Source organism: Streptomyces sp. NPDC058691 (genome assembly GCF_042714775.1).
In the GTDB taxonomy this organism is placed as follows: Bacteria; Actinomycetota; Actinomycetes; order Streptomycetales; family Streptomycetaceae; genus Actinacidiphila.
Genome location: NZ_JBHXSO010000028.1, coordinates 1 through 55,765, shown reverse-complemented (window position 1 = coordinate 55,765; position 55,765 = coordinate 1). Strand labels below are relative to the sequence as shown.

General features: G+C 72.3%; 53 protein-coding genes (1 of these 53 cut by a window edge). 19 read left to right on the top strand and 34 right to left on the bottom strand.

The features are described from left to right. The 6 genes from ACFWVC_RS20955 to ggt form a co-directional block, all read right to left on the bottom strand. On the bottom strand, window positions 1–111 hold the 5' portion of the coding sequence (locus ACFWVC_RS20955; RefSeq protein WP_384287880.1) for a TIGR03842 family LLM class F420-dependent oxidoreductase. Its footprint begins 909 nt before the window's first position; the window shows 111 of its 1,020 coding nt (coding positions 1–111); it begins with the start codon at window positions 109–111; the stop codon falls past the left edge of the window. A gap of 26 nt (window positions 112–137) precedes the next feature. Beyond that, window positions 138–1,544, bottom strand: coding sequence for a dihydropyrimidinase (hydA, locus tag ACFWVC_RS20950; RefSeq protein ID WP_384287876.1), 1,407 nt, complete (start codon window positions 1,542–1,544; stop codon window positions 138–140). Window positions 1,545–1,897: 353 nt separating this feature from the next. Continuing rightward, the gene (locus tag ACFWVC_RS20945; protein WP_384287873.1) at window positions 1,898–3,211 is read right to left on the bottom strand and encodes an aspartate aminotransferase family protein; all 1,314 of its coding nucleotides are present in this window, start codon (window positions 3,209–3,211) and stop codon (window positions 1,898–1,900) included. 8 nt (window positions 3,212–3,219) lie between these two features. Continuing rightward, the gene (locus tag ACFWVC_RS20940) at window positions 3,220–4,065 is read right to left on the bottom strand and encodes a nitrilase-related carbon-nitrogen hydrolase (protein ID WP_384287870.1); all 846 of its coding nucleotides are present in this window, start codon (window positions 4,063–4,065) and stop codon (window positions 3,220–3,222) included. 129 nt (window positions 4,066–4,194) lie between these two features. After that, window positions 4,195–5,595: a hypothetical protein gene (locus ACFWVC_RS20935; RefSeq protein WP_384287867.1), complete on the bottom strand. Its 1,401-nt coding sequence runs from the start codon at window positions 5,593–5,595 to the stop codon at window positions 4,195–4,197. 207 nt (window positions 5,596–5,802) lie between these two features. Next, complete coding sequence (gene ggt, locus ACFWVC_RS20930; RefSeq protein ID WP_384287862.1) at window positions 5,803–7,614, bottom strand: gamma-glutamyltransferase; 1,812 nt, start codon at window positions 7,612–7,614, stop codon at window positions 5,803–5,805. Window positions 7,615–7,702: 88 nt separating this feature from the next. On the opposite strand from ggt, the gene ACFWVC_RS20925 reads away from it, so the two are divergent. Next, window positions 7,703–8,488: a hypothetical protein gene (locus tag ACFWVC_RS20925; RefSeq protein ID WP_384287858.1), complete on the top strand. Its 786-nt coding sequence runs from the start codon at window positions 7,703–7,705 to the stop codon at window positions 8,486–8,488. Window positions 8,489–8,526: 38 nt separating this feature from the next. On the opposite strand, the gene ACFWVC_RS20920 is transcribed toward ACFWVC_RS20925, so the two are convergent. The 3 genes from ACFWVC_RS20920 to ACFWVC_RS20910 form a co-directional block, all read right to left on the bottom strand. Continuing rightward, window positions 8,527–9,447 carry an SGNH/GDSL hydrolase family protein gene (locus tag ACFWVC_RS20920; protein ID WP_384287853.1) on the bottom strand — a complete coding sequence of 307 codons (921 nt, stop codon included), beginning with the start codon at window positions 9,445–9,447 and terminating at the stop codon, window positions 8,527–8,529. A 213-nt stretch (window positions 9,448–9,660) separates the two neighbouring features. Further along, the gene (locus tag ACFWVC_RS20915) at window positions 9,661–9,945 is read right to left on the bottom strand and encodes a TfoX/Sxy family DNA transformation protein (protein ID WP_384287847.1); all 285 of its coding nucleotides are present in this window, start codon (window positions 9,943–9,945) and stop codon (window positions 9,661–9,663) included. A gap of 29 nt (window positions 9,946–9,974) precedes the next feature. Further along, window positions 9,975–10,508 (bottom strand): ATP-binding protein, encoded by a 534-nt coding sequence (locus ACFWVC_RS20910; RefSeq protein WP_384287843.1) that lies wholly within the window; start codon window positions 10,506–10,508, stop codon window positions 9,975–9,977. A 138-nt stretch (window positions 10,509–10,646) separates the two neighbouring features. Between ACFWVC_RS20910 and ACFWVC_RS20905 the strand changes: the two genes are divergently transcribed. After that, window positions 10,647–11,504 (top strand): XRE family transcriptional regulator, encoded by an 858-nt coding sequence (locus ACFWVC_RS20905; RefSeq protein ID WP_384287840.1) that lies wholly within the window; start codon window positions 10,647–10,649, stop codon window positions 11,502–11,504. Between the two features lie 18 nt (window positions 11,505–11,522). Here the strand turns inward: ACFWVC_RS20905 and ACFWVC_RS20900 are convergent, their stop codons facing one another. Further along, entirely contained in the window at window positions 11,523–11,963 is a 441-nt protein-coding gene (locus tag ACFWVC_RS20900; RefSeq protein WP_384287834.1) for a DUF6278 family protein, read from the bottom strand. A 343-nt stretch (window positions 11,964–12,306) separates the two neighbouring features. On the opposite strand from ACFWVC_RS20900, the gene ACFWVC_RS20895 reads away from it, so the two are divergent. Then, a complete protein-coding gene (locus ACFWVC_RS20895) occupies window positions 12,307–13,158 on the top strand; it encodes a hypothetical protein (protein WP_384287829.1) in 852 nt (283 codons plus the stop codon). On the opposite strand, the gene ACFWVC_RS20890 is transcribed toward ACFWVC_RS20895, so the two are convergent. The 13 genes from ACFWVC_RS20890 to iolC all read right to left on the bottom strand — a co-directional run bounded on the left by ACFWVC_RS20890 (window position 13,083) and on the right by iolC (window position 26,393). Then, complete coding sequence (locus tag ACFWVC_RS20890; protein ID WP_384287826.1) at window positions 13,083–13,862, bottom strand: exodeoxyribonuclease III; 780 nt, start codon at window positions 13,860–13,862, stop codon at window positions 13,083–13,085. The two genes, ACFWVC_RS20895 and ACFWVC_RS20890, sit on opposite strands and share 76 nt — an antisense overlap. A 59-nt stretch (window positions 13,863–13,921) precedes the next feature. Then, a complete protein-coding gene (locus ACFWVC_RS20885; protein ID WP_384287823.1) occupies window positions 13,922–14,569 on the bottom strand; it encodes an MBL fold metallo-hydrolase in 648 nt (215 codons plus the stop codon). A 103-nt stretch (window positions 14,570–14,672) separates the two neighbouring features. Then, on the bottom strand, window positions 14,673–15,959 hold the full coding sequence (locus ACFWVC_RS20880) for an alpha/beta fold hydrolase (RefSeq protein WP_384287820.1): 1,287 nt from the start codon (window positions 15,957–15,959) through the stop codon (window positions 14,673–14,675). Between the two features lie 70 nt (window positions 15,960–16,029). Next, entirely contained in the window at window positions 16,030–16,560 is a 531-nt protein-coding gene (locus ACFWVC_RS20875; protein ID WP_384287816.1) for a hypothetical protein, read from the bottom strand. Beyond that, entirely contained in the window at window positions 16,557–17,693 is a 1,137-nt protein-coding gene (locus tag ACFWVC_RS20870) for an ROK family glucokinase (RefSeq protein ID WP_384287813.1), read from the bottom strand. The genes ACFWVC_RS20875 and ACFWVC_RS20870 overlap by 4 nt, the downstream gene beginning before the upstream one ends. 206 nt (window positions 17,694–17,899) lie before the next feature. Further along, complete coding sequence (locus ACFWVC_RS20865; RefSeq protein WP_384287809.1) at window positions 17,900–18,709, bottom strand: ATP-binding cassette domain-containing protein; 810 nt, start codon at window positions 18,707–18,709, stop codon at window positions 17,900–17,902. Continuing rightward, window positions 18,676–19,698, bottom strand: a complete 1,023-nt coding sequence (locus ACFWVC_RS20860; RefSeq protein WP_384287804.1) for an ABC transporter permease — start codon at window positions 19,696–19,698, stop codon at window positions 18,676–18,678. The genes ACFWVC_RS20865 and ACFWVC_RS20860 overlap by 34 nt, the downstream gene beginning before the upstream one ends. Further along, on the bottom strand, window positions 19,695–20,705 hold the full coding sequence (locus tag ACFWVC_RS20855; protein WP_384287803.1) for a sugar ABC transporter substrate-binding protein: 1,011 nt from the start codon (window positions 20,703–20,705) through the stop codon (window positions 19,695–19,697). The genes ACFWVC_RS20860 and ACFWVC_RS20855 overlap by 4 nt, the downstream gene beginning before the upstream one ends. An 84-nt stretch (window positions 20,706–20,789) precedes the next feature. Beyond that, window positions 20,790–21,545: a GntR family transcriptional regulator gene (locus ACFWVC_RS20850; RefSeq protein ID WP_384287800.1), complete on the bottom strand. Its 756-nt coding sequence runs from the start codon at window positions 21,543–21,545 to the stop codon at window positions 20,790–20,792. Between the two features lie 169 nt (window positions 21,546–21,714). Then, on the bottom strand, window positions 21,715–23,586 hold the full coding sequence (iolD, locus tag ACFWVC_RS20845) for a 3D-(3,5/4)-trihydroxycyclohexane-1,2-dione acylhydrolase (decyclizing) (protein ID WP_384287796.1): 1,872 nt from the start codon (window positions 23,584–23,586) through the stop codon (window positions 21,715–21,717). After that, a complete protein-coding gene (gene iolB / locus ACFWVC_RS20840; RefSeq protein WP_384287794.1) occupies window positions 23,583–24,488 on the bottom strand; it encodes a 5-deoxy-glucuronate isomerase in 906 nt (301 codons plus the stop codon). Before iolB ends, iolD begins: the two co-directional genes overlap by 4 nt. 38 nt (window positions 24,489–24,526) lie before the next feature. After that, window positions 24,527–25,405: a deoxyribose-phosphate aldolase gene (locus tag ACFWVC_RS20835; RefSeq protein ID WP_384287790.1), complete on the bottom strand. Its 879-nt coding sequence runs from the start codon at window positions 25,403–25,405 to the stop codon at window positions 24,527–24,529. Between the two features lie 40 nt (window positions 25,406–25,445). Beyond that, window positions 25,446–26,393, bottom strand: coding sequence for a 5-dehydro-2-deoxygluconokinase (iolC, locus tag ACFWVC_RS20830; RefSeq protein WP_384287787.1), 948 nt, complete (start codon window positions 26,391–26,393; stop codon window positions 25,446–25,448). 273 nt (window positions 26,394–26,666) lie between these two features. Here iolC and ACFWVC_RS20825 point away from each other — a divergent pair, with 273 nt between their 5' ends. From ACFWVC_RS20825 to ACFWVC_RS20785, 9 genes are all read left to right on the top strand, one after another. Beyond that, complete coding sequence (locus ACFWVC_RS20825) at window positions 26,667–27,680, top strand: sugar ABC transporter substrate-binding protein (RefSeq protein WP_384287785.1); 1,014 nt, start codon at window positions 26,667–26,669, stop codon at window positions 27,678–27,680. After that, window positions 27,680–28,738 (top strand): ABC transporter permease, encoded by a 1,059-nt coding sequence (locus tag ACFWVC_RS20820; protein WP_384287782.1) that lies wholly within the window; start codon window positions 27,680–27,682, stop codon window positions 28,736–28,738. The genes ACFWVC_RS20825 and ACFWVC_RS20820 overlap by 1 nt, the downstream gene beginning before the upstream one ends. A gap of 7 nt (window positions 28,739–28,745) precedes the next feature. Beyond that, window positions 28,746–29,618, top strand: a complete 873-nt coding sequence (locus tag ACFWVC_RS20815; protein WP_384287777.1) for an ATP-binding cassette domain-containing protein — start codon at window positions 28,746–28,748, stop codon at window positions 29,616–29,618. A 286-nt stretch (window positions 29,619–29,904) separates the two neighbouring features. Further along, on the top strand, window positions 29,905–30,816 hold the full coding sequence (locus tag ACFWVC_RS20810) for a sugar phosphate isomerase/epimerase family protein (RefSeq protein WP_384287772.1): 912 nt from the start codon (window positions 29,905–29,907) through the stop codon (window positions 30,814–30,816). 31 nt (window positions 30,817–30,847) lie between these two features. Beyond that, entirely contained in the window at window positions 30,848–31,867 is a 1,020-nt protein-coding gene (locus ACFWVC_RS20805) for a Gfo/Idh/MocA family protein (RefSeq protein ID WP_384287768.1), read from the top strand. Between the two features lie 147 nt (window positions 31,868–32,014). Continuing rightward, entirely contained in the window at window positions 32,015–33,067 is a 1,053-nt protein-coding gene (locus ACFWVC_RS20800) for a Gfo/Idh/MocA family oxidoreductase (protein WP_384288016.1), read from the top strand. A gap of 114 nt (window positions 33,068–33,181) precedes the next feature. Beyond that, on the top strand, window positions 33,182–33,889 hold the full coding sequence (locus ACFWVC_RS20795; RefSeq protein WP_384287764.1) for a hypothetical protein: 708 nt from the start codon (window positions 33,182–33,184) through the stop codon (window positions 33,887–33,889). Window positions 33,890–33,987: 98 nt separating this feature from the next. After that, the gene (locus ACFWVC_RS20790; RefSeq protein WP_384287762.1) at window positions 33,988–34,596 is read left to right on the top strand and encodes an aminoglycoside phosphotransferase family protein; all 609 of its coding nucleotides are present in this window, start codon (window positions 33,988–33,990) and stop codon (window positions 34,594–34,596) included. Then, the gene (locus ACFWVC_RS20785) at window positions 34,523–34,924 is read left to right on the top strand and encodes an aminoglycoside phosphotransferase family protein (protein WP_384288014.1); all 402 of its coding nucleotides are present in this window, start codon (window positions 34,523–34,525) and stop codon (window positions 34,922–34,924) included. The genes ACFWVC_RS20790 and ACFWVC_RS20785 overlap by 74 nt, the downstream gene beginning before the upstream one ends. A 10-nt stretch (window positions 34,925–34,934) precedes the next feature. Here ACFWVC_RS20785 and ACFWVC_RS20780 read toward each other — a convergent pair whose 3' ends face one another. Further along, window positions 34,935–35,672 carry an SAM-dependent methyltransferase gene (locus ACFWVC_RS20780; RefSeq protein ID WP_384287760.1) on the bottom strand — a complete coding sequence of 246 codons (738 nt, stop codon included), beginning with the start codon at window positions 35,670–35,672 and terminating at the stop codon, window positions 34,935–34,937. A 240-nt stretch (window positions 35,673–35,912) separates the two neighbouring features. Continuing rightward, entirely contained in the window at window positions 35,913–37,094 is a 1,182-nt protein-coding gene (locus tag ACFWVC_RS20775; protein WP_384287758.1) for a cytochrome P450, read from the bottom strand. Window positions 37,095–37,283: 189 nt separating this feature from the next. Between ACFWVC_RS20775 and ACFWVC_RS20770 the strand changes: the two genes are divergently transcribed. Beyond that, on the top strand, window positions 37,284–37,739 hold the full coding sequence (locus ACFWVC_RS20770) for a tellurite resistance TerB family protein (RefSeq protein ID WP_384287757.1): 456 nt from the start codon (window positions 37,284–37,286) through the stop codon (window positions 37,737–37,739). A 49-nt stretch (window positions 37,740–37,788) separates the two neighbouring features. Here ACFWVC_RS20770 and ACFWVC_RS20765 read toward each other — a convergent pair whose 3' ends face one another. The 7 genes from ACFWVC_RS20765 to ACFWVC_RS20735 form a co-directional block, all read right to left on the bottom strand. Next, window positions 37,789–38,670 carry a hypothetical protein gene (locus ACFWVC_RS20765; protein WP_384287755.1) on the bottom strand — a complete coding sequence of 294 codons (882 nt, stop codon included), beginning with the start codon at window positions 38,668–38,670 and terminating at the stop codon, window positions 37,789–37,791. Beyond that, complete coding sequence (locus ACFWVC_RS20760) at window positions 38,667–39,677, bottom strand: hypothetical protein (RefSeq protein ID WP_384287753.1); 1,011 nt, start codon at window positions 39,675–39,677, stop codon at window positions 38,667–38,669. The genes ACFWVC_RS20765 and ACFWVC_RS20760 overlap by 4 nt, the downstream gene beginning before the upstream one ends. After that, window positions 39,674–41,887 carry a hypothetical protein gene (locus tag ACFWVC_RS20755; protein WP_384287750.1) on the bottom strand — a complete coding sequence of 738 codons (2,214 nt, stop codon included), beginning with the start codon at window positions 41,885–41,887 and terminating at the stop codon, window positions 39,674–39,676. The genes ACFWVC_RS20760 and ACFWVC_RS20755 overlap by 4 nt, the downstream gene beginning before the upstream one ends. Before the next feature lie 118 nt (window positions 41,888–42,005). Continuing rightward, the gene (locus tag ACFWVC_RS20750) at window positions 42,006–42,920 is read right to left on the bottom strand and encodes a LysR family transcriptional regulator (protein ID WP_384287748.1); all 915 of its coding nucleotides are present in this window, start codon (window positions 42,918–42,920) and stop codon (window positions 42,006–42,008) included. Window positions 42,921–42,924: 4 nt separating this feature from the next. Continuing rightward, window positions 42,925–44,118, bottom strand: coding sequence for a glycine C-acetyltransferase (locus ACFWVC_RS20745; protein ID WP_384287745.1), 1,194 nt, complete (start codon window positions 44,116–44,118; stop codon window positions 42,925–42,927). A 109-nt stretch (window positions 44,119–44,227) separates the two neighbouring features. After that, complete coding sequence (gene tdh / locus ACFWVC_RS20740) at window positions 44,228–45,256, bottom strand: L-threonine 3-dehydrogenase (RefSeq protein WP_384287742.1); 1,029 nt, start codon at window positions 45,254–45,256, stop codon at window positions 44,228–44,230. 226 nt (window positions 45,257–45,482) lie between these two features. Then, window positions 45,483–45,965 carry a peroxiredoxin gene (locus tag ACFWVC_RS20735; protein WP_384287740.1) on the bottom strand — a complete coding sequence of 161 codons (483 nt, stop codon included), beginning with the start codon at window positions 45,963–45,965 and terminating at the stop codon, window positions 45,483–45,485. Window positions 45,966–46,132: 167 nt separating this feature from the next. Between ACFWVC_RS20735 and ACFWVC_RS20730 the strand changes: the two genes are divergently transcribed. Next, window positions 46,133–46,744: a TetR/AcrR family transcriptional regulator gene (locus ACFWVC_RS20730; protein ID WP_384287738.1), complete on the top strand. Its 612-nt coding sequence runs from the start codon at window positions 46,133–46,135 to the stop codon at window positions 46,742–46,744. A gap of 54 nt (window positions 46,745–46,798) precedes the next feature. On the opposite strand, the gene ACFWVC_RS20725 is transcribed toward ACFWVC_RS20730, so the two are convergent. Then, a complete protein-coding gene (locus ACFWVC_RS20725) occupies window positions 46,799–47,611 on the bottom strand; it encodes an AIM24 family protein (RefSeq protein WP_384287735.1) in 813 nt (270 codons plus the stop codon). Window positions 47,612–47,657: 46 nt separating this feature from the next. After that, window positions 47,658–48,935: an ROK family protein gene (locus ACFWVC_RS20720; RefSeq protein ID WP_384287733.1), complete on the bottom strand. Its 1,278-nt coding sequence runs from the start codon at window positions 48,933–48,935 to the stop codon at window positions 47,658–47,660. A gap of 138 nt (window positions 48,936–49,073) precedes the next feature. Between ACFWVC_RS20720 and ACFWVC_RS20715 the strand changes: the two genes are divergently transcribed. From ACFWVC_RS20715 to ACFWVC_RS20695, 5 genes are all read left to right on the top strand, one after another. Further along, the gene (locus ACFWVC_RS20715; RefSeq protein WP_384287731.1) at window positions 49,074–50,390 is read left to right on the top strand and encodes an ABC transporter substrate-binding protein; all 1,317 of its coding nucleotides are present in this window, start codon (window positions 49,074–49,076) and stop codon (window positions 50,388–50,390) included. Between the two features lie 14 nt (window positions 50,391–50,404). Then, on the top strand, window positions 50,405–51,409 hold the full coding sequence (locus tag ACFWVC_RS20710) for a carbohydrate ABC transporter permease (protein WP_384287728.1): 1,005 nt from the start codon (window positions 50,405–50,407) through the stop codon (window positions 51,407–51,409). After that, window positions 51,402–52,262: a carbohydrate ABC transporter permease gene (locus ACFWVC_RS20705; RefSeq protein ID WP_384287726.1), complete on the top strand. Its 861-nt coding sequence runs from the start codon at window positions 51,402–51,404 to the stop codon at window positions 52,260–52,262. The genes ACFWVC_RS20710 and ACFWVC_RS20705 overlap by 8 nt, the downstream gene beginning before the upstream one ends. A gap of 37 nt (window positions 52,263–52,299) precedes the next feature. Continuing rightward, window positions 52,300–53,658 carry a GH1 family beta-glucosidase gene (locus tag ACFWVC_RS20700; RefSeq protein ID WP_384287724.1) on the top strand — a complete coding sequence of 453 codons (1,359 nt, stop codon included), beginning with the start codon at window positions 52,300–52,302 and terminating at the stop codon, window positions 53,656–53,658. A gap of 70 nt (window positions 53,659–53,728) precedes the next feature. Next, window positions 53,729–55,675, top strand: a complete 1,947-nt coding sequence (locus ACFWVC_RS20695; protein WP_384287722.1) for an RICIN domain-containing protein — start codon at window positions 53,729–53,731, stop codon at window positions 55,673–55,675. Window positions 55,676–55,765: the final 90 nt, after the last annotated feature.

The following is a 55,765-nucleotide window of genomic DNA, read 5'->3' as shown; positions in this document are numbered from 1 at the left end:
CGCCGAGTCGAAGGTCCAGCCGTAGGTGAAGCCGTTGCGCTCGGCACGCTTCATCAGCTCCACGACGCCCGAGGCGGGCGGGTCCGTCTGCAGGACGAGTCCGAAGTCCATGGCTCAACACGCCTCTCTCAGATCTCTCAGGCGAGGTACTGACAGGTGCCCCGCGGGGTGTACTGGCCGTGGCCGGCCCGCCCCACATAGGTGCGGCCCTCGATGACCGGCTCGCCGCGGGAGAAGACGGTCTCCACCCGGCCGGTGATCCGCTTGCCCTCGTAGGCCGAGTAGTCGACGTTCATGTGGTGCGTCTCGGCGGACATGACCTGCTCGGCCGCCGGGTCGTAGATCACGATGTCCGCATCCGCACCCGGCGCGATCGTCCCCTTGCGCGGATACAACCCGAACATCCGTGCCGGAGCAGCACACGCGATCTCGATCCACCGCCGCCGGCTGATGTGCCCGTCCACCACCGCCTGATGCAGCAGATCCATCCGGTTCTCCACCCCCGGCAGCCCGTTCGGAATCTTCGAGAAGTCCCCCCGGCCCAGATCCTTCTGCCCCACGAAGCAGAACGGGCAGTGATCCGTGGACACCACCTGGAGATCGTTGGTCCGCAACCCCCGCCACAACGCCGCCTGATGCTCCTTCGGCCGCAACGGCGTCGAGCACACGTACTTCGCCCCCTCGAAGTCCGGCTCCGCCAGGTTGTCCGTCGACAGGAACAGATACTGCGGACACGTCTCACCGAAGACGTTCAGGCCCTCGTCCCGCGCGAGCGCGATCTGCTCGACCGCCTGCTGCGCCGACACATGGACGACGTAGAGCGGGGAGCCGGCGACCTGGGCGAGGCGGATGGCGCGGTGGGTGGCCTCTGCCTCCAGGAGCGCGTGACGGACCTCGCCGTGGTAGCGGGGGTCGGTCTTCCCGGCGGCCAGCGCCTGCTCGACCAGCACATCGATGGCGATCCCGTTCTCCGCGTGCATCATGATCAGGCCGCCGTTGTCGGCGCCGCGCTGCATGGCGCGCAGGATGCGGCCGTCGTCGCTGTAGAACACCCCCGGATAGGCCATGAACAGCTTGAAGGAGGTCACGCCCTCCTCGACCAGGATGTCCATCTCCTTGAGGGTGTCCTCGTTCACATCGGAGAGGATCATGTGGAAGCCGTAGTCGACGGCGCACTGGGCGTCCGCCTTGGCGTGCCAGGTGTCGAGCCCGGCGCGTAGCGACTCGCCGACCGACTGCACGGCGAAGTCCACGATCGTGGTGGTCCCACCCCAGGCGGCGGCCCGGGTGCCGGTCTCGAAGGTGTCCGAGGCATGGGTACCACCGAAGGGCAGCTCCATGTGCGTATGCGCGTCGACCCCGCCCGGGATGACGTACTTCCCCGTCGCGTCGACGACCCGGTCCGCGGACTCCGTCCAGCCCCGCGCGGCATCGGACTCGTGGGCGGCGAGTGCGGCGACCCGGCCCCCCTCGACGAGCACGTCGGCGTGGATCTCGTCGGCGGCGGTCACGACCAGTCCGCCGCGGATGACGGTGCGGCTCATGCTCCCACTCCTTCCATGGCTGAGGGCGGGGTCGCCGGTGACTCGATGCCATGTCGGAACGGCTCTACGCACGTAGACCCCGGTCGTGGGAAGAACGTATGACCCGTCACCCACGGTGGCAATACCGCTGCCGCTGATCGTCGGGCCCGATCACGTTCCCGGTGACCGCCCCCAAGGCGAACGTTCACAATATGCCATGAAACGGGCGCGCGCGGCAGGATGCGGGCAGCCGCCGCGCCCTGGTTCCCGCTCCCGCCCCAGGGGATGAGGAGCCGTCACATCAGGCGCCGGGGAACGTCGATGGGCGCGGTCCGGGCGGCGCGGCGCCGCCCGGACCAGGAACGGACGGGGCGTCAGGCCACCCCGCCACCCACCTCGCTCTGGGCCTGCTTGAGCGCGGCTTCCAGGATGGACGCGCCCTCCTCGGCCTCCGCGACGGTCAGCGACAGCGGCGGGGCGATCCGCAGCGCGTCACCGGCGCGGCCTCCCTTGCCGATGAGCAGACCGCCCTCGCGGGCCGCCTCCATGACGACCTTGGTGGCGGCGGCATCGGCGAGTTCCATGCCGAGCATCAGACCGCGGCCGCGGACCTCGCGGACCACCGGCAACCCGGCGGCGATCGCCGCCAGACGCGACTTCAGCAGCCCGCCGACGCGCCGGGCGTTGCCCTGCAGGTCGTGGTCGAGGAGGTACTGGAGGTTGGCCAGCGCCCCGGCGGTGGTGATGGGGCTGCCGCCGAAGGTGGAGATGGAGTTGGCGGTCAGGCAGTCCATCACCTCGGCGCGGGCGACGACGCCGCCCATGGACAGGCCGTTGCCGACGCCCTTGGCGAAGGTGAGGATGTCCGGCGGGCCGGCGCCCTCGTGCGCCTGCCAGCCCCAGAAGTGGTCGCCGGTGCGGCCCCAGCCGGTCTGCACCTCGTCGGTGATCCAGAGGATGCCGTGCCGGTCGAGCACCTGCTTGAAGGCGGCCAGCAGTCCGTCCGGGCCGGAGGTGAAGCCGCCGACGCCCTGCACGGGTTCGGCGATCAGGGCGGCGACCCGGCCGTTGGCCTGGCCGAGCACGTCCTCCAGGTCCGCGACGCACGCGGCGATGAACTCCGCGTCCGACAGGTGCGCGTACGGGCCGCGGGTACGGACGCCGCCGTGCACGTAGAGCGTCTGCAGCGGGGAGAGGCTGGTCGGCGACCACGCGGTGTTGCCGGTGATGCCGATCGCCGAGAAGGAGCGGCCGTGGTAGCTGTTGCGCAGGGCGAGGATCTGGTTGGACCCGCGCAGGGTCGTGGCCAGCAGCAGCGCGGTGTCGTTCGCCTCCGTGCCGGAGGTGGTGAAGAAGACCCGGGCGTCCGGGATGCCGGACAGGGCGGCGATCCGCTCGGCGAGTTCGACGGCCTGGGAGCTCAGGTAGAGCGTCGAGGAGTGCAGGATCCGTCCGGCCTGGTCGCGGACGGCGGCGGTGACCTCCGGCAGGGCGTGGGCGGTCATGGTGGTGAGGATGCCGCCGAAGAAGTCCAGGTACTGCCGGCCCTCGGCGTCCCAGACGTGACGGCCCTCGCCGTGGGTGATCTCGATCGGGTCGTCGTAGTAGGTCGCCAGCCACTGGGGCATGACGGCCTTGTGGCGGGCGTGGAGCGCGGCGTGCTGCTGCGAGCGTTCGGTCATGGTCATATCAACGATCACGCCTCCGTGAGGGTGCCGTAGGCGTCCGGGCGGCGGTCCCGGTAGAAGGCCCACTGCTGGCGCACCTCGGGGATCAGGTCGAAGTCCAGGTCACGGACGATCAGCTCCTCCTCCTTGCCGGAGGCGGGCTCGCCGACGAACTGGCCGCGCGGGTCGACGAAGTAGGAAGTGCCGTAGAAGTCGTTGTCGCCGTACTCCGGCTCCTGGCCGACGCGGTTGATGGCCGCGATGAAGTACTCGTTGGCGACGGCGGCGGCCGGCTGCTCCAGCTTCCAGAGGTAGGCCGACAGTCCGCGGTGGGTCGCCGAGGGGTTGTAGACGAGTTGGGCTCCGGCGAGGCCGAGCGCGCGCCAGCCCTCGGGGAAGTGCCGGTCGTAGCAGATGTAGACGCCGACCTTGCCGACCGCGGTGTCGAAGACGGGCCAGCCCAGGTTGCCGGGCTTGAAGTAGAACTTCTCCCAGAAGCCCTTGACCTGCGGGATGTGGTGCTTGCGGTACTTGCCGAGGTACGAGCCGTCGGCGTCGATCACGGCCGCGGTGTTGTAGTAGAACCCGTCCTGCTCGATCTCGTAGACGGGGACGACCATCACCATGCCGGTCTCGCGGGCCAAGGCCTGCATGCGCAGCACGGTCGGCCCGTCCGGGACCCGTTCGGCCCAGCGGTAGTTCCCGGCCTCCTGCACCTGGCAGAAGTAGGGGGCGTTGAACACCTCCTGGAAGCCGATCACCTTGGCGCCCTGGGCGGCGGCCTCACGGGCGTGCGCCTCGTGCTTGGCGATCATCGACTCGGTGTCGCCGGTCCACGTCGCCTGAACGAGCGCCGCTCGTACGACATTGGGCATGACAGCTCCTTTGACGCGGTGTCACACCGGACCGGCGGGCTGGTCTACGCACGTAGATCCGGCGGTGGGAAGAACGTAGAGCCCACTGCCCACTGTGGCAATACCGGCGCCTTTACTCAACGAAGCCGATCAGGATTCGCGGTCGGACAGACCCGCTCGGCGCAGTGCGGCGACCACGTCGCGGCGCCGGGAGGCCGAGACCAGCCCCGCGGCGTCGAGCAGCGGCCCGGTCAGGTCGGGGCGTTCGGCGACGATGGCCGCCGCCGTGTCCGGGGTCCGGGCGCGCACCAGGGCGGCCAGCAGCGTGACCGCCCGGTCCCGCAGCCGCGCCTCGCACAGGGCCGCGGCGGTCCGGGCGACCTCGGCGGCGGGGCGCGCGGCGGCCTGGTGCAGCAGCGTGCGGCAGTCCTCGGCACGGCCCGCGGCGTCCAGGGCCGACGCGACGGCGGCCAGGTGGTGCGGCGGCCGGGCGGCCAGCTCCCACAGCAGGGTGGCGACGTCGGCGGCGAGCCCGGACTGCTCCAGCGCCGCCGCGAGCTCCGGGATCTGCTCGGCCGGTCCCGCGGCCGCCTCGCTCATCAGCACGTACGCCTCGCCGCTGCGGCCGGTGCGGCGCAGCTCCGCCATACGGGCGGCGGCCGTCCGGGCCGCGACCCGGTGCGCCCGCGCCTCGGCGCCGCCGGGCTCCTCGTGTCCCCCCGCGGGCGGCTGCTCCTCCGCGGCCCCGGCGAAGCGGGCTCCACGCGGTCCGGGGTGCGCCGCGTCCGGGGGCGGGGCCGGGGCGGGACTCGGCTCCTCGGCGGCGGCCTCCGGAGCGCCGGCGAAGCGGGCCCCGCCGTAGCGCGCGCCGCCTCGTCTGCCCTCCTTGCGACCGCGGGCCGGAGGTGGGGGTGGTGGCGGTGGCGGGGCCGCCTCGGGCGCGTACGCACCGTCGCCGGTACGGGGGGCGGGGACCCGCGGCGCCGGGGGCGGGGCCGCCGGCGCCCGGAACCAGTCCTCGGGAACGGCGGGACGCGCCAGGACGGCGTCGAGACGGGCCTGGAGCTCGGCGCAGCGGATGGCGGCGCGCTCACGGTCGTCACGGGCCCAGGCGAGCTCGCCCGCCACCAGGTCGGCCCGGCCGGGGTCGTGCCCTGCGCGGTGCAGCGCGTCGTCGAGGTCGCGTTCGCGCAGCGTCGCGTACTGCCGCTCGCGGAGCATCAGGTCCAGGCGCGCACGGAGGGCGTGCTCGCTGCCGGGTGCCGCGTCGTGCGCGGCGACGGCGGCCGCGTGAAGGCGCCGGGCGGGCACGAGGACACCGTCGCCGACATGGCCGCCGCGCACCGCCGCGACGTCGTGGATGAGGGCGCGCACGACGTCCCAGGGAGGTACGTCGGCGCCCTCGAAGTAGTCCCGGGCGGCGTCGGGGTCGCGCCGGGCGAAAACCGCGTACCAGCCGGGGGACGCCCCCAGCGCGGCCGCCAGCCCGCGGAAGTACTGCGTGAACGCGCCTGCCGCGTCGCCTGTCCGGGTGCTCGCCCCGCGTTCCACGCTCGCTCCTCCCTGTCCGCCGCCGGACGGCGGAAGCGTGTGGTCCGCCTGGCATTCGACACCAGTTCTGTTACGGGAGCGCTACAGGGAGTTTTCGCCCAGGGCGCGACGGGAGCGCGGGCGCCCGCGCACGCCCCCGTCCCCCGCCCTCACGTCATTTACCGCCCGCCGTCATCTCCCCGACGAAGGACGGGAAATGACGTTCCATCAGGGAGCGCAGCCCCGGACCACCATCGCGGATCCGCCGCCCCGGCGCACGGGCTCGGCGGCGGCGAGCCAGCGGCCGTCCGGCAGCCGCTGGACACCGGTGGCCGCGCCGATCTCGGCGCCCTCCACCAGGTTCTGGCCGAGCGCCTTCAGCCGGGCCGCCGCGGGACCGGCCAGGAACGCCGCCTCGGCCTGGGTCGTGGCGGTGTTGCGCTGGCTGGCACGCGGGGCCGCGATGGCGTCGACGAGCGGCAGGCCCCGGTCGACGTGCTCGGTCAGCACCTGCAGGACGGTGGTGATGATCGTGGCGCCGCCCGGTGAGCCGAGCGCGAAGTCGGCCTTGCCGTTCTTCAGCACGATCGTCGGCGACATCGAGGAGCGCGGCCGCTTGCCCGGGCCGGGCAGATTGGGGTCGTGGACGGCGGGGTTCGCCGGCACGAAGGAGAAGTCGGTCAGCTCGTTGTTCAGCAGGAAGCCGCGGCCGGGCACGGTGATGGCGCTGCCCCCGGTCTGCTCGATGGTGAGCGTGTACGAGACGACGCCGCCCCACTTGTCGGCGACCGTCAGATGCGTGGTGCTCTCGCCCTCGTAGGTGGTGGGGGCGGCCGTACCGCCCGTGCCGCAGGCCGCCGGGTGTGCGGGGTCACCGGGCGCGAGTGGGCTGGTCAGCACCGCGTCGTCCTTGATCAGGCAGGCGCGCGAGTCGGCGAACCGCTGCGACAGCAGCCCCGCGGTGGGGACCTTCTCGAAGGCCGGGTCGCCGACCCAGCGGCCCCGGTCGGCGAAGGAGATCCGGCTCGCCTCCAGGAAGCGGTGCAGGTACTGGGCGTCGGAGAGCCGGGACAGGCTGCCGGTGCGCTCCAGGATGTTGAGCGCCTCGCCGACCGTCGTGCCGCCGGACGAGGAGGGCGCCATGCCGTACACGTCCAGTCCGCGGTAGGCGACGCGGGTCGGCTTCTGCGCCTTGGCCTTGTACGTCTTGAGGTCGCGGGTCGTGAGGTCCCCGGGCCGTACGACACGTGTGGCGGCGGGGTCGACGGGGGGCTTGCGCACGGTGTCGACGATGTCGGCGCCGATCTCGCCGTCGTAGACGGCCGAGATGCCCTTGTGGCCCAACTCCTCGTAGGTGCGCGCGAGATCGGGGTTCTTCAGCGTGGAGCCGACGACCGGCAACTGCCCGCCGGGCAGGAAGAGGGCAGCGGTCGCGGGGAAGTCCTTGAAGCGGGCGAGGTTGCCCTCGGTCTGGCTGCGGAAGGTGGCGTCCACGGTGAAGCCGCCGCGCGCGAGCCGCTCAGCGGGCTTCAGCATCTCGCCGAGGCTCCGGGTGCCCCAGGCGTCGAGCGCGGTGTCCCAGGTCGCGGACGTGCCGGGGACGCCGACGCTGAGACCGCTGGTGACGGCGGTGTCGAAGGGCAGCGGCTGCCCGTTCTCGACGAAGAGCCGGTCGGTGGCGCTGCGGGGCGCGGTCTCCCGGCCGTCGATCGTGTGGACCTTGTGGTCCCGGGGGCTGTAGTAGACGAAGTAGCCGCCTCCGCCGATGCCGGAGGAGTACGGCTCGGTGACGCCCAGCGCGGCGGCGGTGGCGACCGCGGCGTCCACGGCGTTCCCGCCGCGCCGCAGGACCTCGATGCCGGCGGCCGACGCGTCGGCGTCGACGCTGGAGACGGCGCCGCCGTAGCCGACCGCGAGCGGCACCTTGTCCGGTGGGGCGTGCCCGCCCGCCGGACCGCCGGGCGGGGCTGCCGCGACCGACAGGGCCGCGGTGGCGGTGACGGTGAGCAGCGACAGGATCCGTGCGGCGTGACGACGCATACGTGGACCTCCACTAGGGCGACCGTCCAGGCAGCGTAACCCGACCCCGGCTTCCTCGTCAGGAACACCTCAACTACCATCCCGGCACATGAGCGACGACGTGCGCAACATCGTGCTGGGTCTGGCCGCGAGCGGCCTGAGCGCCGTGCTGGGGTGGTTCGTGCGCACCTACGCGTGGCGCCGCCGGCTCCGCCGCAAGCAGCGCTTCTTCGGGCTGCCGGCCGGTTCCGAGTGCCTGCTGGTGGTCAACCGCGACCCCGGCGCGCGGGAGTGGAGCGTGGCGCGCCATGACGTCTTCGCGCTGATCGAACTCTCCGCGCTCATCAAGGAGTGCCAGGCCAACGCCGAGATCCTGCCGCACGACACCGCCTGGCAGGGCTTCGGCGCACGGACCGAGTTCTGCATAGGGGGCCCGGTCTCCAACCACCGCATGGCGGCCCATCTGCGGTCGATGCTGCCGGGCGTCGAGGTCGGCAAGGAGAAGACCGGCCCCGACCAGGGCGCGCTGACGGTGGGCGGCGAGACCTACCGCATGGACAAGGGCAGGGCCGAGTACGTCCTGCTGGCCCGGCTCGCCGCCGACGAGAACACCGGCAACAGCCGCCCCGTCTTCCTGGCCTCGGGGCAGCGCGCGGTCACGAACCAGGCGGCGGTGCGCTACCTGGCACGCCACCACGGCCGGCTCACCCGCAAGTACGGCGTCAACGGGACGTTCTGCCTGCTGCTGAAGGTCGTCAACTCGCAGGCGTACGGGCCGGACGTCGTGGAGATCGTCGCGGACGTCACCAGGGCGGCCACCACACCGGTCGCCCGCCCGGAGGCCGTGGCCGCTACCCCCGCTACAGCCACTACCTCCGGCACCACCGCGGAATGATCATGTGACGACCGGGCCGGCCGCGGGTGCGGCCCGCCTCACCGGTGGACGTGGAGCCGGTCCAGGACCGCGGCGGCCATCGCCTGCTCGCCGAGCGCGTTGGGGTGGGCGGGGGCGGCCGGGGAGGCGGGCGTGAGCGGCTCGATCCAGCGCACGCCGGGGGCGGTGCACATGTCGTGCCCGACCGTCGGGGTGTAGGTGTCCACGTAGGTGGCGTGAGCGGCCTTGGCACGGCGGGCGAGCATCGCGTTGAGACGCTTCTCGGTGTCGCGCAGATAGGCGAAGTCCCCGTCGGCGAAGGGCACGGCCGGACGGCAGCCGACGCCGCTGTCGGGGAGCAGGTCGGGGTAGCCGACGACCACGACACGGGCGTGCGGGGCGCGCCGGTGCACGGCGCCGAGCACGGCGTCGATCTTCGGCGCGGTGGCGTCGATCGCCGCCCGCAACTGGTCGCTGCCGCCGGAGGAGTAGTACCGCTGGCAGGGGTTGCCGGTCGGGTCGCCGAGCGCCGCCCCCGCGCAGGTGCGGATGATGCTTCCGAAGCCGACGTCGTTGCCGCCGATCTGGACCGTCACCAGGGACGTACGGCGGGACAGGGCGTCCAGCTGCGGCGGATTGGTGCCCTGGGCCTGCCACATCTCGGCGGTGGTGGCGCCCCCGCAGCTCACGTCGGTGAGGTGCGTGCCGCGCAGCCGCCCGGCGACCAGTGAGGGGTAATTACGGTCGGAGCGGGCGCAGTTGAGATCCACCTGAGTGGGGATCAGCGGCCCGGAGGTGTACGAGTCCCCGAGCGCGACATAGGCGCCGCGATGGCCCTGGCCATGCCCGTGGCCACCGCCGTGGCCGTGTCCGTGACCGGAGCCTCCGTGCGCGGCGGCCGGCACCGCGCTCCCGGCCGTGAGGACGAGCGCGGCGGCGGCAGCCGCGACACCCAGGATCGACGCACGTCCGACAGCCATCGGGCCCTCCCCCTGTCAACGCTGACGGTTCAGATTCGACGCGACACGAGGCGAAAGTCAATGACTGTGCAGGAAGTGCACACCGCGCCGCCCCCTGTCCGCCTCCCGCGGCGCCCGGCACGGGGTCCGCGGGAGGCACACAGCGATCGGGGGTACGCGTGGTGCGCGCCCGCGCGAGCCGGTGGCGTCCCGGCCCGCGGGGGCGCCGGTGCGCTACTGGGTGCCCGCGGCGACGTCGGCGTGCCCCTCCCCCAGGACCTGCCCGGCCAGCGCGTCCCGCTCGGGCTTGGGGATGGCGGTCCAGCGGGTGCCGCGGATCGCGCCCTCCAGGGCGAACAGGGTGTGGCTGCGCGCGTCCTCGGGAAGGTCTTCGCGGATCATCGCGAAGGCACGTCCCGCTCCGAGGCGCCGCAGCTCGTCGGCGTCCGTCACGCCGACCCGGCGGAGGCGCTCCGCCAGTACAGCTCCGATGTTGGGCATCTGCTGCAGGGAGTCCATGCCCTCATCATGCACCTCCCGACGCCCCGTCAGACGGCGATCTCGGCCCAGACACGCTTGCCGGCCGGGAGAAGCTCGGTGCCCCAGCGGAAGCTGAGGGAGGAGACCGCCTGCAGACCGCTGCCGTTCCGCGGGCAGGTGGGAGGCGGTCCGGTGAGCCTCGGGCAGGGCAGTGCGCGCGACCCGTCGCGCACCGACAGATGGACCAGGGACAGCCGTCGCCACAGCGTGATGCCCAGGTGACGGCCCCCGGCGTGCCGCACCGCGTTGGCGACCAGTTCGGACAGGACGGCCTCGGCGGTCTCCAGCAGGTGACCGAGGCCCCACGAGTCGAGGGCCGCCGAGAGGATGCGCCTGGCGTGGGCGGCCGCGAGGTCGTCGCTCGGGAGGAAGACCTCGCCGAGGAGCGCGGAAGCCCGCGGCGCGCCGGAGGGTCCGGCCCGGCGCGTCCGGGTGTCCGGGCGGTCCGGGCGGTCCGGGGGCGGCGTCCCGGCCGCCGGGTCCGGGCCGCAGGCGGGGACGAGGCTGAGGAGGGACGTTCTCCCGGCCGGGTTGTCCCGCATGTGTCCACCTCGCAGGTCTCGTAGGTGGCGCCGAGCATTCTCGTGAAGCCGGTGTGCTCGCGATACCCCCGCGCTATTCTCACCACGACATACCCGCTGGTAACGCCGCTGCCGCCGTGGCGTGGACGGGAGGCGCGGATGTCGGAACCGGGTTCCGGCGACGGCGTCGGGATACCTGCCTGGGCATGGGAGCGCGACGAGATCCGGGAGGCGCTGCGCTCCCGTGACGCCGGGGCGATCCTCCGCTTCGCCCAGCAGTACGGGGGCGCCAGCCAGTCCCGCATCGCCGCCGCGACCGGGCTGCTGCAGGGCCGGGTCAACGAGATCGTGCGCGGCCGCCGGTCCGTGGTCCGCCTCGACGTCTTCGAGCGGATCGCACAGGGCCTGCGGATGCCGGACCAGGCGCGGATGCTCCTGGGGCTCGCCCCGCTGCGCTTCAGCGGGTACGGCACCCGGGATCTGACGAACCATCCGCGCGTCGCGGCCGTGGCCCTGACCAAGCCCGAGGCGGCGACCGAGATCCGCGACGCGGCAGCGGGGGCGGAGTCGGTGGACGTGGTGGGGGTACGGGCCCTGGGACTCGTCGCGCTCGGCGACTCACTGCTGCGCGGTCCGCTGACCCGCAAGGACCGCACGGACGTCCCGCGTCTGCGGCTGCTGCTGCTCCACCCGGAGAGCCCGGCGGTGACGCGGATCGCGGAAGAGGTCGGCGAGACGCCGCGGTTCTTCGTGTCGAGCCTGCGCTTCGCGGAGGACATGCTGGCCGCGCTCGCCGAAGAAGGAACGATTCACCTGGAGGTGTACCGGTACCGGACGACGCCGGTGTGGCGGCTGGTCCGGCTCGACGGCCTCACCTTCGTCTCCGTCATCGGACGGCCCGGCGACGCGCGCGGCTCGATGGTCTACCGGCTCTCCGCCACCCCGCCGGGCTCGGTTCTCTACGGCTTCGACCGCTACTTCGAGGCCATGCTCGGCGAGGCGGAGCGCGTCATCTGACGGCCCGGACCGGCGGGCCTACGGCTCCGAGGCCTCCGCGTACACCTGCGACAGCTCGGGGGTGCCGCTCTCGGCCCACTCGTGGCCGGCCTCGACGACATCCAGCTCGCGGCCGGAGACGAGCACGATCACGGGATGGCCGTTGGGCCAGATCTGCCAGGCGGCGCCCGGCACCGTGCGCACGATGACCGTGCCGAGGTAGAGCCCGGCGTCATTGCCGAGCCAGGAGAGTTCGTCGGGGTCGTCACGCCAGCGCGGCTGCAACTGGTCGACGCTCTCCAGCGACGCGGGGGTGTCGTCGAGCGCGACCCCCTCGGACTCGGCACGGGCGCGCAGCAGCTCGCATTCGCCCAGCAGTTCGCCGATGCCCTCGGGGTCGTCCACGACCGGCCCCGTCAGGGCCGTGCCGGCGGCCTCACCGTACCTTTTGCGCCACTTGTCGAGGAACGAGATCTCCATGCAGGTCAGCGTATGCCGTCCGCACGAAAAGGCGGAGGGCGATGACGTACGCCTTCCTCAAAGTCTCGTGCACAGTCCGTGTCGAGCGGCCTTCGCACGGCACCCCGCCCCGGCGGTGATCTGCCATCTGCCGCGCATCCGACTCCCGTCGGGTGATTCCCACCGGACCCCGCCCGGAGCCGAGTGGACCGGGTTCGCGCTCCGCGGAGGCGGTGCCGACGGCGGAACGACCCCTCGGCACGGGCGGGTGCGGTGCCGGAAGCGACGGCAACGAGACGTTGTATACGTTCTGTTGCCGCACAATACGTAGCGTAAAGCCGCCCGGTGCGAGAAGGGGCACGGGATGTGTGATGAACGGGAGGCCGCCGCCCTGCGCACGGCCGACCGCGCCTGGCGCCTGCTCGAGGAACTGGCGGAACGCGCACCGGGGGCGGTGCGGCTGACCCCCGGCGCCGGCGAGGGCGAGATCGACGGCTGGGGGGTGCCACTGCCGCCGGAGGTGCGCCGTCTGGTGGGGCGGGTGCGGGCGGTCCGGATCGGCGGGCTGGAGGAGTACCGGCTGGCGCCGGAACGGGGACTGGCCACGGGCGGCTGGGCGGTGGGGCCGGCGGGCTCGGCGCATCTGCTGCACGAGGCGGGCGAGGACGCGCTGTTCGTCGACGTGGACTCGGGAACCGGCGCCTGGGGGCGGGTGTTCGCCGCGACCGGGGTGTTCCAGGAGACCTGGGCCTATGTGGCACCGTCCCTGATCGCCTGGGTGACCACGCTCGCCTCCGCGGGACTGGCGGCGCTGGAGCGCACGGGGGCGGAGGACCCGGACGGCCCCGGCCCCTCGGCCGACAACGCCACCGTGCTGGAACGGCTGGCCGAGACCTCCCACGTCGTCTCCTACCGGCCCGACCTGCGCGGCACCCCGGTCACCGAGGCCCGACGCGGCGCCGACCCGGAACTGGCCGCCGCCCTGGCCGGACTGCCGGACGAGGCAGTGGTGGTGGACCTGCGCGAGGTGGCCGCCCCGGCCACCTTGCACCTGCCCTGCCCGCCGGGCCTGCGCGGCGGCTGGGTGGAGTTCCAGCGCCGGCACGGCGGCCGCTTCGCGGTCGGGATGCCCCGCAGCGCTCAGACGTCGAGGTCGACCACCACGGGGGCGTGGTCGGAGGCACCCTTGCCCTTGCGCTCCTCGCGGTCGACGTAGGCGTCGCTCACGGCCTTGGTGAAGGCCTGGTTCGCGTAGACCAGGTCGATGCGCATGCCGCGGTTCTTGGGGAAGGCCAGTTGGCGGTAGTCCCAGTAGGTGTAGGGGCGGTCGTACTTGAGCGGGCGGGGCACCACGTCGCTCAGCCCCGCCTCGCGCAGGCTCGCCAGCGCCTCCCGCTCGGCCGGGGTGACGTGCGTCATCCCCTCGAAGACCGTGGGGTCCCAGACGTCCTCGTCGGTGGGGGCCACGTTGTAGTCGCCGAGGATGGCGAAGGGGCGCTCGGCCGCCGCGTCCTCGGAGACGGCGCCGCGCAGCGCCTCGAACCAGCGGAGCTTGTAAGCGTAGTGGTCGTGGCCGACCTCGCGGCCGTTGGGCACGTACACCGACCAGACGCGGACCGGGCCGCAGGTCGCGGACACCGCGCGAGGTTCCTCTGCGTCCTCGTACAGCGGGCCGCCCGGCAGGCCGACGACGACGTCCTCCAGGCCGACGCGGGAGAGCAGCGCCACCCCGTTCCACCGGCCGGTGGCGTTGACGGCGGTCTCGTAGCCGAGGGCACGCAGCTCGTCGAAGGGGAACTGCGCCTCGGCGCACTTGGTCTCCTGGACGCACAGCACGTCCGGGCCGTTCTGCTCCAGCCAGGCGAGCAGCCGCGGCAGGCGGGCGGTGATGGAGTTGACGTTCCAGGTGGCGATGCGCATGGCACCGAATCTACCGCCCGCCTCCGACAACCGGCCCCGCCCGCCGCCGCGCGGGGGCGTCAGCCCAGCTCGGTGCTGTCCCCGGGGGCCAGCCGGTCGTGCCCGGCACCCGCCACACCCGGGCCGTCAGGACCGAGCAGGCGGTCGTAGACGGTGCGGGCCACGTCGGTCAGGAGGGCGTCGTGCACGTCGATGGCCCGGGCCGGCTTGAGCTCGCGCAGGTAGTCGATCACCTCGGAGACCTTGCTCCAGGGGGCGTGCACCGGCAGCAGCAGCGTCTCGACGCTGCGGCCGGGGACGGTGAGCGCGTCGCCGGGGTGGAAGACGGAACCGTCGACCAGGAAGCCGACGTTGGTGATCCGCGGGATGTCGGGGTGGATCACCGCGTGGAGCTGTCCGTGCACCTCGACGTCGAAGCCCGCCGCGCTGAAGGTGTCGCCCTCGCCGACGGTGTGCACCCGGCCGGGGAAGGCGGCGGAGACCTGGTCCGCGACGCTCTTCAGCGTCCAGATCTCGGCGCCCGGGTTGTCCTCCAGCGCGGTGCGCAGCTGCTCCTCGCTGAAGTGGTCGGCGTGCTCGTGGGTGACGAGGACCGCCTCCGCCCCGGCCGCGGCCCGCGGCTCGGTGAAGGCGCCGGGGTCGATGACGAGCGCGCGCCCGTCCTTCTCCAGCCGGACGCAGGCGTGGCCCTGCTTCGTCAGTTTCATGGCTCTCCTCCGCGGCGGTGATCCTTTGCATGGCCATCATGGCCGAGGCCGGGCGCACCGTCCTGGTGCGGAAAGTACCGGGGTACGGGCGCTGTGCGCGGTCTCACTCCCCCGGGCGAGTCTCCTCCCGGATCACCTGCCGCGCCACCGTGAAGGCGGCGCCGGCGGCCGGGACCCCGCAGTGCACGGCGGTCTGCAGCAGCACTTCCTCGATCTCGGCGGGGCTCAGCCCGTTGCGCAGCGCCGCCCGGATGTGCGTCGCGAGATCGTCGTGGTGGCCGCCGGCGACCAGCGCGGTCAGGCTGACCACGCTGCGGGTGCGGCGGTCGAGTCCGGGCCGGTTCCAGACCTCGCCCCAGGCGTAGCGGGTGACGAAGTCCTCGAAGTCCACGCCGAACCCGTCGGCCTGCTCGGCGGCCCGGTCGACATGCGCGTCGCCCAGTACCTCGCGGCGGATGCGGTCGCCGTCGCCGTAGGCACCCGCCCGGTCGCTCGTGGCGGACCGCGGTCCCCCGTCCGCGCGGGGCACCGCCGGGGCCGGCGCCTCGGCCGTGGGCGCGACGGGCGGGGTGGGGACGGGCGCCATGGCGTACCCGGCCATCGGCTCCGCCCAGGCGGCCTCGAAGTGGCGCACCAGCAGTTCGGTCACCGCGGCGGGCTGCTCGACCGGCACGAGGTGCGAGGCGCCGGGGACGACCGCGAGCCGCGCGTCGGTTATCCCGGCCACCAGCGCCCTGGCGTCCGCCGGGGGCGTGACCGGGTCCTCGGCGCCGTTCAGCACGAGCGCCGGGACGGCGATCCGGTCCAGGTCGGCGCGGACGTCATGGGCGGCGAGCGCCTCGCAGGCGGCGACGTAGCACTCGGCGTCGGTGCTGAGCACCATCTGCACGGCCCAGTCCACGATGGCCGTCTGCGCGGTGCGGAAGCCGGCGGCGAACCAGCGCTCCGGGGCGCTCTGGGCGATCTGGTCCAGCCCGTTGGCCCGGACGATCACCCCGCGCTGACGCCAGGAGTCGGGGGTGCCGTAGCGGGCGGCCGAGGAGATCAGCGCCAGGGAGGCCACGCGGTGCGGGGCGCGCAGCGCGAGCTGTGTGCCGACGGCGCCCCCGAAGGAGCAGCCGGCGTAGCCGAAGCGCTCGATCCCGGCCTGGTCCAGGGTGCGCAGGAGACGGTCGGCGAGCTCGGCGGTGGAGGCCGAGGGGGCGGCGGGCGCGCCGCCGTGCCCCGGCAGGTCGTACCGCAGCACGCGCCATTGGCGCGTCAGCTCGGGCACCTGCCGGTCCCACATGTGCCAGGTGGTGCCGAGTGAGGGGCCGAGGACGAGGACCGGGGCGTCCTCGGGGCCGTCGAAGCGGTGCTGGAGGGTCTTCGTGGTCTGCTCGTCGCTCACGCTTGTCACGCTATCGAGCGAACGCCCACGCGGTGCCACCGCCCCCCGCCCGGCCGCTCGGGCCCTTACGTCAGCCGAAGTCCATGGTGGAGACGACGTAGACCACGGGCGCGTCCGGGCTCGACAGATCCACCGTGATGTCGTGGTCGGGCTTGTCGCCGTGCTGCTCGAGCCGCACCCCGGCCCAGTGCTGCCCGGAGTCGAAGGCCCAGCGCACGGTGCGCGCCTGCTTGCGGCTCACCGTCACCGCGCCGTCCCTGAGCGCGGCGCGGCTGCTCCCCACCTGGGCGAGGAACGTGTCGAGACCGCCCTGGCTGGTGGTGAACTGCACATAGAGCGAGCTCGCCGCCCAGTTGTTGGTCTCCAGATACGCCACAGGGCGCGACCTGGCGGGGATCGGCACCTCGTAGATGCGGCGCTGCACCTTGGTGGGCCACAGGTACGTGAGGGTGGTCGCCGCGGCCTGCTTCTGCTTCTGCTCGCCGCCGTCGCGACTCTGCTCCGCGGAGATGATCACGTAGAAGATGGGCACGAGGATCAGCAGCGGGACGACCGTCCACTGCACCCAGCGGGACGGCTTCCTCAAGGGGGGACTGCTCACTTGCCGACAACCTTCGCGTAGCGCTCGTACCGCTCGACCCGGCGGCGGTTCGCGCGCCGGAAGCGGCGGGCGACCAGCCGTGCCAGGTCCGCGGCACCGACCATCCCGGCCTCGGGGCCGAGCTGGGCCTTGACGATACGCGCTTCGGGCCGGTATCCGCGCCCGGTCAGGTGCCGCCGGAAGGCGTCCCGGGCGGGGGCGATCAGCAGATCGTCGGCCGCGCTGACGCCGCCGCCGATGACGAAGCAGGAAGGGTCCAGTGCGGCGGCGAGATTGGCGATGCCGACGCCCAGCCACTGGCCGATCTCCTGGAAGAGCTCGACGCACATCGCATCACCCTCACGGGCGAGCTCCGTGATGAGCGGACCGGTGATCTCCCGCACCTGGCCGCCGACCCGGTCGATGATCCCGTGGGCGACCGGCGAGTCGGCCGCCGCCAGCTCGCGGGCCTCGCGCACCAGGGCGTTGCCCGAGCTGTACTGCTCCCAGCAGCCGCGGTTGCCGCAGGCGCAGCGGTGGCCGCCCGGCACGACCTGCATGTGGCCGAACTCGCCCGCCACCCCGTAGCGGCCGCGCTTGACGTGGCCGTCCTCCAGGATCGCGCCGCCGATACCGGTGCCGAGCGTGATCATGACGAGGTCGCTGTCGCCGCGGCCGGCGCCGAAGCGCCATTCCGCCCAGGCGGCGGTATTGGCGTCGTTGTCCACCATGACGGGGACGCGCAGGCGCTCGGTGAGGCGGTCCTTGAGCGGCTCGTCCCGCCAGGCCAGGTGCGGGGCGAAGAGCACCCGGGAGCGGTCGGCGTCGACCCAGCCGGCCGCGCCGATGCCGACGGCGTGCACGTCGTGGCGCTCGGACAGGTCCAGGACGAGTTCGGTGATGGTGTCCTCGACGACCTTCGGGCTCTTGCTCTTGTCCGGGGTCTCCGTGCGCAGCTTCTCCAGGATGTTGCCGTCCGCGTCGACGACGCCGGCCATCACCTTTGTGCCGCCGATGTCGATGCCGACGGTCGGCACGCGCGGGGCGGTGAGGTGCGAGCGCCGCTCGCGCCGGCCCACGGTGCTCAGGAGGGTGGAACTGCTGGAGGAACGCGCGGAACCGCCGCGGTAGGCGCGCTCACGGTACGTACTCATCTGTTCACCGCCACGGTTCCGGTCCGGGGCTGCTGCTCGGTCGCTCGCAAGGCTCGTCTCTCCGGCGGTCGGGGGTGGGTCCTCTGTGATTCTAAGTGGGGGGCGCGGACGACTCCGGGGGGCCGCCCTTTGTGCCGCGCGGACCCCCGCCATGGTGCTTGTGCCCCGCCGGTGCGCTCCCAGCGCGCCGGCGGGGCGGGCGTCCGTCAGCCCGTGGGGCGGCGCAGTTCGTGCGTGAGGGCTTCGAGGTCGCTGCCCCCGGCCATCTCGCGGGTCAGGTCGTCCAGGGAGATGCCGTCCTTGGTGTACGCACCGGACACCGTGCCGCGGCGCAGGAGGACGAAGCGGTCGCCGACAAGGTGGGCGTGGTGCGGGTTGTGGGTGATGAGCACCACTCCGAGGCCCGCGTCACGCGCGGCGGCGACGTACTTGAGGACGACGCCGGACTGCTTGACGCCGAGCGCCGCCGTGGGCTCGTCCAGGATCAGCACCCTGGCGCCGAAGTGGACTGCCCGCGCGATGGCGACGGACTGCCGCTGGCCGCCCGAGAGCGTGCCGATGGGCCGGTCCACGTCGGGCAGGTCGATGCCCATGCGCAGCAGTTCCGCGCGCGTGGTGGCGCGCATCGTGGCGACGTCGAGCCGCTTGAACGGGCCGCGCCCGATCCTCGGCTCGGAGCCGAGGAAGAAGTTCCGCCAGACCGGCATGAGCGGGACGACGGCGAGGTCCTGGTAGACCGTGGCGATGCCGCGGTCGAGGGCTTCGCGCGGGGAGGCGTGGCGGACCGCCTCGCCCTCGATCTCGTAGGTGCCGGTGTCGTGCGGGTGGAGCCCCGCGATGATCTTGATGAGGGTGGACTTGCCCGCGCCGTTGTCGCCGAGGACGCAGGTGATCTCCCCGGCGTGCACCTCCAGGGAGACGTCCTCCAGCGCCCGCACGCTGCCGTACGCCTTGCCGACGCCGCTCAGCTTCACCAGGGGCGTCATGCGGCGGCCTCCGCCCGCTTGCGCACCCATGCGTTCAGCAGCGTCGCCAGCAGCAGCATGGCGCCGAGGAAGAACTTGAACCAGTCGGGGTTCCACTGCGCGTACACGATGCCCTTGCTGGTCATGCCGAAGATGAACGCCCCGACCGCCGACCCGATGGCCGAGCCGTGGCCGCCGGTCATCAGACAGCCCCCGATGACCGCGGCGATGATGTACAGGAACTCGTTGCCGACGCCCTCCCCCGACTGCACCACGTCGAAGGAGAAGAGCAGGTGCTGCCCGGAGATCCACGCACAGAGGGCGACGGCCATGTACAGCCCGATCTTGGTGCGGGCCACGGGCACACCGACCGCGCGGGCGGCGTCGGGATTGCCTCCGGAGGCGAAGATCCAGTTGCCGGCTCGGGTGCGCAGCAGCACCCAGGTCGCCAGGGCCACCAGCGCCACCCACCACGCGATGGTGACCTGCAGGTCCACGTCGCCGATGGTCAGGTGCGAGGCGAACAGCGCCCGTGCGGAGGAGAAGCCCTCCATGTCCGCGATGGACTTGGTGCTGACCGTGCCGTCGATGAGCTTGGTCAGGCCCAGGTTGGCGCCCGTGAGCATCAGGAAGGTGCCGAGCGTGACGATGAAGCTCGGCAGCTTGGTGCGCACGAGCAGTAGGCCGTTGAGGAAGCCGATGGCGAGGGTGACCAGCAGCGAGACGCCGACGCCGACCCACACGTTGGCCGTCATCTGGTAGCTGAACATCGACGACACCAGTGCCGAGCTGGTGACCAGGACACCCGCCGACAGGTCGAACTCGCCGCCGATCATCAGCAGCGCGACCGGGACGGCCATGATCCCGATGGTGGACGCGGCGTACAGGATGGTGCCGAGGCTCTCGGCCCGCAGGAAGGAGTCGGCGTTCACCGAGAAGAAGACGAAGACCGCCGCGGCACCGACGACCGCGCCCAGTTCGGGGCGGCCCAGCAGGCGGTGGGTCAGCCGGCGCGGCGGCAGAAGGGTTTCCGCGCTCACCTGGTGCCCCGCTTCGCGTAGTCCTCCAGCGCCGCCGCGTCGTCCTTGGTGACGATCTGCGGACCGGTGAGGACCGGCTTGCCGCCGCCGAGGACGTCGGCGTTGTACCGGTAGAGCCACAGCAGGTCGACGGCCTCGTAGCCCTGCAGGTAGGGCTGCTGGTCCACGGCGAAACCGATGGTGCCGGCCTTCAGCGCGGCGGCGACCTGGGCGTTGAGGTCGAAGGTGTCGACCTCCGCCCGGCTGCCCGCCTGCTCCTTGGCCTTGGCGGCGGTGGCGGCGAACGGCGCGCCCAGGGTGACGACCGCGTCCACCGAGGGGTCGGACTGCAGCTTGGCCTGGAGGGCGGACTGCACGTCGGGCATGTTGGTGCCGTTGACGTACAGGTTCTCCGTGGTGCCCTTGAAGGTGCTCTTCACGCCCGCGCAGCGCTGCTCGTGGCCGACGTTGCCCTGCTCGTGCAGGACGCACAGGACGTGCTTCTTGCCGCGGGCGGTGAGCTCGTCGCCGACGGCCTGGCCGGCGATGGTCTCGTCCTGGCCGATGTGGGCGAGTGCGCCGTACTCCTTGGACTCGGCGGAACCGGAGTTGATCGTGACGACCGGGATACCGGCCTTCTCCGCCTTCAGGACGACGTCCTTCATGGCTTCCGGCTTGGCGAGCGTGACGACCAGGCCGTCGACATGCTGGTCGATGGCCGTCTGGACGAGCTGCGCCTGATCCTTGCCCTGGTCGCTGTTGGAGTACAGGAACGTGATGTTGTCCTTGGCAGCGGCCTGCTTGGCGCCCTTCTGGACGATGTCCCAGAAGGTGTCGCCGGCGCCCGCGTGGGTGACCATGGCGATCTTCCACCGCGGGGTGTCGACGGCCGAGCCGTTGGCCCTGGCCTCCTTCGCGCGCTGCTCCGCGCGCAGGCCGCCCGTGCTGCTGCAGCCCGCGATCGTCGCGCCGATGGCCACGGTGAGTAGCGCGCCGAGCACGCGCCTCCCGGTGTTCGCCCTCTCCACCTGGTGCCTTCCCCTACTGGATCCTGGAAAGGACCCAGTATCCGTCACGCGGAGCAATGCTCCGCCCCACGCGTGACGGATGCCTCAGGCGCGGACGAGGAGCTGGAACTCGAAGGCGTAGCGGGATGCGCGGTAGATGTGCGTGGCGTACTCGACGGCCCGGCCGGTGTCGTCGTACGTCGTGCGGCTCATGGTCAGCAGCGCGGCGCCCGGGTCCTCCCCCAGCAACTCGCCCTCCTCCTCGGTGGCGCGGCGGGCGCCGACGGACTGGCGGGCGCTGTGCAGGGTGATGCCGGCGGCACGCATCATGCGGTAGAGGCCGGTCGACTCGAGCCTGGCGGTGTCCAGGTCGATGAGTCCGGGCGGCAGGTAGTTGCACAGGTGGGCCATCGGCTCGCCATGGGTGAGGCGCAACCGGTGCAGGACGCGGACCTCGGCGCCCTCGGCTATGCCGAGCGCGGCGGCGACCTCGGCGGAGGCGGGCACGGACTCGTTGCGCAGCACCTGGGTGGCGGGACTCTGACCGGCGGACTGGAGGTCGTCGAAGAGGCTGCTCAGCTCCAGGGGGCGCTTGACCTGGCTGTGCACCACCTGGGTGCCCACACCGCGGCGGCGCACCAGCAGTCCCTTGTCGACAAGGGACTGGATGGCCTGGCGGACGGTCGGCCGCGACAGGCCGAGGCGCCCGGCGAGTTCGATCTCGTTGCCGAGCAGGCTGCCCGGTGCGAGCCGGCCGTGCTCGATGGCGCCCTCCAGCTGCTGGGCGAGCTGGTAGTACAGCGGCACCGGGCTCGAGCGGTCCACTTCGAACTCGAGCGGCGTGGACTCTGCTTTGGACACAGGGGGAGCGTATCCGCCGGTCCCGATCTCAGGAAACTCTGACATCACATTGTCCGAACATGTGAGTCCACGCCTTCTCGGAGGGCCCGTGGACTGGTCGGTCCTGGGCGGGTGGTGTGCGGTGGGAGCGCCGGTGACCGGCACGCGCGGGCGCGCGTGCCGGTGGCTGTCACAGGTGGCGGCGGCGGTCGGCGAGGTGGCGTTCGTAGTTCTTGCGGGCCTCGACGGCGGATTCGCGGGTGGCGGTCTCGGCGACCGGGACGTCCCACCACGCCTGCGCGGCGGGGGCGGTCGGCGCCGGGTCGGTCTCCACGTACACGCACGTCGGCCGGTCCGAAGCACGGGCGGCGGCCAGGGCCTCGCGCAGCTCGCGCACCGTTCCGGCGCGCAGGACGTCCATGCCGAGGCTGGCGGCGTTGGCGGCGAGGTCCACCGGGAGCGGGTCGCCGGTGAAGGTGCCGTCGGCGGCGCGGTACCGGTAGGCGGTGCCGAAGCGCTCGCCGCCGACCTCGGAGGACAGTCCGCCGATGGAGGCGTAGCCGTGGTTCTGGATGAGCACCAGGTTGATGTTGACGCCCTCCTGGACGGCGGTCACGATCTCCGTCGGCATCATCAGGTACGTGCCGTCGCCGACGAGTGACCAGACCGGCCGGTCCGGCGCGGCCATGCGGACGCCGATGGCGGCCGGGATCTCGTAGCCCATGCAGGAGTAGCCGTACTCCAGGTGGTACTGGCGCGGGGAGCGGGCGCGCCAGAGCTTGTGGAGGTCGCCGGGCAGGGAGCCCGCGGCGTTGATGACCACGTCCTCGTCGCCGACGACGGAGTCCAGGGCGCCGAGGAGCTGGGTCTGGGTGGGCCGGGCGGAGTCGTCGGGCGCGGCGTAGGCGGCGTCGACGACGCGCTCCCAGCGCTCCTTGCCCGCGCGGTACTCGTCCTCGTACTCCGCGTCCACACGGTGGCCCGCCAGCGCCCCGGTGAGGGCCTCCAGCGACGCGCGGGCGTCGCCGATCAGGGTGTGGGCGCCCAGCTTGTGGGCGTCGAAGCCGGTGACGTTGAGGTTGAGGAAGCGCACTCCGGGGGCCGCGAAGAGGGTGGAGGAGGCGGTGGTGAAGTCGGTGTAGCGAGTGCCGACGCCGATGACCAGGTCCGCGGTGCGGGCCATGTCGTCGGCCACGGAGGTGCCGGTGTGGCCGATCCCGCCGAGGTCGGCCGGGTGGTCGTGGCGCAGCGAGCCCTTCCCGGCCTGGGTGGACGCGACGGGGATGCCGGTGGCGTCGGCCAGCGCCTTGAGCGCCGCCTCGGCCTCGCTGTGGTGGACGCCGCCGCCCGCGACGATCAGCGGGCGCCGGGCCCCGCGCACGGCCTGCACGGCGGCGGCGAGTTCGGCGTCCTCTGGAGCCTGCCGGCGTACGTGCCAGACCCGCTCGGCGAAGAACTCCTCGGGCCAGTCGTACGCCTCGGCCTGGACGTCCTGCGGCAGGGCGAGCGTGACGGCCCCGGTCTCGGCGGGGTCGGCGAGCACGCGCGCTGCCTGGAGCGCGGCGGGGATCAGCGCCTCGGGCCGGGTGACCCGGTCGAAGTAGCGGGAGACCGGGCGCAACGCGTCGTTGACGGACACGTCTCCGGACCAGGGGTGTTCGAGCTGCTGGAGCACCGGGTCGGGGACGCGGCTGGCGAAGGAGTCGCCGGGCAGCAGCAGCACGGGCAGCCGGTTGATCGTGGCCAGCGCGGCGCCGGTGACCAGGTTGGTGGCGCCGGGGCCGATGGAGGTGGTGACGGCCTGCGCCGAGAGCCGGTTGAGCTGCCGCGCGTACCCGACGGCGGCGTGCACCATGGACTGCTCGTTGCGGCCCTGGTGATACGGCATCACGTCCTGGTGCTCCAGCAGCGCCTGGCCGATGCCGGCGACGTTGCCGTGGCCGAAGATGCCCCAGGTGCCGGCGATCAGCCGATGGCGGGCGCCGTCGCGCTCGGTGAACTGCGCGGACAGGAAGCGCACCAGGGCCTGGGCGACCGTGAGACGGCGGACGGACTGGGTCATCGGGACCTCTCGGAGGCTCGGTCTTCGGCGGGGGCCGTGTACAGGGGCAGTCTCGGGTCGACGGGCTGCTCGGGCCAGGTGGCGCGGATCCAGGCGTGGTCGGGATGGTCGCAGATCAGCCAGGCGCGCTCCTGGCCCGGTCCCGCCATGACGTTGAGGTAGTACATGTCGTGGCCGGGGACGGCCATGGAGGGGCCGTGCCAGCCGTCGGGGATGAGGACGACGTCGCCGTCGCGCACCTCGGCCAGCACATCGGTGTTGCGGCCGTTGCCCGAGGGCGAGACCCGCTGGTAGCCGATGCCTTCCCTGCCGTGCGCGGCCGCGATCTCGAAGTAGTAGATCTCCTCCAGCCGCGACTCGCCCTCCCGGTCCTCGTCGTGCTTGTGCGGCGGGAAGGACGACCAGTTGCCGCCCGGTGTCAGCACCTCGACCGCGATCAGCCGGTCGCACTCGAACACCCCGGCGGCGCCGAAGTTGTTGACCTGGCGGCTGCAGTTGCCGCTGCCGCGCAGCTCGACGGGCACGGCGGAGGCGGGGCCGTAGCGGGCGGGCAGCCGCCGTTCGCAGCGCGCGCCGGTCAGCGCGAAGCGGCCGCCCTCCTCGCTGGCGACGAGCACGCGCGCGTCACGGGGGACGTACGCGAAGTCGCTGACACCCGCGAAGACGCTCTCGCGGCCCGCGAGCCGGAAGCTCTCCCCGTCCGCGTCGACCGTGCACGAGCCGGACAGCGGGAGCACGATCCACTCGCTGTCGCCGGTGGCGAACTCGTGGCGCCCACCGGGCGGCAGTTCCAGGACGCGCAGCGACGAGTGGGTCCAGCCGGCCTGTTCCGGATGGACGGCGACGGTGTAGGGACCTGACGCGGCCTTGCCCGCGGCCAGGTGGTTCTCGGTGCCGGTCATCTCGTGCGGCTCGCCTCTCTCACGGTTCGTCCCGGTCCTCACAGCAGCCCGACGGCGGTGTCGACGGCCGTCTCCACGCTGCCCTCCGCCGGATAGAGCAGCGACCGGCCCACCACCAGACCCTGGACGGTGGGCAGCCGCAGCGCCTTGCGCCACTTCTCGTACAGCACGTCCTGTTCCTTGCCCACCTCGCCGCCGAGCAGGACGGCGGGGAGCGTGGAGGTCTCCATGACGGCCGCCATGTCGTCCACGTTCTCCGTGACCGGGACCTTGAGCCAGGTGTAGGCGGAGGTCCCGCCGAGGCCGGAGGCGACGGCGATGGACTTGGTGACGGCCGGTGCGCTCAGGTCGTTGCGCACCCGGCCGTCGACGCGGCGGGATATGAACGGCTCGACGAAGACCGGGAGTCCGCGCTCGGCCATGTCGTCGATGGCGCGGGCGGTGGAGACCATCGTGGTCAGCGATCCGCTGTCCTCGTAGGCGATGCGCAGCAGGAGCTTGCCGGCGTCGAAGCCGAGCCGGGCGATGTCCTGGGCGCGGTGGCCGGTGAAGCGGTCGTCGAGTTCGAAGGAGGCGCCGGCCAGGCCGCCGCGGTTCATGGAGCCCATGACGACCTTGCCCTCCAGCGCGCCGAGCAGCAGCAGGTCCTCCAGGATGTCGGCGGTGCCGAGGACGCCGTCGACGCCGGGCCGGGAGAGCGCGGTGCACAGGCGCTCCAGCAGGTCCACGCGGTTGGCCATGGCGAACTCGCGGTCGCCGACGGCCAGGGCGCCCCGGGCCGGGTGGTCCGCGGCCACGATCATCAGCCGGCCGCTGTCCCCTATCAGGGGGCGGCGGACACGGCGGGCGGCCGCCTCGGCGATCGCCTCGGGGTGCCGGGTCCGCACCTTCACCAGGTCGGAGATGCTGATGCTCAAGGGGAGCTCGCTTTCGGGCTTTCAGGTGGGGGCGGGCCGCTCAGCGGCGGTCGAGGAGGTCCCGCACCTCGGACTCGGTGGGCATGGCGGAGGAGCAGGCGAGACGGGAGGCGACGATCGCGCCGGCCGCGTTGGCGTGGCGCATGATCCGCTCCAGGTCCCAGCCGGCCAGCAGCCCGTGGCACAGCGCCCCGCCGAACGCGTCGCCGGCGCCGAGGCCGTTGACCACCTCGACGGGGACGGGCGGCACCTCGGCCGAGGTGCCGTCGCGGTGGACGGCGAGCACGCCCTTGGGGCCCTGCTTGACGACGGCGAGTTCGACGCCCGCCTCCAGCAACGCCTCGGCGGCTGCGCGGGGTTCGCGGACGCCGGTGGCGACCTCGCACTCGTCGAGGTTGCCGACGGCGACGGTGGCGTGGGTGAGCGCCCGCGCGTAGTACGGCCGCGCCTCGGCGGGGTCCTTCCAGAACATGGGGCGCCAGTCGAGGTCGAAGACGGTGGTGCCGTTCCCGGCGCGGGCCTCCAGCGCGGAGAACGTGGCGGCGCGGCTGGGCTCCTCGCACAGACCCGTCCCGGTCATCCAGAAGATGCGGGTGGCGCGGATCGCGTCGAGGTCCAGTTCCTCGGGACGGATCTCCAGGTCGGGGGCCTTGGGCAGCCGGTAGAAGTACAGCGGGAAGTCGTCGGGCGGGAAGATCTCGCAGAACGTGACGGGGGTCGGCAGGCCGGCGACCGGGGTCACGAAGCGGTCGTCGACGCCGAACTCCTTCAGCGCCTGGTGGCAGTACGTGCCGAACGGATCGTCGCCGGTGCGGGTCACGACCGCGGCGGAGCGGCCGAGCCGCGCGGCGGCGACCGCCACGTTGGTCGCCGAGCCGCCGAGGAACTTGCCGAACGTCTCGACCTCGGGCAGCGGTACGCCCGTCTGCAGCGGGTAGATGTCCACCCCGATCCGGCCCATCGTGATCAGGTCGTACGGCTCGGTCATGGGCAGGGCTCCTCGTCGTCTCGCGAGCGGACCGCTCCGCGGCCCCCTCAGGTCTAGTCGCGAGACCCGGAAGATGTCAACACTATGTCCTTACATACGAACGTTCAGACCGGCACTTCACAAGCTCGTTACCGTGTCGTTACGTCGAGATGAACAGATGTCTTGACAAAACCTTGACAGCGGCCCGGGCGAGGGGTTTGCTCCCGTCAGCAACGCCACGGGAAACACAGGTCGGTCCCCCTTCTCCCTCCCACCGCAGTGAGGTGCAGGAACATGGAACGCTCTCGTACAACCCGCAGGATCGCCGCCATCGCGGCCGTCTCCGCCGCGGCGGTCCTCCTCGCAGCCGGCTGTTCCAGCAGCTCGGGCGGCAAAAAAGCCGAGGAGTCAGCCGACAACGCCGCCGCCGGCAAGGCGGACACCCCCCGCATGAAGATCGCGATGGTCACCCATGCCGCTCCCGGCGACACCTTCTGGGACCTGATCCGCAAGGGCGCACAGGCCGCGGCCGCCAAGGACAACGTCGAACTCGTCTACTCCGCCGACCCCAACGCCGCCACGCAGGCCAACCTCATCCAGAACGCCATCGACCAGAAGGTCGACGGCATCGCCGTCACGCTCGCCAAGCCGGACGCCATGAAGTCGGCCGTCGCCAAGGCGGAGCAGGCCGGCATACCCGTCGTCGGCTTCAACGCGGGCCTGGACGACTGGAAGGACCAGGGGCTGCTGGAGTTCTTCGGGCAGGACGAGAGCGTCGCCGGCGAGGCCCTCGGCAACAAGCTCAACGTTCTCGGCGCCAAGCACAACGTCTGCGTCATCCACGAGCAGGGCCACGTCGCCCTGGAGGCGCGCTGCGCGGGCGTGAAGAAGACCTTCAAGGGCACTACGGAGAACCTGTACGTCAACGGCACGGACATGCCGTCGGTCAAGGCCACCATCACCGCGAAGCTCAAGCAGGGCTCCGACATCGACTACGTGGTGGCCCTGGGCGCGCCCTTCGCGCTCACCGCCGTCCAGTCGGTCGCGGACGCCGGCAGCAAGGCCAAGGTCGCCACCTTCGACCTCAACAAGGACCTGGTGAAGGCGGTCCAGGACGGCGACGTGCAGTTCGCCGTCGACCAACAGCCCTATCTGCAGGGCTACCTGTCGGTGGACTCGCTGTGGCTGTACAAGACCAACGGCAACTTCAGCGGCGGCGGCGTCTCCCCGGTGCTGACCGGCCCCGCGTTCGTCGACAAGGACAACGTCGAGTCGGTGGCGAAGTTCGCCGCGAACGGCACCCGGTGATGCCGGTGTCCCCGGCAGCCGCATCCGCGGCGTCCCCCTCCTCGGCGGACGGCCGGACCAGCGAGCGCTCCCTGCTGCGCAGGTCACTGGCACGGCCGGAGATCGGCGCGCTGATCGCCGCCGTCGGCGTCTACCTGTTCTTCTTCGCGGTCGCGCCGTCGTTCCGCGAGGCCAGTTCCCTGGCGACCGTGCTCTATCAGGCGTCGGTCATGGGCATCATGGCGCTGCCGGTGGCCCTGCTGATGATCGGCGGCGAGTTCGACCTGTCGGCCGGCGTCGCGGTCACCACCTCGGCGCTGACGGCGAGCATGTTCAGTTTCCAGCTGAGCATGAACGTGTGGACCGGGGTCGCCGTCGCGCTCGTGGTCTCGCTGGCCGTCGGGGCGCTGAACGGCTACCTGCTGATCAGGACCGGCCTGCCCAGCTTCCTGATCACCCTCGCCACCTTCCTGATGTTGCAGGGCCTCAACCTGGCCGTCACGAAGATCTTCACCGGCAACGTGGCCACCGACTCCATTGGCGACATGGACGGCTTCGACCAGGCCAGGAGGCTCTTCGCCTCCGAGATAGGCATCGGCGGGGTGCAGTTGAAGGTCACGGTGCTGTGGTGGCTGGGCTTCGCGGCCCTGGCCACCTGGGTCCTGCTGCGGACGAAGTTCGGCAACTGGACGTTCGCGGCCGGCGGCAACGCGGACAGTGCGCGGGCGGTCGGCGTCCCGGTGAACCTCACCAAGATCGCGTTGTTCATGGCCGTCGGCTTCGGTGCCTGGTTCACCGGCATGCACCTGCTCTTCTCGTTCAACGCCGTGCAGTCGGGCGAGGGCGTCGGCAACGAGTTCCTGTACATCATCGCGGCGGTCATCGGAGGGTGCCTGCTGACCGGCGGCTACGGCTCCGCGATCGGTTCGGTGATCGGCGCGTTCATCTTCGGCATGGTCTCGCAGGGCATCGTGTACGCCAACTGGAACCCCGACTGGTTCAAGTTCTTCCTCGGTGTGATGCTCCTGATCGCGACCCTCGTCAATCTGTGGGTCCGCCGCACGGCGACCAGGAGGTGAGGACCCCATGACCACCGAAGCGACCGCGAGGGAACAGGCCACCGGCACACCCGTCGTCGAACTGACCGGCGTGGGCAAGAGCTACGGCAACGTCCGCGCCCTGCACGGGGTCGACCTGGCCGTCCGGCCGGGGCAGGTGACCTGCGTGCTGGGCGACAACGGCGCCGGCAAGTCCACCCTGATCAAGATCGTCTCAGGGCTGCACCAGCACACCGAGGGCGAGTTCCGCATCGACGGCGCGGCCGTGCGGCTGAACACCCCCCGCGAGGCGCTGGACCGCGGCATCGCCACCGTCTACCAGGATCTGGCCACCGTCCCGCTCATGCCCGTGTGGCGGAACTTCTTCCTCGGCTCGGAGATGACGCGCGGCCCCTGGCCGGTACGCCGCCTGGACATCGCCGCGATGAAGCGCACCGCAGACGCGGAACTGCGGGCGATGGGCATCGTCCTGGACGACCTCGACCAGCCCATCGGCACCCTGTCGGGCGGCCAGCGGCAGTCCGTCGCCATCGCGCGCGCCGTCCACTTCGGCGCGCGGGTGCTGATCCTGGACGAGCCGACCGCGGCGCTCGGCGTGAAGCAGTCGGGCGTCGTCCTCAAGTACATCGCCGCCGCCCGCGACCGGGGCCTCGGTGTCATCTTCATCACGCACAACCCGCACCACGCCTACATGGTCGGCGACCACTTCACCGTGCTCCGGCTGGGCACCCTCGAGCTGAGCGCGAGCCGTTCCGAGGTGACCTTGGAGCAGCTGACCCACCACATGGCCGGCGGCACCGAGCTGGCCGCGCTCAAGCACGAGCTGTCCCAGGTCCGTGGCGTCGACGTGGAGGAACTGCCGGGACCCGAGGACCTGAAGGACCGGCCCGGAACGACCTGAGGGAGGTCCGGGGAGTATGTGCGACAGTCCGCGCGGAGACCCCGGAGAAGGGCGGCCCGCCTCGCGGGGGGCCGCCCGGACCGGCCCCCTGGGCCCCCCGGCGCCCTCCCCTGACACGTGACATGACGTCCATATGTCAGGACTAACTCTTGACGGTAGCCCCGTCGGGCAGCGAAGCTGCCACCGGGACCGCGGGCTTTCGCGGGCATCCGCACCGTCGCCGCACCGAGCACCACTTCCGAACCACCCGACCGGTCACCGCCGACCGGTGAGAGGAGCCCTCCTCATGACCGCCGCCTCCCCCGCCCTGGACCGGATCCGCGTCGGGTCCGCGCCCGATTCGTGGGGCGTCTGGTTCCCCGACGACCCGCAGCAGGTGCCGTGGCAGCGCTTCCTCGACGAGGTCGCCCAGTCGGGGTACGAGTGGATCGAGCTCGGCCCGTACGGCTACCTGCCGACCGACCCGGCCCGGCTCACCGAGGAGACCTCCGCCCGCGGCCTGAAGGTGTCCGCCGGCACCGTCTTCACCTCCCTGCACCGCGGCCCGTCGGTCTGGGACGCCACCTGGGAGCACGTCGGCCAGGTGGCCGCCCTCACCCAGGCCATGGGCGCCCGCCACCTCGTCGTGATCCCGTCCTTCTGGCGGGACGACAAGACCGCCGAGATCATCGAACCGCACGAGCTCACCGCGGAGCAGTGGGGCCACCTCGCCTCCGGCATGGAGCGCCTGGGCCGCCAAGTGCGGGACACCTACGGCCTGGACATCGTCGTGCACCCGCACGCCGACACCCACATCGACACCGAGGAGCACGTCGCCCGCTTCCTCGACTCCACCGACTCCGGCCTGGTCAACCTGTGCCTGGACACCGGCCACTACGCCTACTGCGGCGGCGACAGCGTCAAGCTGATCGAGACCTACGGCGAGCGCATCGGCTACCTGCACCTGAAGCAGGTCGACCCGGAGATCCTGGCCGACGTGATCAAGAACGAGGTGCCCTTCGGGCCGGCCGTGCAGCGTGGTGTCATGTGCGAGCCGCCCGCCGGTGTGCCCGCCCTGGAGCCGGTGCTGGCCGCCGCGCAGGGCCTCGGCGTCGACCTCTTCGCCATCGTCGAGCAGGACATGTACCCGTGCGAGCCCGACCGGCCGCTGCCCATCGCCGAGCGCACCCGCGCGTTCCTCCGCTCCTGCGGCGCCTGACGCCCCGCGCACGAAAGGGATGACACGCATCATGACCCAGCACGGAACCCTCGGGGTCGCGGTCGTCGGGACCGGCAAGATGGGCGCCGACCACGTACGCCGCATCAATGACGTGATCAGCGGGGCGCGGGTGACCGCCGTCGTGGACGTCGACGCCGAGCGGGTCAAGGCGATCGCCGCCGGCATCGACGGCTGCACGGCCTACACCGACCCCGCCGCCGCCATGGCCGCCGACGATGTCGACGCCGTCCTCATCGCCTCCCCCGGTCCCGCCCACGAGGCGGCGCTGCTGGCCGCCTTCGCGCACGACCTGCCGGTGCTGTGCGAGAAGCCGCTCACCCCGGACGCCGCCTCGGCGCTGCGCGTCCTGGAGGCCGAGCAGAAGCTGGGGCACCGGCGGGTGCAGGTCGGCTTCATGCGGCGCTACGACGCCGAGTACATGAAGCTCAAGGCCCTTCTCGACAGCGGTGAGCTGGGCCGCCCGCTGATGGTGCACAACCGGCACCGCAACGCGAGCGTCCCGCCCGGCTATGTGAACGCCAACCTCATCAACGACTCGGTCGTGCACGAGATGGACGTGACGCGCTGGCTGCTCGGCCAGGAGATCACCGCCGTGACCGTGCTGCGCCCGCGCCCGTCCTCGAACGCGCCCGAGGGCCTGGACGACCCCCAGCTCGTGATCTTCGAGACCGACGGCGGCGCGATCGTCGACGTCGAGATCAACGTCAACTGCAGCTTCGGCTACCAGGTGCAGGCCGAGGCCGTGTGCGAGCGCGGCAGTGCGCGTATCGGCGAGGCCCACGACCTGCTCGTCAACACGGCGGGCCGCTGGGGCGGCACGATCGCCCAGGACTTCGTGGAGCGCTTCGTCGACGCGTACGACCGCGAGGTGCAGGCCTGGGTGGACGCGACCCGGCACGGCGAGGTCACCGGGCCGAGCGCCTGGGACGGCTACGCGGCCGCGGCGGTCTGCGAGGCCGGCGTGCGCTCGCAGAGCGAGGGCGGCCGGGTCCAGGTCGAGTTGGTCGAGCGCCCCGCGTTCTACCGCTGAGAGAGCGGCGGCTCCACCTGGTCGATCCGGATGGCGCGTGGGCGCGGCGGTTACTCCCTGGCCGCCGCGCCCGCGTGCACCGAACTGCACCGCCCCACCCCGCACAGCCCCACCCCGCACAGCCCCCGGGAGAAAGGCTCCCCGCTCATGCGCGTTGTCCTCATCGGTGTCGGGCGCCTCGGGTCCTTCCACGCCGCGACCCTGCACAGGCACCCCGACGTCACCGAACTCGTCGTGGCCGACGTCGACGCGGCGCGCGCCGCGGGGACGGCCGACCGGCTCGGCGCGGGCGCCCGTGCCGCCGGCTCCGTGGACGAGGCGTTCGCCGCGGGCGCCGACGCCGTCGTCATCGCCTCCGCGACCGCGGCCCACGCGGAACTCATCTCACGCGCCGTGCGGGCCGGGCTCCCCACGTACTGCGAGAAGCCGATCGCCCTGGACCTGGCCTCGACGGTCGCCGCTCTGCGCGAGGTGGAGGAGGCCGGGACCGTCCTGCAGATGGGCTTCCAGCGCCGCTTCGACCCCGGCTATCGCGCCGCCCGCGAGGCCGTGCGGGCGGGCCGGTTGGGAAGGCTGCACACGGTGCGGGCCATGACCTCCGACATGGCGCCGCCCCCACCGGAGTTCGTGCCGCTGTCCGGCGGCCTCTACCGCGACTGCCTCATCCACGACTTCGACGCAACCCGGTGGGTGACGGGGCGCGAGGTCGTCGAGGCGTACGCCATGGGCGCCAACGGCGGGGCGGACTTCTTCCGTGAGGCGGGCGACGTCGACACCGCCGCGGCACTGCTGAGACTCGACGACGGCACCTTGGTGACGGCCACGTCCACGCGCTACAACGGCGCCGGTTACGACATCCGCATGGAACTCTCCGGCACTCTCGACCAGATCGCGGTCGGTGCCGGCGCCCGTACGCCGGTCACGTCGGTCGAGCCGGGCGCGGCGCCGGGCGTACCCGAGCCCTGGACCGGATTCGTCGACCGCTTCGGGGACGCCTACCGGGCCGAGATCGACGCCTTTGTGCGGGTCGTCGCGGGGAAGACCGCGAATCCGTGCGACGGGCGGGAAGCGCTGGCAGCACTCCTGGTGGCGGAGGCCTGCGAGGTCTCGCGCACCGAGCGGCGGCCCGTGCACATCGCGGAGATCACCGAACTGGCCGCCACCACCGCACCGACGAGGCCGTCGGCACCGACGGCCTGAGGCGCCCCGGTTCCGTGTCACCCGCCCGGGCCGGGCCGGGTGGCGCCATCGACCACGGCGGTGCTTGCTGGTCGTAGGTCGTTGCCGGGGTGCGTGCGTGCGTGAAGGGCTCAGATGTCAGATACGGTCCGGGCCCTGCGCACACCACGAGCCGCCGGAGCGGTCGGCATCGCCTTCGCGGTCCTGCTCGGCGCGGCCATCGTCATGGTCCGGGTCGCGATCCCGGAAGGGCAGCACTACGCGGCGAGCGGCGGCCCCCTCAGCGGCGACTCGCGCCATACGGTGCGTACCGCCCTCGGGCTCATCCCCTTCGCCGGGATCTTCTTCCTGTGGTTCATCGGGGCGGTGCGCGCCCACGTGGGGGACGCCGAGGACCGGTTCCTCGCGACCGTCTTCCAGGGCAGCGGGCTGATCTTCGTGGCGACGCTCTTCGGGGCCGCCGCGTGCGCCGGCAGCCTGCTGGCGACGGCCGACGCGGGGGCTGCGGACGGGGCGCGACTGCCCCAGCTGTGGTTCTTCGGCGGGCACTTCACGTACAGCCTGCTGACGACCTACGCGATGCGGATGGCCGCCGTGTTCGTCCTGTCCGCGTCCACCGTCGCGCTGCGCCTCGGCACCTTTCCGCGCTGGCTGGCGCTGCTCGGCTATCTCGTAGGCCTGACGCTGCTCTTCGTGGTGCCCGGCGTGGCGTGGGCCGAACTGGTCTTCCCCATCTGGGCGCTGGTGGTGAGCCTGCACATCCTGGTGGCCGGCTTCCGGCGGGAGGCGGCGGCCCGGCTGGACGGCCGGGGCGGCCGGGAAGACGCCAGTACGGGCCGCTGAGCTGCCCCGTCGTCGTGTCGGGCGTCCGGCGCGGGGGCACGCGGGCTCGCGGGCGGCGGGATTGAGGCCGGCAGGCGGATGCGGGCAGCATGCGGTGCATGGCTCTGGTGACGATGTCCGCGTCCCTGCCTCTCGTACGGAACGTCAGCGGTGCGCCGGGCGGGCCGCAGTGGCTGGCCCGGCTGCCCTGCCTGGTCGAGGAGGTGCGTGAGCGCTGGGAGCTGCGGCTCGGGGAGCCCTTCGACGGCGGAAGCTGCTCGTGGGCGGCCGAGGCGTGGCTGCCGGACGGACAGCCGGCCGTCCTCAAGGTGGGCCGGCCCCATCCGGAGGCGGAGGGTGAGGCGGCGGCTCTGCGGCTGTGGGACGGGCGAGGGGCGGTGCGGGTGCACCGGCACGACGCGCGGCGGCATGCCCTGCTGCTGGAGCGCTGCACGCCCGGCGGCGGGCTCGGGGCGGCGGGCGGCCTCACGGCCGAGGAGCGGCTGCTGCCCGGGGCCGGTGTCCTGGCAGAACTGTGGCGGGCGGGCGCGACGGTGGACGGCGGATTCGACCGGCTGGCGGACGTGACCTCCGGCTGGGCCGGCCTCGCCGAGGAGCGGATGGAGCGGCTGCGGCCGCCCCTTCGACCCGGGACTGGTCGCGCTCGGTGTACGGCTGCTCCGCGAACTGCCCGGCTCGGCGGCGCGGGAGGTCGTCGTCCACGGTGACTTCAACCCCGGCAATGTGCTGGCCGCGACGCGCCGCCCGTGGCTCGCGATCGATCCGAAGCCGATGAGCGGCGACCCCGCCTACGATCCGTGGCCGCTGCTGGAGCAGGTCGACGACCCCTTCGCGCATTCCGCTCCGGGGCGGGTTCTGGCGGGGCGGTTCGCCCTGGTCGCCGACGCGCTCGGCGAGGATGCGGCCCGGCTGCAGGCGTGGGCGGTGGCCCGGCGGGTCGAGAGCGCGCTGTGGCTGACCGGGCACGGACGCCTCGTGGACGCCCTCGGCGCGATGGCGGCGGCGCGGACGGTGGCGGACCTCGCCGGGCTGTGATTCCGCCGGATCATGCGGTGGTGCGCCGCAGCAGGAGGGTGACGAAGCCGAGCGTGCCCCGATAGCCGTGCAGCCACTCCGTGCGGTGCCGGGCGGCCGCGTCGAGGGCCTGGCCGCTGCCGGGGTCGGCGGGGTGGTCCAGCGCCCAGGCGGCGAGGGAGCCGGTCCAGGACCACTCGTACTCGTCCCACTCCTGACGTGTGCTGATGTGGCCGTACACCGGGGTCCATCCGTCGGCGACGACACGGTCGACGGTGGTGGGCAGGTCGTCGAAGACTCCCAGCATCTCCACCAGGGCGGGTTCGGGCTCCTTTTCCCAGAAGCCTTCGCCCACGAGGGCGTGGCCGCCGGGAGCCAGATGCTCGCGGACCGCGGACAGGGTCGCGGACAGGCCGCCGAAGGCGTGCGTCGCACCCACGCTGAGAACGAGGTCGAAGGGGGCCGCGGAGGTGTGGCGGCGGGCGTCCTCCTCGTGCAGGACCAAGCGGTCGGCGACGTCGAGGGCGGCTGCCGTCCGGGCCGCCTTGTCCAGGGCCGCCGCGTCGTTGTCGACGCCTTCCGCGGTCACCTTCGCGTGGTCGGCCAGTGCGCGCAGCAGCCAGGCGCCTTCGCCGCAGCCGAGGTCCAGTACGCGTTCGTCGCCCCGGCGCAGCGCGCGGTCGAGCAGGCTGCGCACGGAGGCGTCGTCGAGCGGCGCGGCTACGGGGTGGTCGCTGTGCGCGATGCGGGAGATCCGTCGGCGGTCCATCGGCGCAGCCTCCCAGGCCCGTCGTGTCACCGCATCCGGTTAATTCCCGCCGCGCGTGCAACGCGACGGGACGGAATGGTGGTTTGCCATTTCAGAAGGGTCAGAAGGGCCATACGGGCCAGCCGGGTCATACGAGCCGGAAAGGCCGGAGGGGGGACGACGGACGTGGTGAACACGATCGAAGCGGGGACGGGCTCGTGCCGCTCCACGGAGCGGGGTCCCTGCAGCCGCCGCGGGCACTCAGCCGAAGCGCACCGGCAGGCTGCGGACGCCGCGCATGAGCATGCCCGGCAGCCACTGGAGGGCTTCGGGTTCGGTGTCCAGGGCGAGACCGGGGCAGCGTTCGAGCAGGGAGCCGATGGCGACGCGGCCTTCGAGCCGGGCCAGCGGTGCGCCCAGGCAGTGGTGGAGGCCGTGGCCGAAGGCGACGTGGCCGCGCGCGTCGCGGCGGATGTCGAAGCGGTCGGGGTCGCCGAAGCGGTCCGGGTCGCGGTCGGCGGAGGCGAGGGCGACGAGCACGGGCTCCCGGGCCGGGAGGACGGTGCCGGAGATCTCCACGGGCTCGGAGGTGAAGCGGTAGGTCGCGGTCTCCACGGGCCCGTCGTAGCGGAGCATCTCCTCGACGGCGCCGTCGAGGAGGCCCTTGTCCGCTCGCAGAAGGGCGAGTTGGTCCGGGTGGGTGAGCAGGGCGCGGACGCCGTTGGAGATCAGGTTGACCGTCGTCTCGTGGCCCGCGACGAGCAGCAGGAAGGCCATGCCGCTCAGCTCCGGGCGGGACAGCCGGTCGCCGTCCTCGGCGACGGTGCGGATCAGGGCGCTCATCAGGTCGTCGCCGGGCGTGCAGCGCTTGTCCTCGATCAGCTCGTCCAGATAGTCGGCAAGCTGCTCGAACGCTGCTCGCTCGGCTTCCGGGCCGGTCGGCGCGACCACCTCGTTCGACCACCCGCGGAACGCCGCACGGTCGAGGTCCGGCACGCCCAGCAGCTCGCAGATGACGGTGATCGGCAGCGGATAGGCCAGGGACTCGACGAGATCCGCGCGGGCACCGGGCCGGCCGAGCATCGCGTCCAGCAGGCCGTCGGTGATCTCCTGCACCCGGGGCGCCAGTTGATCGATCCGCCGGGCGGTGAACTCACGGGCGACGAGCTTGCGCAGCCGCGTGTGCTCGGGCGGATCGGACACCAGCATGTGGCGGCCGAGGAGCTCCTCGTCGTACGAGGTCCAGCCGAGCGCGCGGGCGTCCTTGGCGAGGCGCGGGTCGGTCAGTGCCGCCCGTGCCTGGTCGTGGCCGACGATCAGCCACAGCTCGCCCTCGAGTGTGCGCACGCGGTGCACCGGGCCCAGCTCGCGCAGCCGGGCGTACACCGGATAGGGATCGGCGGTGAATTCCTCGCCAAGGGCTGTCAGGTCAACCGTCTCCATCTCTGCACGGTAACTCGCGGGCCGCCGCTGCGAGAGATGCCCTGCGGGTCGCCGGCGCCGTTTCCCGGCCACGGCGGTCCGCGGGGGGGGCGTCGGGGACCACCGCGCCATGGGCACCTCAGGGAGCGCTGCTTCGTTGGCCCCATTGCCCACGCCGACGCGTGAACAGAGAAACCGAGGAGTTTTCCCGTGGCCTTCTGGGACCGGCTCAAGGACAACACTGCCTCCCTGCAGACACAGCTCGTCGCCAAGAAGAACGACCTCAAGAGCGGTGCCTTCCGTGACGCGAGCATGGCGATGTGCGCCCTGGTCGCCGCCGCCGACGGCACCGTCGACCCGTCGGAGCGGGCGCGGGTCGCCCAGCTCATCACCACCAACGAGGTGCTGCAGAACTTCCCGGCGGCCGACCTGCAGCGGCGCTTCGACGACTACCTGAACAAGCTCACCGCCGACTTCGAGTTCGGCAAGGTCAGCGTGCTCCAGGAGGTCGCCAAGGCCAAGAAGAAGCCGGCCGAGGCACGTGCCGTCGTGCAGATCGGGATCGTCATCGGCGGCGCCGACGGCAATTTCGACAAGACCGAACAGGGGGTCGTCCGCGAGGCCTGCTACGCGCTCGACCTGGCGCCCGCCGAGTTCGACCTGTAGGGCGCGGCACCCGTTCCGGGCTCGCCGCCGCGGCGGGCCCGGCCGGGCCTCAGGTGATCACCGCGATGACCGCTCCGAGGGCGCCGAGCGCACCCAGCACCAGGAGGGTGAGCACGAGACCCGTCCTGCCGAGGGCATCGGTCATGCGCCGGACGGAGTCCTCCAGGAACGACTGGCCGTTCTGCCGGTCCCACTTCGCGTGGACGGGACGTCCGACCCTCGCGCCGAGCGCGTGCAACGGGCGCAGCGCCAGGAGGGATTCGCTGCCGAGCAGGGAGGTGACGATCAGGAGCGGCCGGGCGCCGGACCCCACGAGGCGGGCCCGGTCGAGGCCGAACCCCGGCTGTGCGTAGCGGTGTTCGAGGTCGGCGAGCATGCCGGCCGCCGCAACCCGTTCGCCCGGGGAGTCGGGGAGCAGCCGGATCTCGTTGGGGCCCGGCAAGGCGACCGCCTCCGGGGCGCAGGCACGGGCGCGTTCCAGCAGGGCGTCCCAGCCGGGGGCGTCGACGGCGAAGCCCGGGGTGTCCGCCGGGTGGCCATGGGCGACGGGCAGGCCCTCCGCCATGCCCCCGGTGAGGAACAGCCGTGCGACCGAGAGCAGTTCGGGTGGCGGCAGTCCCTTGTCCCCCACGCCCGGACCGGTGCCGAGCAGCAGCAGCCGGATGGGGCGGCGCATGTGGTCGCCGCTGTCGTCCCCCGAGGGCAGCCCGGTCAGCAGCAGGACCCACAGGGGCCGGCCGCCCGCGCCGTCCTTGAGGGCGTACAGGAGGAGGGAGGACTTGGTGTCGTCCACGAGGTCGTTGAGGGAGCGGCCGGCACAGCCTTGCAGCAGCAGTCCGGGGTCGGCGCCCGGGGCCCGGCCCGCGGGCAGCCATGTGTAGCCCTGCTCGGGAAGCCGGCCGCGCGAGTGGAAGGACCAGGCGACGGTCACGCCCGGCCCCTCACCGCGCCGGCGGCCGGGCTCAGGTGCGGGTGGTCCTGGACCACCTGGAGGCCGTCCCGTTCGGAGCCCGACTTCGCGAACGTCGCGACGGCGTCCTGGAGCGCGAGGTCGGTGCCGAACACCTCGTCGACCGCTTCCCGCCAGAACCCGCGTTTGCGGCGGTACTCGCCGAGGACGAAGCGCAGCGCGTACCGCAGCGGCTGGTCGGTGTCGACGGGCCGGTAGGGCGCGCCGGGCGTGCGGCTGCGGTAGTGGAACTGCACACCGCCGCCCGGCGTTTCCTTGATCGTGGAGAAGACGATGGAGCCGGTGGTCTGCACGGGCGTGATGACGCAGCCCACGCGCGGGCGCACATCGGCGTGGGCGATGTAGTCCAGCAGTGGGCGGTAGCCCTCGCGCACCCGCTCCATCAGGGCCTCGGTCCCCTGGCGGGTGGCGACCCAGCGCTCGCACTTCAGCGGCACGATGATCAGCAGGCGCGGCCGCTGCTCGTCCTCGACGACCAGTTCCTTGATCCGCTCGTACATCAGGTGCGGCAGGTTGATGCGCTGGTGGTACTCACCGTCCAGCGCCATGAGCGCGGGCGTGTCGACGGCGAGGACCACGACCGGGCTGTTGTGGAGCGAGGCCCGCACCTTCCGGCCCACCGGGCTGCCGTCGAGGTCCCGCAGCACCTCGCCCGCGTAGTCGGTGAAGCACATCCGGAAGCGCGGCTTGCGGCCTTTGCGGCCGACCGCGATCTCGTAGCGGTGGACATCGGTGGTGGTGGTCTGCTCGATGCCGCCGCGTACCTGCACGGAGCGGGAGAGCGACTCCAGCACCGAGACCGCGTCGGTGAGCTTCGCGGCGGTCTCGCCCACCGGGGTGAGGTCGAGGTCCGTGGCCCCGGTCACGGAGGGGTACTGGACGTACATGGAGGCCAGCAGGGACGTCTTGCCCGCGCCCGAGGGGCCGAGCATGCCCACGTCGAGCACGTGGCGGCCGGACTCGCTCATGCCGCCGCCTCCTTCCCGGCGACCGCGCCGCGTTCGGCATCCGCGGCGGTGAGGGCCGCCAGCGACCGGACGGCCTCGGACCAGCGCCGCAGATGCGCCGCGTCCTCGGCGAGGGCCGCGAACCGGCCGGGCCAGATCTCGGCCCGTACGTCCTGGTAGAACACCCGCCACTCCTCCTTGGTCCCGGCCGCCGAGATCACCCGGTCATGGAACTCCTCCACGAGGGAGAAGACGGCCGCGCTGGGTTCCGCGAGCACCTTGTTCAACTCGCCGCGGCAGGCGAACAGCGCCTCGTCGTACGCGACTTCCAGCATCTCCAGCACTTCCTGCCCGCTGGGTGACCGGTCGTGCGGAAAGGGCATGGTGGGGCTGTCGGCGTGCAGCCCGTCGAGGCAGGTGCGCACCCGGTGCTGGAGCATGCCCCGGTACGACAGCTCGAAGCCGGCCAGCAGTTCCAGCGCGTAGCGGATCTCGCTGCCGCCCTCCTGCCGCACGCGCGGAATGCGCTCGGCGGTGCGCAGCAGGAACTCCCGGCCCCCGGCCCCGCCGAGGCCGCCCAGGCCACCCGGGCCACGCAGGACGTCGGCGACCTCGTCCTGCATGCGAGCGGTGCGGGCGTGCAGGGCGACGTCGCACTCCAGGAAGCGGCGGGACAGCCGGGCGCGAGACTCGTTGAGGTACTTGGCATAGGCGACGCTCAGGCCGCCCTCGGCGTCGGCGCGCGCGGTCAGCCGGGCGACCGTGGGGTGACCGGGGTCGTTCTGCGCGGCGTCGAGGATCTCCTCGACCGCGTCCGCGAGCAGTCCGTCGGTCAGATCGCGATCCTCGCGCAGGCTCCGTACGAGGGCGGCCAAGGCGTTCGCCATCTGCTCGTAGGTCTGCTCGAACAGGCCGTTGAAGGGCAGGAACCAGATCTCCGAGGGCTGAGCGAGGTCGGCGAGCCGGCCGGCCCGGGCGGCCAGCCGGGCGGTGCGCTCGCGCAGTTCGGCCAGCTTCTCGGCGCGCTCGGCCAGGTGCTGCTCGTCCAGCTCGTCCAGGTGGGCCACGAGGTGGTCGAGCACGCCGTCGGTCATGGCGGCGACCTCCTCGGGCCGGGTGCAGTCCACGATGTGCGCCGCGGCCACCTGGAAGCGGGAGGCCGGAAGCCACTCGTCCACCATCTTGCGGGCGTTGGCCGTGTTGTCGCCCGCGGAGCCGGTGACCCGGTTGACCACGAGGAAGGAGCAGCGGGCCAGTTCGGCGCCGGTCAGTCCGTCGCGGACGTGGTCGTAGAGCTGGTGGTCGTAGGTGTCGACGCCGTCGCCGAGCGGGTCGGGGCGGCGGACGAAGACCACCACGTCGATCTCGTCCCGCAGCGCGCCCACGATGCGCTGCGCGTCCTGGAGGTTGGTGTCACCGAGGCCCGGGAGGTCGATCAGCGACAGGCCGGTCCAGTCCTGCTGGGCGAAGTGCGTGGTGACGCGCACGTGCCGGACCGCACGGAAGGCGTGGTACCGCTGCTCGTCCCGCTCGTCGGACTGGGCGACGAACTCGCGGATGCGCTCGGGGCCGATGGGGTACGGCGAGTTCGTCGTCAGGTAGTGGCGGTACTCCGGCAGCGCGGCGTGGAAGGCCGCCAGGTGCCGGTAGCGGCTTCCCTCCACGGCGCTGTCGCCGTCGGGCGGCGGGGGCAGGGGGCGGGCGAACTCCGTCAGGGTGGTGGGCGCCGGGCCGAGGCCGAGTTCGGCGTAGTAGGGCGCGATCACCTCGTGGAGGAAGGAGCGTTCGGTGTGCAGGAAGACCTGCGCCCGGGTGGGCGCGCCGTCCTCGTGGCGCAGCACACTGGTGACACCGGTGCAGAAGCCGCCGTCGCCGGTCGGCACCTCGCGGTCCGACAGCCCGGTCAGGCTCCTGATCATGCGGCTCTTGCCCTGCCGGGCCCGCCCGATGACGCCGACGTTGAGGGTCGGGCGGCGGAAGCGGGACGCGGCGGCCTCCATCACGGCGGCCTCGGTGGGCAGTTCCTCCAGCAGGTCGCCCAGTTCCGCGCCGAGGGCCAGCAGGCGGTCCTGCGCCTCGTCGGGCACCAGGGCGAGCATCTCGGTACGCAGCGCGTCGAGTTCGCGCAGCCGGTCGAGCGTGTCCGTCACCCGGGCATGGGCCCCGTCCAGCCACTCGGCCCGCCGGGCCCGCCGGACCCGGATCTCCTCGATCCGCTCGGCACGTGACATCGTCTCCCCCGTCCCTGGACGCCTGCTCCCCTGCTCCCCCGGACGCTGCCGATGATGTCACCGCGGCACGGGAAGCGTCCGGTGTTTGCCGGAGTCGACCGCGCGGGGCGCCGCACGGCTACGCCGCGTCCTCCGCGGCGGCGCGCAGGGCGTCCAGGACGGGGCGCAGCAGCGGGTGGTCCTCGGCGCCGCGGCGGACCGCGGCGAAGACGCGGCGGGTGGCGACGACGTCGTGGACGGGGCGGACGGCGACCCCGGACAGGTCCATGTCGCGCAGCGCCGTGCGCGGTACGAGCGCGACGCCCGCGCCCGCCGCGGCGAGGGCCACGACGGCGCGGAAGTCGTCGGAGGAGTGCTCCAGGCGCGGCTGGAAGCCCGCGTACTCGCAGGCGAGCACGACCACGTCGTGGCAGGGGTTGCCGGGGTAGGGCCCGATCCACGTCTCGTCGGCGAGGTCGGCGACACGGACGGCCGAGGTCGCGGCATCCGCGAGCGCGTGGCCGGCGGGCAGGACCGCGTCGAAGGGCTCGGCGTACAGCGGGACGCGGGCGAGCCGCTGGTCGTCGGCGCTCGGGGCGCCCCGGTACTCGACCGCGACGGCTATCTCGGCGCGGCCGTCGAGCACCATCGGCAGCGACTCGTCGCCCTCGGCGTCGCGGACCCGCACCCGGATGCCCGGCGCCGTGCCGCGGAGCGCCGTGATCGCGGGGGCGAGCACGAGCGCGATGCCGGTGGCGAAGGAGGCGACGGTGACCTCTCCGGCCGCGCCGGAGTTGTACGCGGCCAGCTCGGCCTCGGCCCGCTCCAGCTGGGCGAGGACGACGTTGGCGTGTGTGAGCAGGATCTCACCGACGGGCGTCAGCTGGACGCCCCGGCCACCGCGCTCCAGCAGCCGGTGACCGGTCTCGCTCTCCAGCGCGGCGAGCTGCTGGGAGACCGCCGACGGCGTCAGGTACAGCGCGGCGGCCGCGGCGGTCACCGTCCGGTGGTCCGCCACGGCCCGCAGGGTCCGCAGCCGTCGTGCGTCGATCACCCATTCATCCTGCCAGGGCCTCGCGCGAAGCGATGAACGCGGCCACCGCCTTCTCGACGTCCTCGGTGGAGTGCGCGGCCGACAGCTGCACGCGGATGCGGGCCTTGCCGTGCGGCACGACGGGGTACGAGAAGCCGATCACGTAGACGCCGCGCTCCAGCAGCAGATCGGCCATCCGGCCCGCCTCCGCGGCGTCGCCGATCATGACGGGCGCGATGGGGTGGTCGCCGGGCAGGATCTCGAAGCCGGCCTCGGTCATCCGGGAGCGGAAGAGCGCGGTGTTCTCCGCGAGGCGGACGCGCAGCTCCTCGGAGTCCTCGATCAGGTCCAGGACCTTCAGCGAGGCGGCGGCGATCACCGGGGCGAGGGAGTTGGAGAACAGGTACGGACGCGAGCGCTGGCGCAGCAGCGCGACGATCTCCGCGCGGGCGGCGACGTAGCCGCCGGAGGCGCCGCCGAGGGCCTTGCCGAGGGTGCCGGTGATGATGTCGACCCGGTCCATCACGCCGTGCAGCGCGTGGGTGCCGCGGCCGCCGGGGCCGGTGAAGCCGACCGCGTGGGAGTCGTCGACCATGACCATGGCGTCGTAGCGGTCGGCGAGGTCGCAGATCTCGCGCAGCGGCGCCACGTAGCCGTCCATCGAGAAGACGCCGTCGGTGACGATCAGCCGGCGGCGGGCGTCGCCGGCCTCCTTCAGACGGGCCTCCAGCTCGGCCATGTCGCGGTTGGCGTAGCGCAGGCGGCGGGCCTTGGACAGCCGGATGCCGTCGATGATGCTGGCGTGGTTGAGGGCGTCGGAGATGACCGCGTCGCGCTCGTCGAGCAGGGTCTCGAAGACACCGCCGTTGGCGTCGAAGCAGGAGCTGTAGAGGATCGTGTCCTCGGTGCCGAGGAACGCCGACAGCCGCGCCTCCAGCTCCTTGTGGACCTCTTGCGTGCCGCAGATGAAGCGCACGGACGCCATGCCGTAGCCCCAGCGGTCCAGCGCCTCCTTGGCGGCCGCGGTGACCTCGGGGTGGTCGGCCAGGCCCAGGTAGTTGTTGGCGCAGAAGTTCAGCACGTCACCGGGGCGGCCGCCGGAGGTGACGCCGACCGACGCGCTCTGCGGCGTGCCGATCACGCGCTCGGGCTTGAACAGGCCCGCCTCGCGGATCTCGTCGAGGGTGCCGCGCAGGTCGTCGCGGACGGAGTCGAACATGGGGGTCTCCCGTGGGTTTCCGGGCCGGATCGGGGTGGTGGGGCGGGGCGGCACAGCCGGTTGCCGCGGAGGTTCGAGAACCTCCGCGGGGCGAACCGAGCCACAAAGATCAAACAGTCCAGTCGAGGACGATCTTGCCGCAGCGGCCGCCGGCGGCCTCGTCGAAGGCGGCGTCGAAGTCGCGGTGGGAGTAGCGGCCGGTGACCACGGGGGCGAGGTCGAGACCACCCTCCAGCAGCACGGACATGGCGTACCAGGTCTCGAACATCTCACGTCCGTAGATGCCCTTGATGGTGATCATCGAGGTCACGACCTTGGCGAAGTCGACCGCGAACTCCTGCGAGGGCAGGCCGAGCATCGCGATGCGCCCGCCGTGCGTCATGTTGTCGATCATGTCGCGCATGGCCTCGGGGCGGCCGGACATCTCCAGCCCGATGTCGAAGCCCTCGCGCAGGCCGAGCTCGCGCTGCCCGTCGGCGATGGTGGACTCCGCGACGTTCAGGGCGAGGCTGACGCCGATCTTGCGGGCGAGTTCGAGACGGTACTCGCTGACGTCGGTGATGACGACGTGGCGCGCGCCGGCGTGCTTGGCGACGGCGGCGGCCATGATGCCGATCGGGCCGGCGCCCGTGATCAGCACGTCCTCGCCCACCAGCGGGAAGGACAGCGCGGTGTGGACGGCGTTGCCGAAGGGGTCGAAGATCGCGGCGATGTCGAGGTCGACGGGGACGCGGTGCACCCACACGTTGGATGCGGGCAGCGCCACGTACTCGGCGAAGGCGCCGTTGCGGCCGACGCCCAGGCCGATGGTGTTGCGGCACAGGTGGCGGCGGCCGGCGAGGCAGTTGCGGCACTTGCCGCACACCAGGTGGCCCTCGCCGCTGACGAGGTCGCCGGCCTTGATGTCGGCGACGTCGGAGCCGACGGCCGCGACCTCGCCGACGAACTCGTGACCGAGGACCAGCGGGGTGTTCACGGCCTGCTGGGCCCAGCCGTCCCAGGCACGGATGTGCAGGTCGGTGCCGCAGATACCGGTCCGCAGCACCTTGATGAGGACGTCGCCGGGGCCGATCTCGGGCTCGGGGACGTCCCGCAGCCACAGGCCGGGCTCGGCCTTCTCCTTCACCAGTGCCTTCACTCTTGCGACTCCTGCCGGCAGACGATGTGGCCCGGTCCGCACGGGGGAACGCGGACCGGGCACGGAAGAACCCGGGGCGGAGCGGCGGCGCCCGTCGGCGCCTGCTCGCGCGGTGCGCCGGGCACACAGCAATCTGCCCGGCTCCGGGCGTTCAGTCCATCGATCTTTTCTTAAGCTCGGCAACAGCGCAGCTTCACGCTCGCCCGTAAGGGGGGCGCGGGGCGGCTCAGCGGGGGGCGAGCGCCGCCAGCTGGGCGACGATGGCGTCGGTGTCCTGGAAGGTCAGCCCGAGGCGGGCCACGTGCTTCCAGCGGATGATGCCGTCGGCGTCGACGATGAACACCGAGCGCTTGAGGCCGAGTCCGGGCATCGAGATGCCGTAGGCCTTGACCACCGAGCGGTCGGTGTCGGCGAGCAGCGGGAAGCGCAGGTCGCGCTTGCGGGCGAAGTGCTCGTGGCTGTCGAGGTCGCTGAGGTTGATCCCCCACACGGTGGCGCCGAGGTCGCGGAAGCGGTCCAGGTCCGAGGTGTAGGAGCACAGCTGCTTGGTGCACACGGCCGTGTCGTCGCCGGGGTAGAAGGCGAGCACCACCGGGGCACCGCGCTGCGCGGACAGGGAGTACTCGGCGCGCTCGGCGCCTGCGTCGGTGAGCAGCACCCCGGAGAGCGTGAAGTCGGGGGCAGGGGCGCCGATCTCGGGCACGGCCATGAGTGGGGGTCCTCTCGTACTGCGGGGGGGCGGGGGCGGGGCGGGCGCACCGCGTGCCGTGGGTCGGCGGCGCATGCGCGGCTCCGGGAACACCGAAGAATCAGGAAGATACAGAACGTTCGTTCTTGTCGGGACACTACGCGCGTCCGTCCGCTACCGTCAAGGACATGACCGCGCCACCCGACGCCCCACTCGCCCCCTCCGGCGCCGCCGTGCCCGCGGACGCCCCGCCGCGCGAGCGCATCCTGGCGACGGCGTCCCGGCTCTTCTACGCCGAGGGCATCCACGCGGTGGGCATGGACCGGATCGTCACCGAGGCGGCGACCACCAGGGCCACGCTCTACCGGCACTTCGCGGGCAAGGAACAGCTCGTCCTGAGCTACGTCCAGACCACGGACCGGCAGATCCGCTCCTACACCGAGGCCGCCCTGCGCGGCCTCGGGGCGCGGGAGGCGCTGCTCGCGGTGGCCGGTGCGCTGGGCGACCAGCTGTGCGCGCCGGGCTTCCGCGGCTGCCCCTTCCTCAACGCCGCCGCCGAGTACCCGGACCCGGCCGACCCCGTGACGCGTGCCATCGTCGCCCACCGCACATGGCTGCGGGAGCTGGCGGAACACCTGCTGAGCGAGGCGGGTGCGCGGGAGCCGGCCGAGGACGCCATGACGCTGATGATGCTGCGGGACGGCGCGGCGATGACGGCCGCGCTGAGCGACCCGACGGCCGTGCGGGCCGCCCTCGACCGGGCCCTGCGCAAGGTCCTGGAGGCCGCCGGGGCGGTGTGAGCCCGGGGCAGGACGGCGGGCGGAGGCTCGGCGGGCGGAGGGTGGGCCGGCGGGTCAGCCGGCGCGGGTGGAGAACAGACCGCCGGTGGGGCCCTGCTTGTCGCCGCCCTGGGCCTTCTTCAAGGCGTTGGCCAGTCCCTCGATGGTCATGGACTGCAGGATGACGCGGCCGTTGCCCTCCAGCGTGGCCAGTGACAGGCCCTCGCCACCGAAGACGGCGTTCATGATCCCCTGGCGGTTGAGCCCGCCGATGCGCTGCACGCCGTAGCGGACGCCGTCCTCGAAGGCCACGATGCAGCCGGTGTCGACCTCGATGCGGCCGCCGAAGTCCGCGGGGTTGAGGTCGATGAAGTTGCCCGCGCCCGCGATGATCACCGTGCCGCGGCCGGTGAACTTCTCCAGGATGAAGCCCTCACCGCCGCTCATGCCGCTGCGGCCGCCCTGGAAGGCGATGCCGAAGTCGACGGTGGACTCCGCCGCGACGAAGGCGTCCTTCTCGGCGAACCAGGCGCGCGACCCGTCCAGCTCCAGGGCCCGCATCTCGCCGGGCAGGACCCCGGCGAAGCCGACGGTGCCCTCGCCGCCGCTCGCGCTGAAGTACTGGAAGGCTATGCTCTCGCCGGCGAGCACACGCTGGCCGACCTGCATGGCGGTGCCCATGGCCTGGCGGAGCATGCCGCCCATGCCGCCCGCGCCGCGCTGGTCCTGCTGCTGTCCGCCGCCGGGCCCCGCGAGCCGGGTGTCCATGCTCACGTTCGCGGTCTTGAAGAGGAACTTGCCGGCCTCGCAGTAGACCGTCTGGCCGGGCTGGAGGGTGCACACAGCCATCTGCATGGCGTTGCCGACGATCTGCTGCTTGAGGGTCACCGCGGTCTCCGGGTCTTTCTGGGGTGTGCTGTCTCAGTCTGCTGTTTCAGGCGGACGTCCCTGACAACGACCGACCCGGACGATTCGGTTCCGCCTGCTCCTCGGACCGCGGCGCGGGTGCCGGCGCCCGGCCCCCGGCGTCGAGGAAGCGGGCGAGCGGCAGGGTGGCGGCGCCCACCGTGACCGCGTCGGGGCCCAGCAGCCCGAGCTCGATCGAGGTCTGGGCGCAGGGGTGGCGCAGCGCGTACGCGGCCGTGGCCTCCCGGACGGCGGGCAGCAGCCGGGGGCCGATCATCAGACCGGTCCAGCCGGCGAGCACGATGCGCTCGGGGTTGAAGAGGTTGACCAGGTCGGCGATGCCCGCGCCGAGGTACTCCGCGGTCTCGTCGAGCAGTTCCACGGCCGCACGGTCGCCGGCCTCGGCCGCGGTCATGAGGGCCGCGATCGCCGCCTCCTCGCTGACCCCGGCCGAGGCGTCGGAGTCCCAGCGGTCGATCAGGGCCTCGGCGCCGACGTACGCCTCCAGGCAGCCGCGGGCCCCGCAGCGGCAGAGGCGCCCGCCGACCTGGAGGGTGGTGTGCCCCCACTCGCCGGCGCTGCTGCTGGCCCCGCGGTACGGCTTGCCGTCGGCGACGACACAGGCGCCGACCCCGGAGCCGAGCAGGGCGATGACGGCGCTGCGGGCGCCGCGGCCGGCCCCGAACCACAACTCGGCCTGGCCGAGCGTCTTGGCGCCGTTGTCGATGTGGAGGGGCAGGCCGATACCCTCGGCCAGCAACGCGCCGAGCGGGACGGCGTCCCAGTCGATGGTCTGCCCGTGCACGACCGCGCCCGCGCCGCCGGTGCCCTGCTCGACGATGCCGGGGACACCGATGCCGACGCCGAGCACGAGCGCGGGGTCGACGCCGGAGTCCTCCAGGACCACCGAGAGCCCGTCGAGGATCAACTGCACGACCAGGGCGACGTCGTGGCCGCTGTCGGCCAGCGGCCGGTCGGTGGAGGAGAGTTCGGTCAGGGCGAGGTCGAAGAGGGTGACCCGGACCCCGGTCTCACCGACGTCGACTCCGATGACGAAGCCGTGCCGGGGGGCCACCTTGAGCATCACACGGGGGCGGCCGCCGTCGGACTCGACCGAGCCGGCCTCCTCCACGACGCCGTCCCCGATGAGCTCGGCGACCACGTTGCTGATCGAGCCGGTGCTGAGACCGGTGTCCCTGGCCAACTCTTGACGGCTGAGCGGGCCTTCGAAGTAGAGGTGGCGAAGGATCGCCGAACGGTTGCCCCGCCGCAGGTCACGGACGGTGCGCTTGCTTCGGTCTGCCATGGTGTTCCCTCCCCGGCTGAATGTATCGCTGCGCCAAGTCTTGACGCCAGGTTTTCTCAGACGTTAAATCACGCCTTGAATTAAGGCGTGACGCTCTTCATATCCCGAAGCCATCACCCCCTGAGAGGGTCCCCGGTCATGCACATCACCCGTACGACGGCCGCCGCCGCAGTCGCGGCCGCGCTCATCGCATCCGCAACCGCGTGTGGCGGCGGCTCCTCGACCGACGGCAGCGGCGACGGCGGCTCCAAGACGCTCACCTACTGGGCCAGCAACCAGGGCAGCAGCCTGGAGAACGACAAGGAAGTCCTGGAGCCCGAGCTCAAGAAGTTCGAGCAGCAGACCGGCATCAAGGTCAAGCTGGAAGTCGTCCCCTGGTCCGACCTCCTCAACCGGATCCTCGCCGCCGCCACCTCCGGCCAGGGCCCCGACGTGCTCAACATAGGCAACACCTGGTCCGCGTCGCTGCAGGCCACCGGCGCGCTGCGTCCATTCGACGCCAAGGCGTTCGACGCCATCGGCGGCAAGGACCGCTTCGTCGACGCCGCGCTGGGCGCGACCGGCGCCGAGGGCAAGGACCCGGCCGCGGTCCCGCTGTACTCGCTCGCGTACGGGCTCTACTACAACAAGAAGATGTTCGCCGACGCGGGCATCGACGCGCCGCCGGCCACCTGGGACGAGCTCGTCGCGGACGGCAAGAAGCTGACCAAGGGCGGGAAGTACGGCCTCGCGGTCGAGGGCGGCAACCTCTCGGAGAACGTCCACCACGCCTTCGTCTTCGGGAAGCAGCACGGCGCCGACTTCTTCGACGCCTCCGGCAAGCCGACCTTCACCACCCCTGAGGCGGTCGCGGCGGTCAAGCAGTACATCGACTTCATCGCCAAGGACAAGATCGCCGCCCCCGGCAACGCCGAGTACGCGGCCAACCAGTCCGTCGCCGACTTCGCCACCGGCAAGGCGGGCATGCTGCTGTGGCAGGCCGCCGGCTCCTCGCTGAAGTCCCACGGCATGAAGCCCGAGGACTACGGCGTCGCCCAGGTGCCGTTCCAGACCAAGGGCGCCACCGGTGACACCGCCGTCAACTCGATGGTCGCCGGCATCAACCTCGCCGTCTTCAAGAAGACCAAGAACGTCGACGGCGCCCTGAAGTTCGTGAAGTTCATGACCAGCGACGACGAGCAGAAGATCCTCAACGGGACCTACGGCTCGCTCCCGCCGGTCAAGGCCGCCCAGTCCGACGCCGCCTTCTCCACCCCGGACCTGAAGGTGCTCGCCGACGCGCTCGCCAACAGCGCCGCGCCGCTCCCGCAGGTCGCGAACGAGAGCCAGTTCGAGACCACCGTCGGCACGGCGATGAAGGACCTCTTCGCCGAGGCCGCCGCCGGGCACCCGGTCACCGACGACACCGTCAAGGCCGCCCTCGAGAAGGCCCAGCAGCAGATGCCGGCCTCGTGAGCGTGAAGCAACCCATGACCACCACCGTGCCGCCCGTACGGCACACCTCGAAGTCTCCTTCCTCCGGCGGCCGGCGGGCCGCCGGGGGAAGGCCCCGCCGGCGCCTGCTCTCCGCGCGGGTGCGTCGCGGCTCCCTGCCGTACGTCCTGCTGCTCCCCGCGCTCGCGCTGGAGCTGCTGATCCACCTGATCCCGATGGTCGTCGGCGTCGTGATGAGCTTCAAGGAGCTCACGCAGTTCTACATCAGCGACTGGTCGGCGGCGCCCTGGAAGGGCCTGGACAACTACCGCATGGCGGTGGACTTCAACGCGCCCGTCGGCAAGGACCTGCTCAACTCCTTCGTCGTCACCTGCGAGTTCACGCTGCTGGCCGTGGCCCTGTCCTGGCTGTTCGGCACCGCCGCCGCGATCCTCATGCAGGACGCGTTCCGGGGCCGGGGACTGCTGCGCGCGGTCTTCCTCGTCCCGTACGCGCTGCCGGTCTACGCGGCGGTGATCACCTGGTCGTTCATGTTCCAGCGCGACACCGGCATGATCAACCACGTCCTGCACGACCAGCTGCACCTCACCGACGGCAAGCCCTTCTGGCTGATCGGCGACAACAGCTTCTGGGCGCTGGTGACCGTCTCCGTGTGGCGTCAGTGGCCGTTCGCCTTCCTGTGCCTGATGGCCGGACTGCAGAACATCCCGCGCGAGCTGTACGAGGCGGCGGCGATGGACGGCGCCGGCATCTGGCAGCAGATCCGCCGGATCACCCTGCCCTCGCTGCGGCCGGTGAACCTGGTGCTGGTGCTCGTGCTGTTCCTGTGGACGTTCAACGACTTCAACACGCCCTATGTGCTGTTCGGACGGGCCGCGCCCGACGCCGCGGACCTGATCTCGATCCACATCTACCAGTCGTCCTTCGTGACCTGGAACTTCGGCTCCGGCTCGGCGATGTCCGTGCTCCTGCTGCTCTTCCTGCTCGTCGTGACGGCGCTCTACCTGCTCGTCACCTCCCTGAGGAGGCAGGATGACTGACATCCGCAGCCCCATGGCCTCGCCGCGCTCCTTCGTGTGGACCCGGCGGATCGTGCTGACGCTGCTGACGGCCTTCGCGCTGGCCCCCGTCTTCGTGATGGTGGTCTCCTCGCTGAAGCCGCTGCAGGACGTGCAGGGACCGTTCCGCTGGTTCCCGAGCGGCTTCACGCTGCGGCCCTACGCGGACATCTGGCACACGGTGCCGCTGGCCCGCTACTTCCTCAACTCGCTGATCGTGGCGGGCGGCGCGACCGTCGCCTCGGTGGCGGTGGCGATCTTCGCGGCGTACGCGGTCAGCCGCTACCGCTTCGCGGGCCGCCGCTTCTTCACGGTGACGATCCTGTCCACCCAGATGTTCCCCGGCATCCTCTTCCTGCTGCCGCTGTTCCTGATCTTCGTCAACCTCGGGAACACCACCGGCATCGCGCTGTACGGCAGCCGGGGCGGCCTGATCCTGACCTACCTCACCTTCTCGCTCCCCTTCTCCATCTGGATGCTGGCGGGCTACTTCGACTCGATCCCCCGGGACCTGGACGAGGCCGCCCTCGTCGACGGCAACGGCCCGCTCGGCGCGCTGTTCCGGGTCGTCGTCCCCGCCGCCGTGCCCGGCATCGTCGCGGTGTGCGTCTACTCCTTCATGACCGCGTGGGGCGAGGTCCTCTTCGCCTCGGTCATGACCAACGACACCACCCGCACCCTCGCCGTCGGCCTGCAGGGCTACGCCACGCAGACGGACGTGTACTGGAACCAGGTCATGGCCGCCTCGCTCGTGGTGAGCGTGCCCGTGGTCGCCGGGTTCCTGCTGCTGCAGCGCTACCTCGTGGCCGGCCTGACGGCCGGCGCCGTCAAGTGAGCGCCGAACCCTCGTACCCCCCTCCGAAAGGCAGTCCGTGACATCCGACCTCAGTGCGCTCCCCGCCGGCTTCGTGTGGGGCGCCGCGACGGCCTCGTACCAGATCGAAGGCGCCGTGGCCGAGGACGGCCGCGCGCCCTCCATCTGGGACACCTTCTCCCGCACCCCCGGCAAGGTCGCCGGCGGCGACACCGGCGACACCGCCTGCGACCACTACCACCGCTGGCCCGAGGACATCGGCCTGATGCGGCGCCTGGGCCTCGACGCGTACCGCTTCTCCATCGCGTGGCCGCGCGTGATGCCGCAGGGCGGCGGCCCGGTCAACCCGGCGGGCCTCGCCTTCTACGACCGGCTCGTCGACGGGCTGCTGGAAGCGGGGATCACCCCCTTCCCGACGCTCTACCACTGGGACCTCCCGCAGGCGCAGCAGGACCGCGGCGGCTGGCCGGAGCGCGAGACCGCGCTGCGCTTCGCCGACTACGCCTCCGTGGTGGCCGAGCGCCTCGGTGACCGCGTCACCCAGTGGGCGACCCTCAACGAGCCGCTGTGCTCGGCCTGGATCGGCCACCTCCAGGGCGAGATGGCCCCGGGCCTCACCGACCTGACCGCCGCCGTACGCGCCTCGTACCACCTGCACCTGGGTCACGGCCTGGCCGTGCAGGCGCTGCGCGCCGCCGTCCCGCAGGCCCAGATCGGCATCGTCAACAACCTCAGCCCCAGCGAGCCGGCCTCCGACCGGCCCGAGGACGTCGCCGCCGCCCTGCGCGCCGACGGCCACACCAACCGCTGGTGGCTCGACCCGATCCACGGCCGGGGCTACCCCGAGGACATGCTGAAGCTCTACGGGGTCGAACTGCCCGTCCAGGACGGCGACATGGAGACCATCGCCGCGCCGCTGGACTGGCTGGGCCTGAACTACTACTTCCGTGACATCGTTGCCGACGACCCCTCGGGACCGGTCCCGCACACCCGCGCCCTGCGCATCCCCGACGTCCGCCGCACCGCGATGGACTGGGAGGTGCACGCCGAGGGCCTGGAGAAGCTGCTGCTGCGGCTGACCGAGGAGTACGGCGCGCGGAAGATCTACGTCACGGAGAACGGCTCGGCCTACGAGGACCACGTCGGCCCCGACGGCCAAGTCCACGACCCCGAGCGCACCGCCTACCTGGAGGAGCACCTGGCCGCCTGCGCCCGCGCGGTGCGCGCCGGCGCCCCGCTGGCCGGCTACTTCGCCTGGTCGCTGCTGGACAACTTCGAGTGGGCGTACGGCTACGCCAAGCGCTTCGGGCTCGTCCACGTCGACTACGAGACCCAGCAGCGCACCGTCAAGGGCAGCGGAAGCCGGTACGCCGACATCATCGCCGCCCACCGCCGCCGCGCCCGCAGCGCGGCCTGACCCCGGGCGCCCCGGCGCCCGTCGACCTCCCTCGCACGCACCCCACGTCCTTCCCCACAAGGAGCACGCGATGCGACAACACCCCCACATCAGAAGGGTGATCGCCGTCCTGGCGGCGGTCGCCGCGGCCTTCGCCGCGTTAACCGTGGCCGGCCCGAGCGCGGCCGCCGCCACCGCCGTGCAGGTCACCATGACCACGACCTCCGACGGCAAGACGGTCGTCAAGGGCCTCCAGGCCCAGACCCCGACCGCCTTCGAGGCGGGTGACGGCAGCGGCGGGACGGTCATCACGGTCGATCCCGCCGCCCGTTACCAGCCCTTCGAGGGCGGCGGGGCGTCCTTCACCGACAGCGCCGCCTGGCTGATGAACTCCTCCGGCGCGCTGTCGGCGGCCACCCGCGACGCGACCATGCGCAAGCTGTTCTCCCCCACCGACGGCATCGGGCTGGGCTTCCTGCGCAACCCCATGGGCGCCTCCGACATCGCGCGCAGCCACTACACGTACGACGACACCTGCTGCGACCTGGCCGACTTCTCCATCTCACGGGACCTCGCCGACGTCCTGCCGCTCACGCAGCAGGCGCGTCAGCTCAACCCGGCCCTGAAGATCATGGCGGTGCCGTGGTCGGCGCCGGCGTGGATGAAGGACAACGGCAAGCTGACCCAGATGGGCAAGCTGAAGCCGGAGTTCTACGACATGTACGCGCAGTACTTCGTGAAGTACCTCCAGGCGTACGAGCAGCGCGGCGTCCACATCGACTACGTGTCCGTGCAGAACGAGCCCCAGTGCTGCGGCGCGGACAGCAGCTATCCCACGATGGAGTGGACCGGCGCCACGCTGCTGGACTTCACCAAGAACCATCTCTTCCCCGCCTTCCGCTCGGCCGGGATCACCACCAAGGCGCTGATCCACGACTGGAACCACGGCGACTGGAACACCACCGGCGCCGGCCAGCTCGCCGACGCCGCGCTGCGCGGCGACCCGCTGTTCGGCGGCGTCGCCTGGCACGGCTACGCGCCCACCCCGCCCAACTACGCCTTCGGCAGCACGATCCAGAGCCAGTACCCGGGCGTACCGCAGTACGAGACCGAGCACTCAGGCGGCACCTGGGTCGCCGACCAGCAGCTGGAGGACCTGCGGGACATCACCGGCTTCACCCGCAACTGGGCCCGCTCCTACGTGAAGTGGTCGCTGGCGCTGGACCAGGCCATGGGCCCGCACGCGGGCGGCTGCGGCACCTGCACCGGGCTGATCACGGTGCACAACGGGGACGCGCGCAGCGGCCAGGTCGACTACACCGTCGAGTACTACACCATGGGGCAGCTGACGAAGTTCGTCCGCGCGGGCGCGGTGCGGATCGGCAGCAACGCCACCGACCCGGTGTGGAACACGGCGTTCGTCAACAGTGACGGGCAGCGGGTGCTGGTCACCCACAACTCCTCGTCGTCCACCCAGCAGGTCACCGTCCGCGAGGCCGGGCAGCACTTCTCGTACAGCCTGCCGGCCCGCGCCACGACCACCTTCACCTGGTCCGGCGCGCCGACCGGCGGGCCCGGGGACGGCATCAGCACCTCCGCCTGGTACCAGGTGACCGGCGCGGGCTCCGGCAAGTGCGTGGACGCCACCGACCGGGGCACGGCCAACGGCACGGCCGTGCAGCAGTGGAGCTGCGTCGCGGGGCAGACCAACCAGCAGTGGCAGTTCCGCGCGACCGACAGCGGCTACTACCGGGTGGTGAACCGCAACGCGGCGGCCACCGAGCAGGTGTGGGACGTCACCGGCGGCTCCACGGCGACGGGTGACTCCGTGCCCGTGCAGCTCTGGCAGTGGTCCTCCGGCACCAACCAGCAGTGGAAGCCGGTGCTCCAGCCGGACGGCTCCTACGTCTTCACCGCCCGGCACAGCGCCAAGTGCCTGGACGTCGCCGCCGCCTCGGCGGCCGACGGGGCCCGGATCCAGCAGTACACCTGCAACGGCACCACCGCCCAGTCCTTCCGGCTCGCGCCGGTGGGCTGACCCGACCCGCGGGGCGGCCGGGGTCCGGGGGGATGCCCGGGCCCCGCCGGCCCAATCCCCGGGGCCGGGACCGGCCCCGGGGGGCGGGGT

Excerpts from the sequence above, each read along its gene's own strand:
- ACFWVC_RS20910 (WP_384287843.1), bottom strand. The coding sequence starts at position 10,508 with ATGCGGGACAACCCGGCCGGGAGAACGTCCCTCCTCAGCCTCGTCCCC.
- ACFWVC_RS20735 (WP_384287740.1), bottom strand. The coding sequence starts at position 45,965 with ATGGCCGTGCCCGAGATCGGCGCCCCTGCCCCCGACTTCACGCTCTCC.
- iolD (WP_384287796.1), bottom strand. The coding sequence starts at position 23,586 with ATGACCCAGTCCGTCCGCCGTCTCACGGTCGCCCAGGCCCTGGTGCGC.
- ACFWVC_RS20905 (WP_384287840.1), top strand. The coding sequence starts at position 10,647 with ATGTCGGAACCGGGTTCCGGCGACGGCGTCGGGATACCTGCCTGGGCA.
- ggt (WP_384287862.1), bottom strand. The coding sequence starts at position 7,614 with ATGCGTCGTCACGCCGCACGGATCCTGTCGCTGCTCACCGTCACCGCC.
- ACFWVC_RS20870 (WP_384287813.1), bottom strand. The coding sequence starts at position 17,693 with ATGAGTACGTACCGTGAGCGCGCCTACCGCGGCGGTTCCGCGCGTTCC.
- ACFWVC_RS20940 (WP_384287870.1), bottom strand. The coding sequence starts at position 4,065 with ATGCCCAATGTCGTACGAGCGGCGCTCGTTCAGGCGACGTGGACCGGC.
- ACFWVC_RS20760 (WP_384287753.1), bottom strand. The coding sequence starts at position 39,677 with ATGAGCGAGTCCGGCCGCCACGTGCTCGACGTGGGCATGCTCGGCCCC.
- ACFWVC_RS20800 (WP_384288016.1), top strand. The coding sequence starts at position 32,015 with ATGCGCGTTGTCCTCATCGGTGTCGGGCGCCTCGGGTCCTTCCACGCC.
- ACFWVC_RS20710 (WP_384287728.1), top strand. The coding sequence starts at position 50,405 with ATGACCACCACCGTGCCGCCCGTACGGCACACCTCGAAGTCTCCTTCC.
- ACFWVC_RS20715 (WP_384287731.1), top strand. The coding sequence starts at position 49,074 with ATGCACATCACCCGTACGACGGCCGCCGCCGCAGTCGCGGCCGCGCTC.
- ACFWVC_RS20745 (WP_384287745.1), bottom strand. The coding sequence starts at position 44,118 with ATGTTCGACTCCGTCCGCGACGACCTGCGCGGCACCCTCGACGAGATC.
- ACFWVC_RS20815 (WP_384287777.1), top strand. The coding sequence starts at position 28,746 with ATGACCACCGAAGCGACCGCGAGGGAACAGGCCACCGGCACACCCGTC.
- ACFWVC_RS20755 (WP_384287750.1), bottom strand. The coding sequence starts at position 41,887 with ATGTCACGTGCCGAGCGGATCGAGGAGATCCGGGTCCGGCGGGCCCGG.
- ACFWVC_RS20780 (WP_384287760.1), bottom strand. The coding sequence starts at position 35,672 with ATGGACCGCCGACGGATCTCCCGCATCGCGCACAGCGACCACCCCGTA.
- ACFWVC_RS20720 (WP_384287733.1), bottom strand. The coding sequence starts at position 48,935 with ATGGCAGACCGAAGCAAGCGCACCGTCCGTGACCTGCGGCGGGGCAAC.
- ACFWVC_RS20795 (WP_384287764.1), top strand. The coding sequence starts at position 33,182 with ATGTCAGATACGGTCCGGGCCCTGCGCACACCACGAGCCGCCGGAGCG.
- iolC (WP_384287787.1), bottom strand. The coding sequence starts at position 26,393 with ATGACCGAGCCGTACGACCTGATCACGATGGGCCGGATCGGGGTGGAC.
- ACFWVC_RS20695 (WP_384287722.1), top strand. The coding sequence starts at position 53,729 with ATGCGACAACACCCCCACATCAGAAGGGTGATCGCCGTCCTGGCGGCG.
- ACFWVC_RS20790 (WP_384287762.1), top strand. The coding sequence starts at position 33,988 with ATGGCTCTGGTGACGATGTCCGCGTCCCTGCCTCTCGTACGGAACGTC.
- ACFWVC_RS20895 (WP_384287829.1), top strand. The coding sequence starts at position 12,307 with ATGTGTGATGAACGGGAGGCCGCCGCCCTGCGCACGGCCGACCGCGCC.
- ACFWVC_RS20810 (WP_384287772.1), top strand. The coding sequence starts at position 29,905 with ATGACCGCCGCCTCCCCCGCCCTGGACCGGATCCGCGTCGGGTCCGCG.
- ACFWVC_RS20825 (WP_384287785.1), top strand. The coding sequence starts at position 26,667 with ATGGAACGCTCTCGTACAACCCGCAGGATCGCCGCCATCGCGGCCGTC.
- ACFWVC_RS20915 (WP_384287847.1), bottom strand. The coding sequence starts at position 9,945 with ATGGACTCCCTGCAGCAGATGCCCAACATCGGAGCTGTACTGGCGGAG.
- ACFWVC_RS20805 (WP_384287768.1), top strand. The coding sequence starts at position 30,848 with ATGACCCAGCACGGAACCCTCGGGGTCGCGGTCGTCGGGACCGGCAAG.
- ACFWVC_RS20705 (WP_384287726.1), top strand. The coding sequence starts at position 51,402 with ATGACTGACATCCGCAGCCCCATGGCCTCGCCGCGCTCCTTCGTGTGG.
- ACFWVC_RS20945 (WP_384287873.1), bottom strand. The coding sequence starts at position 3,211 with ATGACCATGACCGAACGCTCGCAGCAGCACGCCGCGCTCCACGCCCGC.
- ACFWVC_RS20820 (WP_384287782.1), top strand. The coding sequence starts at position 27,680 with ATGCCGGTGTCCCCGGCAGCCGCATCCGCGGCGTCCCCCTCCTCGGCG.
- ACFWVC_RS20925 (WP_384287858.1), top strand. The coding sequence starts at position 7,703 with ATGAGCGACGACGTGCGCAACATCGTGCTGGGTCTGGCCGCGAGCGGC.
- ACFWVC_RS20920 (WP_384287853.1), bottom strand. The coding sequence starts at position 9,447 with ATGGCTGTCGGACGTGCGTCGATCCTGGGTGTCGCGGCTGCCGCCGCC.
- ACFWVC_RS20865 (WP_384287809.1), bottom strand. The coding sequence starts at position 18,709 with ATGGGTGCGCAAGCGGGCGGAGGCCGCCGCATGACGCCCCTGGTGAAG.
- ACFWVC_RS20885 (WP_384287823.1), bottom strand. The coding sequence starts at position 14,569 with ATGAAACTGACGAAGCAGGGCCACGCCTGCGTCCGGCTGGAGAAGGAC.
- hydA (WP_384287876.1), bottom strand. The coding sequence starts at position 1,544 with ATGAGCCGCACCGTCATCCGCGGCGGACTGGTCGTGACCGCCGCCGAC.
- ACFWVC_RS20775 (WP_384287758.1), bottom strand. The coding sequence starts at position 37,094 with ATGGAGACGGTTGACCTGACAGCCCTTGGCGAGGAATTCACCGCCGAT.
- ACFWVC_RS20890 (WP_384287826.1), bottom strand. The coding sequence starts at position 13,862 with ATGCGCATCGCCACCTGGAACGTCAACTCCATCACCGCCCGCCTGCCG.
- ACFWVC_RS20900 (WP_384287834.1), bottom strand. The coding sequence starts at position 11,963 with ATGGAGATCTCGTTCCTCGACAAGTGGCGCAAAAGGTACGGTGAGGCC.
- iolB (WP_384287794.1), bottom strand. The coding sequence starts at position 24,488 with ATGACCGGCACCGAGAACCACCTGGCCGCGGGCAAGGCCGCGTCAGGT.
- ACFWVC_RS20730 (WP_384287738.1), top strand. The coding sequence starts at position 46,133 with ATGACCGCGCCACCCGACGCCCCACTCGCCCCCTCCGGCGCCGCCGTG.